A 55,455-nucleotide genomic window follows, 5' to 3' on the forward strand; every position below is an offset into this window, starting at 1 on the left:
GGGTTCACCGTTCGACTTGCATGTGTTAAGCACGCCGCCAGCGTTCGTCCTGAGCCAGGATCAAACTCTCCGTAGATGATTTGATCGCAGCTGAGAACCGAGAGCTAGCACTCTCGATATCAATCAACCAAAGGAATCCCTGCCCCGACCACAAGTAGCCGGGACACGGGGTATTACTTGGCACTGACTTTCGGCACGCTGTTGAGTTCTCAAAGAGCGGACGCGCAGACACTCGACCCTTCAGGGCGTCGTCCCTGGCTGGATGTCCAACACTACGCCGGTTTCCGTTGCCCCCGCCAGCGGCGGGTCCCGGTCCGGCAGACCCTCAGGTCCGCGCGGCGCATGGAGAACCATACACGAGGTCCCGGGGGGCGTCGCAACCCCCCGTCCAGCGGTCCCCGTCACACCCGGACCTAGAGACCGAGCAGCCCCTCGATGCCCACCGTCAGGCCGGGCCGGCGGCCGATCTCGCGCACCGCCAGGAGCACCCCGGGCATGAAGGAGGCCCGGTCGTAGGAGTCGTGCCGGAGCGTCAGGGTCTCCCCCGCGGCGCCCATGAGCACCTCCTGGTGTGCAACCAGACCGGCCAGCCGCACGGCGTGCACGGGCACGCCCTCGACGTCGGCCCCCCGTGCCCCGGGAAGGGCATCGGTGGTCGCGTCCGGCGCCGGGGGCATGTCCGCCTCCCGGCGGGCCGCCGCGATCAGACGGGCGGTGCGCACCGCCGTCCCGGACGGGGCGTCGACCTTGTTCGGGTGGTGCAGCTCGACCACCTCGACCGACGGGAAGAACCGGGCGGCGTCCTGCGCGAAGCGCATGAGCAGCAGAGCACCGATCCCGAAGTTCGGGGCGATGATCACGCCCACGTCGGGCTTGGGCGCCAACCACTCGGCGATGGTCGACAGGCGGTCCTCGTCGAAGCCCGTCGTCCCCACCACGCAGTGGATGTTGTTGTCGATGCAGAACCGGATGTTGTCCATGACGACGTCCGGGCGGGTGAAGTCGACGACCACCTGCGTGCCGGCGTCGGCCAGGCCGAACAGCCAGTCGCCCTCGTCGACCATCGCCACCAGCTCGAGGTCCTCGGCGTCGTTGACGGCCTTGACCACCTCGGTGCCCATCCGGCCGCGGGCTCCGAGGACGCCCACGTTGATCACCGGGGCGTCACCCGGGGCGGTCGGAACGGGCTGCTGGTCCGGTGCGGTGGTCACCCGGTCAGGTTTCCCGCCGGACCGCCGAACCGCAAGACAACCCCGCCGTTCAGCGCGGCGACGAGGTCCGGACGGCGACCAGGCCCCACAGCGCCAGACCGAGCAGCACGCCCGCCGCGTCGGCGACCCAGTCGGCCAGGGACATGCTGCGGTCCAGCGCCGACAGGCCCTGGACCAGCTCGCTGACCGCCGCGTAGCCGAGGAGCAGCGCCGCCAGCGGCCGCGCCCCGATGCCGGCCCATCGGCCGGTCAGGGCCAGCGCCGCGAACAGGGCGAGGTGCACGACCTTGTCCACCCCGGCCGGGGCGGGTGGGACGTCGGAGGCCGGGGCGAACAGCACGGCCAGGGACACCAGGACCGCGACGGCGAACACGCCCCGGGCGAGGGCGCCGTGCACGGCCAGGGCGGGATGCGGCGCCATCAGAGCCGGTCGAGGTCCGACTCGCGGTAGGGGCCGACGACGGCCAGGCACATCGGCCGGCCGAACAGTTCCGCGGCCACCTCGCGCACCTGCTGCTCGTCGACGGCGTCCAGCCGGGTCAGGACCTCCCGGACGGGGAGGTACTCGCCGTAGGAGAGCTCGCTCTTCCCGAGCCGGCTCATCCGGGAGCCGGTGTCCTCCAGGCCCAGCACCATGCCGCCCTTGAGCTGACCGCGGGCGCGCGCGACCTCCTCCGAGGTGAGCCCCGAGGCGGCGACGCCGTCCAGACCCTCGCGGATCAGGCCGAGCACCTCCGGCACCCGCTTCTTGGCGCACCCGGCGTACACGGAGAAGGCGCCTGCTCCCGCGTAGTGGGTGAGCGCCGAGCCGACGCTGTAGACCAGTCCCCGCTTCTCGCGGATCTCCTGGAACAGCCGCGAGCTCATCCCCCCGCCGACCGCGGCGTCGAGGACCGCGGCGGCATAGCGCCGTTCGTCCAGCCGGCCGAGCCCGGGTGTCCCCAGCAGGAGGTGGGTCTGCTCGGTGCGCCGCGTGATCAGGCCGGTCGAGCGGGCCGGCCGGTCCGCGCCGGGTTCCCCGACACGCAGCGGCGCCGGCTCCCCCGCGTCGGACAACCGGTCCCCGAAGGCGGCGGTGACCAGCTCCAGCACCTGCTGGTGGTCCACCCGCCCCGCGGCGGTGACGACCATCGAGGGCATGGCGTACCGCTGCCGGTACCAGCCGTCGACGTCGTCGCGGGACAACCCCTCGATCGATTCGACGGTGCCCAGCACCGAGCGGCCGAGCGGGGTGTCGCCGAAGAGGGTCTCGGAGAACAGGTCGTGGACGGCGTCCGCGGGCTCGTCGTCGCGCATGGCGATCTCCTCGAGCACCACCGTGCGCTCGGACTCGAGATCGGCCGCGGTGTTGGTCGCCTCGGTGACCAGGTCCGCGAGCAACGTGACCGCGAGCGGCAGGTCGCTGGCGAGCACGTTCGCGTAGAAGCACGTGTGCTCCTTGGCGGTGAACGCGTTCATCTCGCCGCCGACGGCATCCATCGCCGTCGCGATCTCCAGCGCACCCCGCGACGTCGTCCCCTTGAACAGCAGGTGCTCGAGGAAGTGCGAGGAGCCGGCCACGGCCGGCGTCTCGTCCCGCGAGCCGACGTCGACCCAGATGCCCAGCGTCGCCGAGAGGACCCCGGGCATCGTCTCGGTGAGGACCCGCAGGCCCCCGGAAAGCGTCGTGCGCTCCACCCGGCCGCCGACCTCGTCGAGGTCGAGCAGCTGGGTCACCCCGACGGGAACCGGGGCGGGTGCACCAGCACCCGCCCCGGTCCCGATCACGTCAGTGGACGTCGTCACTCACCCGCAGGTGCAGCGGCCTCGGCGGCCTCGGCGGCCTCGGCGGGAGCGGCCTGACCGGCGTCGCCCTCGGCGACCGGCACCAGGCTGATCTTGCCGCGGGCGTCGATGTCGGTGATCTCCACCTGCATCTTGTCGCCGACGTTGGCCACGTCCTCGACCTTGTTGATCCGCTTGCCGCCACCCAGCTTGCTGATGTGCACCAGGCCGTCGCGGCCGGGCAGCAGGGAGACGAAGGCGCCGAACGGCGTGGTCTTGACGACCGTGCCGAGGAAGCGCTCGCCGACCTTGGGCAGCGTCGGGTTGGCGATGGCGTTGATCCGGTCCACCGCGGCCTGGGCCGAGGGGCCGTCGGAGGCGCCGACGTAGATCGTGCCGTCGTCCTCGATGGTGATGTCCGCGCCGGTCTCGTCCTGGATCGCGTTGATCATCTGGCCCTTGGGGCCGATGACCGCACCGATCTTGTCGACCGGGATGCGCACCGTGGTCACGCGGGGCGCGTACGGGCTCATCTCGTCGGGGGCGTCGATCGCCTCGTTCATCACGTCGAGGATGTGCAGCCGGGCCGCACGGGCCTGGGTCAGCGCACCGGCGAGGACGTCGGAGGGGATGCCGTCGAGCTTCGTGTCCAGCTGCAGCGCGGTCACGAAGTCGCGGGTGCCGGCGACCTTGAAGTCCATGTCACCGAACGCGTCCTCGGCACCGAGGATGTCGGTCAGCGCGACGTACTCGGTCTTGCCGTCGACCTCGTCGGAGACCAGGCCCATGGCGATGCCGGCGACCGGGGCCTTCAGCGGCACACCGGCGTTGAGCAGGGCCAGCGTCGAGGCGCAGACCGAGCCCATCGAGGTGGAGCCGTTGGAGCCCAGCGCCTCGGAGACCTGGCGGATCGCGTAGGGGAACTCTTCGCGGTCCGGCAGGACCGGCACCAGGGCCCGCTCGGCGAGCGCGCCGTGGCCGATCTCGCGGCGCTTGGGCGAGCCCACGCGGCCGGTCTCACCGGTGGAGTACGGCGGGAAGTTGTAGTTGTGCATGTAGCGCTTGCGCGTCACCGGCGAGAGCGTGTCCAGCTGCTGCTCCATGCGGAGCATGTTCAGCGTGGTGACACCCAGGATCTGGGTCTCGCCGCGCTCGAACAGCGCCGAGCCGTGCACGCGCGGGATGACCTCGACCTCGGCCGACAGCGGCCGGATGTCGGTCAGGCCGCGGCCGTCGATGCGGACCTTGTCGCGGAGGATGCGCTGGCGGACGACCTTCTTGGTCAGCGCCCGGAACGCACCGGAGATCTCCTTCTCGCGGCCCTCGAACTGGCCGGAGAGGGCTGCCTTGACCTCGTCCTTGAGGGCGTCGGTGGCGTCCTCGCGCTCGGCCTTGCCGGCGATCTGCTGCGCCTGGGCCAGCTTGTCGCCGACGTGCGCCTCGACCGCGGCGTAGACGTCGTCCTGGTAGTCCAGGAAGCGGGGGAAGTCGGCGACCGGCTTGGCGGCCTTCTCGGCCATCGCGGACTGCGCGTCGCACAGCGCCTTGATGAACGGCTTGGCGGCCTCGAGGCCCTGCGCCACGATCTCCTCGGTCGGAGCGGGAGCGCCACCGGCGACGAGCTCGATGGTCTTCTCGGTGGCCTCGGCCTCGACCATCATGATCGCGACGTCGCCGTCGGGGAGGACACGGCCGGCCACGACCATGTCGAAGACGGCGTTCTCGAGCTCGGTGTGGGTCGGGAAGCCGACCCACTGGCCGTTGATGAGGGCGACGCGGGTGGCGCCGATCGGGCCGGAGAACGGCAGACCCGAGAGCTGGGTGGACGCCGAGGCGGCGTTGATCGCGACCACGTCGTAGAGGTGCGTCGGGTCCAGCGCCATGACGGTGATGACGACCTGGACCTCGTTGCGCAGGCCCTTGGCGAAGGTCGGGCGCAGCGGGCGGTCGATCAGGCGGCAGGTGAGGATCGCGTCCTCGGACGGGCGGCCCTCGCGACGGAAGAACGAGCCGGGGATGCGCCCAGCGGCGTACATCCGCTCCTCGACGTCGACGGTGAGCGGGAAGAAGTCGAACTGCTCCTTGGGCTGGCGGCCGGCCGTGGTGGCCGAGAGCAGCATGGTGTCGCCCATGGTGACGACGACGGAGCCGGCGGCCTGCTTGGCGAGGCGGCCGGTCTCGAAGGTGATCGAACGGCTGCCGAAGCTGCCGTTGTCGATGACCGCGGTGGCGGTGGTGACGCCGTCCTCGGCGTCGAACTCTGCGGTGATGGTGGGTGCGGACACGTGTCCTTCTCTCTTCTTCGTCGCATCGGCCTCGTGCCGACCTACGACTCCTCTGACGGCCAGTCCTGGACTGGTTGCCGTCCTGCGTCCGGGGCGACCGGTGCTCGATCGAAGCCCTCGGGAGCTGGTTCCCCGCATGGGGGGAGGCCATTCCTCGCGGTGGAGGAGCGTGCCCGGGGGCCACTACCGAGGACCGGTCCTCGAGGGACGCGTCCGGCGGCTGGCCGGTTCTCCCCGGGCGGCGGGTGCCGCACGAGGAAGGGGACCGTCCCGGAGTGATCCGGGAGCGGCCCCCTCGTGGTGCCTAGCGGCGCAGACCGAGCCGCTCGATGAGCGACCGGTAGCGGTTGATGTCGGTCTTGGCGAGGTAGTTCAGCAGCCGACGGCGGCGACCGACCAGCAGGAGCAGACCACGACGGCTGTGGTGGTCGTGCTTGTGCATCCTGAGGTGCTCGGTCAGGTCGCTGATCCGACGGCTGAGCATCGCGACCTGCACCTCGGGCGAACCGGTGTCGTTCTCGACCGTCGCGTAGTCGGTCATGATCTGCTTCTTGAGCGCGCTGTCGAGCGCCATTGTTCGCCTCCGGGGCGGGTCACGTGTGGCCCTCGGTCTGAATCACGAGGGCAGGTCGCACACACGTCGGTCACCCGACGTCACCACCCAGGCTACATGCCGAGGATCTGGCGGGTGTCCGTGACGTCCTTGGCCATGGCCGCCAGCAGACCCTCGATGTCGGCGAAGGCCTCCATCGGCCGCAGGCGCGAGGCGAACTCCACGCCGACGTGCTCGCCGTAGAGATCGCCGTCGTAGTCCAGGACGAAGGCCTCGACGGTGCGCCGGCTGCCCTGGAACGTGGGATTGGTGCCCACGGAGATGGCGGCGGGGAGGCGCTCGCGGCTGGCGCCGCTGCGGGGGTCGCGGGTGACCAGGTGCCCGGCGTAGACGCCGTCGGCGGGGATGGCGGTGTACTGCGGGCTCTCCACGTTCGCCGTCGGGTAGCCGAGGTCCCGGCCCCGCCGGTCCCCGCGCACGACGACGCCGTCGACGCGGTGCGGCCGCCCGAGGGCCCGGGCGGCGGAGACCATGTCGCCCGCAGCCACGCATGCTCGGATGTAGGTCGAGGAGATGGTCACGTCCCCGGAGTCGGAGGTGTCCTCCGCCAGCGGCACGCCCTCGACGGCGAAGCCGAACCGGCGGCCCTCCGCGGTGAGGCTGGTGACGGTTCCGGCGGCCCGGTGCCCGTAGGTGAAGTTCTCCCCCACCACGACCTGCGCGGCGTGCAGGTGCTCGACCAGCACGGTGTGCGTGAACGTCTCCGGGGGAAGCCGCATGAACTCCGCGGTGAACGGCAGCACGCACATGGCGTCCACGCCGAGCCCCGCCACCAGCTCGGCCTTGCGGTCCAGCGAGGTGAGGATCGCCGGGTGCGAGCCCGGCCGCACGACCTCGGCCGGGTGCGGGTCGAAGGTGAGCAGCAGGCAGGGACGGCGCATCGCCTGCGCCCGGGCGACCGCGGCGCCGATCAGCTTCTGGTGCCCGCGGTGGACGCCGTCGTACATGCCGATGGTGACCACGGTGCGGCCGAGATCGGCCGGGGTGGCCTCCAGGCCTCGCCAGCGCTGCACGTGTCCGACGCCCTCCGTCCGGTGGTGGTCAGCCGACGCGGTGCAGCCAGCCGTGGGTGTCGGCCACCCGCCCGTGCTGGATGTCGAGCAGCGCCTCGCGCAGCCGCATGGTCAGCGGGCCGGGGGTGCCGTCGCCCACGGTGAAGTCACCGGTCCGGGCCTTGACCACGCCCACCGGGGTGATCACGGCCGCGGTCCCGCAGGCGAAGGTCTCGGTGACCGTGCCCTCGGCGACGCCCTGGCGCCACTCGTCCAGCGAGTAGCGCCGCTCGGTGACCCGGAGCCCGAGCCCACGGGCGACCTCCATGAGGGAGTCGCGGGTGATGCCGGGCAGCAGGCTCCCGGAGAGCTCGGGGGTGACGAGTTCGGCGTCCTCGCCGGAGCCGAGGACGAAGAACAGGTTCATCCCGCCCAGCTCCTCGATGTACTTCTTCTCCACCGCGTCGAGGTAGACGACCTGGTCGCAGCCGAGCGCGGAGGCCTCCTGCTGCGGCAGCAGGCTGGCGGCGTAGTTGCCGGCGCACTTCACGTCGCCGGTACCGCCGGGGGCGGCGCGGGCGTACTCCTCCGAGACGTAGACCGACACCGGGTGCACGCCCCGCGGGAAGTACGCCCCGGCCGGGCTGGCGATGATCAGGAAGAGGTACTCGTGCGCCGGCCGCACGCCGAGGAACGGCTCGCTGGCGAGCATGTAGGGCCGCAGGTACAGCGTCTGGTCGGGCCCGGTGGGCACCCAGTCGCGGTCGGCGTCGACGAGCGCGTCGACGGCCGTGAGGAAGGACTCCTCGGGCACGACCGGCATCGCGAGGCGGCGGGCGCTGCGGGCGAAGCGCGCGGCGTTGGCCTCCGGGCGGAACATCGCGACGCTGCCGTCGGGCTGCGCGTAGGCCTTGAGCCCCTCGAAGATCGACTGCGCGTAGTGCAGGGCCGCCGTCGCCGGGTCCATGGGCAGCGGCCCGTACGTGGTCAGGCGGGCGTCGTACCAGCCCTGCCCCTCCCGGTAACGGGCCACGAACATGCTGTCGGTGAAGTACCGGCCGAAGCCCGGGTCCTCCAGCAGCTCCGCGCGCTCGACGGGGCTGCGCCGGCGCACGTCCTCCACGACCACCGGCACGCCCTCGGTGAACATCCGCGCGGAGGTACGGCTGTCGCTGAGCGTGTCGGTCATGGCTCCCACCTGCAGATGAACGCGTCCGGGCGGCCGGCGACCACCGGGCCCGCGCCCACACTATCCCCGCCTCCGGCGGCGGCCGGGAGCCGACCGCCGCCGGGCGGCCCGATCAGGCCTGGTTCTCCTGGTTGGCGGTGGGACCCGCGTACTCGAGCACCTCGTAGGTCCAGACGTGGGCCGAGTGCGGGGCCGCGGACGCCAGGGTGTCACCGCCCCCGTCGTGGGCCCGGTCGAAGTCCTGGCTCGACTGCCAGGCCTCGTAGGCCTCGTGGCTGCTCCACCGGGTGTAGACCAGGTACTGGTCGGTGCCCTCGAGCGGGCGCAGCAGCTCGAACCACTCGAAGCCGGGGGTGGACTCCACGGCCCCGGCGCGGCCGCGGAAGCGCTCCTCGAACCGGTCCTGCTTGTCCTTCGGGACGGTGATCGCGTTGATCTTCACGACGCTCATGGCCCTCCCCTTCCCGGCACGCCCGGCGATCAATCGCGCGGCGGGGTCCGCTCACCGGAAAGGCGTCAGCCCTCGCGCGGCGGGAAGCCCACGGCCACGCGCGCGGTCGGGCCCGCGTCCTCGACCAGCGCGACGAGGCGGCCGTCAGGGTCCACCGCCGCGTGCAGTCCCGGCCCGCCGGTAGCCGGGATGCGCTGGCCGTAGCCGACGGCCGTGGCCTCCTGCGCGGTGAGGCCCCGCTCGGGGAAGACCAGCCGGGCGGCGTCGGTCAGGCCCAGCACGCCTGCTCCCCCACCGGCGGCCAGCGCGGCTCCCGCGTCCTCGACGGGGGCGGCCTGCGCGATGGTGAACGGCCCGGAGGCGGTCCGCCGCAGCGCAGTGAGGTGCCCGCCCACGCCGAGGGCGGCCCCGGCGTCGCGTGCGATCGCCCGGATGTAGGTGCCGGCGGTGCACTCGACGGTGACGTCGACGTCGACCAGGTCCGGCTCCGGGCGCGTGACGCGGTGGACGTCGAGCCGGTGCACCACCACCGAGCGCGGCTCCAGCATGACCTCCTCCCCCGCCCGGACGCGGTCGTAGGACCGGCGACCGGCGACCTTGACCGCGCTCACCGACGACGGGACCTGCTGCAGCGGGCCGGTCTGGGCGGCCAGGGCGGCGCGGATCGCGTCGTCGTCCAGCCCCGCGGTCGAGGCGGCGGCGAGCAGCTCGCCCTCCCGGTCGTCGGTGACCGTCGACTGCCCCAGACGGATGGTCGCCTCGTAGGTCTTGTCGTGGCCACCGACGTACCCGAGCAGCCGGGTGGCGGCCCCGACGCCGAGGACCAGCAGGCCGGTGGCCATGGGGTCGAGCGTGCCGGCGTGGCCGACCTTGCGGACCGAGAGCACCCGCCGGGCCCAGGCGACGACGTCGTGCGACGTCATCCCGCCGGGCTTGTCGACCAGCAGCAGACCGGGAGGGACGTCGGCATCGGGACGGCGGGGGCTCACGCCGTAACCGTCTCAGGCGCCTCGAGCCACCGGTCGCCGGCCACCCGCACGAGCACGCCGGCCAGCCGGAGACCGATGAACAGGCACAGGCCGGTCCACACCCCGGCCAGGCCCCAGTCCAGCGGCCCGGACAGCAGCGACAGCGGCAGGAACCCGACGACCGCCGAGCCGATGGTGAGCGTGCGCAGGTAGCCCACGTCCCCGGCGCCCATGAGGACGCCGTCCAGCGCGAACACCACGCCGGCCAGCGGCTGCATGGCGGCCAGGAACCACCAGACCAGCAGCGCCTGGTCGACGACGGCGGGGTCGTCGGTGAACAGCGGCGGGAGGACGCCGCGCAGGGCGAGCAGCAGCACCGCCACCGCCGCACCCGTGCCCAGCCCCCAGAGCGCCACCCGCCGGGCGGTGACCCGGGCCTCGGCGGGCCGGCCGGCACCGAGGGCGTGCCCGACGAGGGTCTGGGCGGCGACGGCGTAGGCGTCGAGCACCAGGGCCAGGAAGAAGAACAGCTGGAGCGCGATCTGGTGCGCACCCAGCTGCGCGGTACCGGCACGGGCGGCGACGCCCGCCGCCACGAGGAAGGACACCTGCAGCACCGCGGCGCGCAGGAGCAGGTCGCGGCCGATGACCAGCTGGGAGAGGACGGCCGCGGGGCGGGGACGCCAGTCGGCGTCCTCCCGCGCGATGGCCCGCAGGAACAGGCCCGCGGTCACCGCCTGGCCGACCACGTTGGCCACCGCGGAGCCCACCAGGCCCCAGCCGGCCGGGTAGACCAGCAGCGGGCAGAGCACCAGGCTGACCAGGCTGCCGGCCAGCACGAACCGGACCGGCCGGCGCAGCTCCTGGACGCCGCGCAGCCAGCCGTTGCCGGCCAGCGAGACCAGCAGCAGAGGGGCGCCGAGCGAGGCGACCCGCAGCCACTCCTCGCCGGCCTCCGCGACCGGTCCGGCACCCCCGGCCAGCAGCCGGGTGAAGGGACCGGCGGTGAGCTGGAAGAACGTCAGGACGACCAGGCCGAGCCCCGCGGCCAGCCAGGTGGCCTGGACCCCTTCCGCGACCGCGCCGGCCCGGTCGCCCGCACCCGCTCGCCGGGCGGCACGGGCCGTCGTGCCGTAGGCGAGGAAGTTCAGCAGCGCAGCCGCCCACGCCAGCAGCCCTCCGCCCACCGCCAGGCCACCCAGCGCCACGGTGCCCAGGTTGCCGACGACCGCGGTGTCGACCAGCAGGTACAGCGGTTCCGCGGCGAGGACGACCAGCGCCGGGAGCGCCAGCGACACGACCGACGGCGGCGCGGACGGAGCGGGGATGACCGGTCGCCCCGGTCAGCGTGCGGTGAGCTGCTCGCGCAGCGCCGCGATGGTCCCCTCGCGGTCGAGGGTCGAGGTGTAGCCCGCGGCCAGCGTGTGACCGCCACCCCCGAGCCCCATGGCGATGCGGGCGAGGTCCGTACCGCCGCGGGAGCGCAGCGAGACCGACCACGTCCCGTCGTCCTGACCCTTGAGGACGCAGGCCACGTCCGCCTCCTCTGCGGATCGGACGACGTCGACGAGCGCCTCGAGCTGTTCACCGGGCAGTCCGTGCTCGGCGGCCTCCGCGGTGCTGGACCAGGTCCACACCAGCCCGGCGCCGACCTCCGGCTCGAGCACCGCCCTGCCCGTCACCACGGACAGCAGGCCGAGCCAGCCGAACGGAGCGGTGTCGAACAGCCGGCGGCTGATCGCCGCGTGGTCGATGCCCGTGGCCAGCAGGCGGGCGGCCAGTTCGTGGGTCTGCGGCCGCGTGCTGCCGAAGCGGAAGGAGCCGGTGTCGGCGGCCAGCCCGGCGTAGAGGCAGGTGGCGAGCTGGCGGTCGAGAGCGACGCCGAGATCATCGAGCAGGTCGGCCACCAGCGTCACGGTGGCCGGCGCGCCGGGGTCGATCAGCTGCAGCGTCCCGAAGCCGGGATTGCTGGCGTGGTGGTCGACCACGACCGACGTCACGGCACCGTCGAGCAGCGCGGCGACCTCACCGAGGCGGCCGGGCGAGGCGGCGTCCAGGCTGACGAAGACGTCCGGCGCCGAGGGCAGCGACGCCGACGGCACGAGCCCCTCGGCACCGGGCAGCCAGCCCAGCGACGCCGGCAGGGTGAACTCGCCCGGGAACGTCGGCAGGACGCGCGCACCACGGCGCCGCAGCCCCTCCGCGAGCGCCAGGGTGCTGCCCAGCGCGTCGGCGTCGGGGTTCACGTGCCCGGACAGGACGACGGTGGCGCGGGCCTCGGCGGCCTCGGCCAGGACCCCTGCCACGGTGCGCGACGTGGCCGCGAGCCCGGGTGCGGGGGTGGGACGGGCACTCATGGGTCAGGCGTCCGGCCCCGGGTCGGCGACCGGAGGGGCGTTCTCCTCCTCGGTGACCGCACCGCCGCCGACCGGGAACGTGGAGCCGTCGTCGGGCTCGTCGGAGACGATGCTCGGGGCGTCGCCGATCTCGCCGTGCTTGCCGCCGTCGGTGGGATCACCGGTGCCGTCGACCTTCTGGCCGCCCAGCATCGACGTGCCCTGGCCCTCGAGGGGCTCGTACGGGTTCGGGTCGTCCTGGGTCACGACGCACTCCTGGTTCGGGCGGGGAGGTCGTCGGCACCGTCATCGGCAGGGCCGGGCGCGGGCGTGCCCTCGGACACCACCTCGTGCTCGTCCTCGTCGTCGAGGTCGTCGTCCTCTGCCGGCTTGCGGTAGGGGTCGGGCTCGCCGGCGTACTGGGCACCCTCGCGGGCGCGGGCCAGCTCGGCGTCGGCGTGCCGCGCCCGCTCGAGGGCCTCCTCGAGCTCGCGCGCGGTGTCCGGGACGATGTCGGCGATGAACTCCAGCGTCGGCACGAACTTGATGCCGGTCTGCTTGCCGACCGTGGAGCGCAGCACGCCCGTGGCACTGGCCAGGGCGGCCGCGGAGTCGGCGATCTGCGTCTCGTCGCCGTAGACGGTGTAGAAGATCGTCGCCTCGCGGAGGTCGCTGGTCACGCGGGCGTCGGTGACGGTCACCATGCCGAGCCGCGGGTCCTTGATCTGCGTCTCGATCGCGGCGGAGACGATCTGGCGGATGCGCACCGCCAGCTTGCGTGCGCGGGCCGGGTCGGCCATCGGACCTCCTGTGGTCAGGGCGTCGGTGGACGCCGGGCGGACATGGTTCGGGGAAACGGATCAGTCGTCGGTGTCCGAGAGGAGCTGACGGTGCGTCGACAGCAGCGTCACCTCCGGCCGCTCGGCCAGCAACCGCTCGCAGGCGTCGAGGACGTCGGCGACCTGGCCGGCGTCCGCCGAGACGGTCGCCAGGCCGATCTGCACCCTGCGGTGCAGGTCCTGGTCGCCGACCTCGGCGGCGGCGACGGAGAAGCGGCGCCGCAGCTCGGCCACGATCGGCCGCACCACGGCGCGCTTGCCCTTGAGCGAGTGGACGTCGCCGAGCAGCAGGTCGGCGGTGAGCGTGCCGGTGAACACCGGACGTCCCCGCTCCTGCTGCTCGACGAGAGTGCGGCCATGGCCGGGGGAATGCCCCCCGGCCATGGCCGGACCGGCTAGGTGCGCGGGATCTCGCGCATCTCGAAGGTCTGGATGACGTCGTCGGTCTTGATGTCGTTGAACGACCCCAGACCGATACCGCACTCGTAGCCCTCGCGGACCTCGGTCGCGTCGTCCTTGAAGCGGCGGAGGGACTCCACCGTCAGGTTGTCGGCGACCACGTTGCCGTCACGGAGCAGACGCGCCTTCGAGTTGCGGACGATCGTCCCGGAGCGGACCAGCGAACCGGCGACGTTGCCGATCTTGGGCACGCGGAAGACCTCGCGGACCTCCGCGGTCCCCAGCTGGACCTCCTCGTACTCGGGCTTGAGCATCCCCTTGAGAGCGGCCTCGATCTCGTCGATGGCCTGGTAGATGACCGTGTAGTACCGGACGTCCACCCCCTCGCGGTTGGCGAGCTCGGTGGCCTGACCCTCGGCCCGGACGTTGAAGCCCAGGACGATGACGTCGTCGGCCAGCGCCAGGTCGATGTCGCTCTTGGTGATCCCACCGACGCCGCGGTGGATGACCCGCAGCGAGATGTCGTCGTCGACCTCGATCTTCATCAGCGCCTCTTCGAGCGCCTCCACGGTGCCCGAGTTGTCGCCCTTGATGATCAGGTTGAGCTGACGGGTCTCCTTGAGCGCGGCGTCGAGGTCCTCGAGGCTGATCCGCTTGCGCATGGAGGCGTTCTGCGCGTTGCGGATGCGGGCCTGGCGGCGGTCGGCGATCTGCCGTGCCACCCGGTCCTCCTCGACGACCAGGAAGGTGTCGCCGGCACGCGGGACGGAGGTCAGGCCGACGACCTGGACCGGCCGCGACGGCAGGGCTTCCTTGAGCTTGTTGCCGTGCTCGTCGAGCAGCGACCGGACGCGACCGTAGGCGTCGCCGGCCACGATCGAGTCGCCCTGGCGCAGCGTTCCGCGCTGGACGAGCACCGTGGCGACGGGGCCCCGGCCCTTGTCCAGCTTGCCCTCGATGACGACACCCTGCGGGTCCTGCTCGGTGTTCGCGCGCAGGTCCAGCGAGGCGTCCGCGGTCAGCAGGATCGCCGTCAGGAGCTCGTCGAGACCCTGCCGCGTGGTCGCGGAGACGTCGACGAACATCGTGTCGCCGCCGTACTCCTCGGCCACGAGGCCGTACTCGGTGAGCTGCTGGCGGATCTTGGCGGGGTTGGCCCCCTCCTTGTCGATCTTGTTCACCGCGACGACGATCGGCACCTCGGCGGCCTGGGCGTGGTTGAGCGCCTCGACCGTCTGCGGCATGACGCCGTCGTCGGCGGCGACCACCAGCACGACGATGTCGGTGACCTTCGCGCCTCGGGCACGCATCGCGGTGAACGACTCGTGACCGGGGGTGTCGATGAAGGTGATCGGCCGCTCGTTGTGCTCGAGCTCGGTGACGATCTGGTAGGCGCCGATGTGCTGGGTGATGCCACCGGCCTCCTTCGAGACCACGTTGCTGTGGCGCAGGGCGTCCAGCAGCTTGGTCTTTCCGTGGTCGACGTGACCCATGACGGTGACGACCGGCGGACGGGACTCCCAGTCGCCCTCTTCGCCCTCCTCGTCACCGAAGGTGAGGTCGAAGGTCTCGAGCAGCTCGCGGTCCTCGTCCTCGGGGCTCACGACCTGGATGACCCAGCCGATCTCGGCACCGAGGAGCTGCAGCGTCTCGTCGTTGACGGACTGCGTCGCGGTGATCATCTCGCCCAGGTGGAACAGGGCGGTGACCAGCGCGGCCGGCTCGGCGTTGATGCGCTCGGCCAGGTCGGTCAGCGAGGCACCGCGGGGCAGCCGGACGGTCTGTCCGTTGCCGCGGGGCAGGCTGACGCCACCCATGCTGGGCGCCGCCATGGAGTCGAACTCCTGACGCCGCTGCTTCTTGCTCTTGCGCCCGCGGACGGGACCGCGACCACCCGGGCGACCGAAGGCACCGGCGGTACCGGCACCCGAACCGCCACGGCCACGGCCACGCGGTCCACCGCCGCCACGGAAGCCACCACCGGCCGGAGCGCCGGCACCAGGGGCACCGCCGCCGCCACCGGGACGGAAGCCGCCGCCGCCACCGGGACCACCGGGACGGCCACCGCCGCCGGGACCACCGGTGCGCCCACCGGGCCCACCGGGGCCGCCGGGACGACCGCCGCCGCCGGGACGGCCGGGCGACATGCCCGGCGCCGGACGCTGCGGCATCATGCCCGGGTTCGGACGCGGACCACCGGCGCCGGGACCCGGACGGGGGCCGCCCGCACCGGGAGCGGGGCGCGGGCCACCGGGACCGGGGCGCGGGCCACCGGGACCGGCCGCGGGACGGGGACCGCCCGGAGCCGGACGGGCGCCGGGAGCGGCCGGGCCCGGACGCGGACCCGCGCCGGGACCGGCACCCGGTCCGGGGCCGGACGAGGCAGCCGGGGGTGCGGCCGGACGGGGGGAGCTGAACGGGTTGTTGCCCGGACGCGGAGCCGGACGGGGTCCGGGCCGCGGACCGGCGCCGGCGGGCGCGCCGCCGCCGGCTGCAGCCGGACGCGGTGCGGCCGGACGGGCCGTCGGGGGCTGCTGGGTCGGAGCGGCGGCGGCCGGTGCCTGCGGAGCAGGCGCGGCCGATCGCGGGCCGGGAGCGGGGGCGGCCGGAGCCGCCGGAGCCGCCGGAGCCTGCTGCACGGGCGCGGGCGCCTGCGGAGCGGGTGCGGCGGGACGCGGACCGGGGGTCGGCGCGGACGGACGGGCCGACGCCGGACCCGGACGGGCCGCCGGGGCGGGAGCGCTGGGGGCTGCGGCGCCGGTGGCGGCACCGAGGGCCTCGCGGAGCCGCCGGGCCACGGGGGCCTCGACGGTCGACGAGGCGGACTTCACGAACTCGCCCTGCTCCTTGAGCGTGGCGAGCACGGTCTTGCTGTCGACACCGAACTCCTTGGCGAGTTCGTGTACGCGGGCTTTGCCTGGCACGGGTCTCCTCTTTGTGAGGCCGGCGGCTTGCCCGCTCGACCTCGTCGTTAGTGGCGCATGGTCATCGTGAGAACTTCACGGCTGAGTCATCCGACGACGTCCTGTCGACATGCGGACCGGCCTGGTGCCGATCCGACGTTGGAACTGCTGATGAGGTCGAGCGCGGCGGTGCCGCACTCACTCGCCCGTCCGGGCCCCCGGCCCGGCGGCCTCCGAGGAGGCGCCGAGGACGTGGTCCCGGAGCGGACCGGCCTCCAGGGGGCTGCCCCCGGGGAGGCGCAGCGCCCGGGTGAAGGCCCGGCGTCGCTCCGCTGCGCCCAGGCACTCCGGAGTGGGGTGCACCGACGCCCCCCTTCCGGGGAGCCGCCGTCGCGGGTCCGGGACCAGGGCCCCGGCTCTCACGACGACACGCAGCAGATCGGTGACCGGAGCGCGTCGTCGGCAGCCCACACAGGTGCGCTCCGGGATCGACGTTTCGGCCACCCTGCACTCTAGCGCGTCGTGGGTCCGCGATGTTCCACGCGTCGGGGCGGAGGACGGTGGGCGCTCGGACGTCCCCCTGCCGAGGGAGCCGGCGCCCCGGAACGGAGGGGTGCCCGCCCCACACCCGGGGAGGGTGCGGCGGCGGCGTCCTCGGCCTGGGCATCGCTGCGGATGTCGATCCGGCAGCCGGTCAGCCGGGCGGCCAGGCGGGCGTTCTGCCCCTCCTTGCCGATGGCCAGCGACAGCTGGTAGTCCGGCACCACCACGCGCACGGCCTTCGCCTGGGCGTCGACGACGCGGGACTCGGTGACACGGGCGGGGCTCAGCGCCTGCGCCACGAAGGTGGCCGGGTCGTCCGACCAGTCGACGATGTCGATCTTCTCGCCGTGCAGCTCGCTCATGACGTTCCGCACCCGCTGGCCCATCGGGCCGATGCAGGCACCCTTGGCGTTGAGCCCCGGCACCTTGGTGCGGACGGCGATCTTCGAGCGGGCGCCGGCCTCGCGGGCGACCGCCACGATTTCGACGCTGCCGTCGGCGACCTCGGGCACCTCCAGGGCGAACAGCTTGCGCACCAGGTGCGGGTGGGTGCGCGAGACGGTGACCTGCGGCCCGCGGAAGGTGCGCGCCACGGACACCACGTAGGCCTTGAGCCGACTGCCGTGGGCGTAGTCCTCGCCGGGGACCTGCTCGGTCGGGGGCAGGACGGCCTCGACCTTGCCGATGTCGACCAGCACGGTGCCCTGCACGTTGCGGCGGTCGTGCGCCTGCACGATGCCGCTGACGATGTCGCCCTCCTTGCCGGCGTACTCGCCGAAGGTCTGCTCGTGCTCGGCGTCGCGCAGGCGCTGCACGATGACCTGCTTGGCGGTGCTGGCCGCGATCCGGCCGAAGTCGGTGGGGGTGTCGTCCCACTCCCGCACGACCTCGCCCTCGGGTCCGAGCTCCTGGGCGAGCACGGCGACCTCGCCGCTCTTGCGGTCCACGTGGACGCGGACGTGCTTGGCCGCGCCGTCGGCGTGCCGGTACGCGGTCACCAGGGCGGTCTCGATCGCCTCGATCACCGTGTCGGCGGGGATGCCCTTCTCCCGCTCGACCGCTTTGAGCGCGGTGACGTCGATGTTCACTGTGCTCCTCCTCGCGCCTGCGGCGCGTTCCCGGGCACGGCGTCCTCGCCGGGCTCCGGGTCGTCCATCACGTCGTCGTCGGTCAGTTCCAGCAGGTCGTCCTCGATCAGGTCGTCCTCGATCAGGTCGTCCTCGGTCAGGTCGTCAAGACCCACGCCTTCGTCGGCGTGCCCGGCGCGTGCGAACTCCACCTGCACCCGCCCGGCGCCCAGTTCGGCCCACGGCACCTGGCGCGGCGTGGGCGCGCGCTTCTTCGCGCCCGGCTTGCCCTGCGCCTCGACCGCGAGCGTCACGCCGGCGTCGTCCACGGCGGTGATGCGGCCGGTGACCTGCTCGGTGGCGCCGGCCGGGCCCACGGCCACGGCGACCAGGCGTCCGGTGTTGCGCCGCCAGTGCCGCTGGTCGGTCAGCGGGCGATCGACCCCGGGACTGGTGACCTCCAGGACGTAGGGCGTCCGGCCCATCCCGTCGTCGTTGGTGTCGAGGACCTCGGAGACCGCGCGGCTCACCTCGGCGATGTCGTCGAGGGTCACCCCCGCGTCGCGATCCACGACCACGCGGACGACGCTGCGCCGTCCGGCCGGGGTCACCACGAGCTCTTCCAGGTCGTAGCCGGCGCCCGCGACGACGGGCTCGATCCAGCCGGCCAGCCGGGCGGTGGCGGGGTCGGTGCGGGGGGTGCCACGAGAGGCGGACACGGCTACCTCCTCCAGGCTCGGGCGGCCGCAGGGTGCGGGGCGCGTCCCCGGGCCCGCCCCCGGCGCTGCCGGGAAGGGATTCCGAGGGGAAGAGGTCAGGTTACCGCCCGGCGGGTGGGCACGGGATCGGGCACCGGCCGGGAGCCCTCCCCGACCGGTGGGGCGCGAGGGGCGGACGGGGCGGCGAAGACCTGCGGAGCCGACGCGGAACGCGCCCGGTCGGTACGTGCCGACCCCGGCGGCCCGCGGCTGCCAGGATGGGACCGATGTCCGCCCTCCCCTCCCCCGGTACCCGGGGCTTCTCCCGGCGCACCCTGCTGGCCGCCTCGACGGCCGCGCTGGCGCTGGTCGCGGCCGGGTGCACCTCGTCCCCGCCGGACGAGCGCGAGCGGGTGACCGGGAAGCAGGCCGACGAGCTGCTGGGCCAGGTCGCCGTGCAGGAGACCCTCGTCGCCGCCTTCACGGCGGCCGGGGCGGCCGATCCGGCACTGGCCGGCCAGGTGGCGGAGCTGGCGGCCCAGGCCGGCGAGCAGCTCGAGCGCCTGCGGGACGCGGCACCGGGGGCGACACCGAGCTCGACCTCCCCCGGAACCCCGCCGTCGCAGGCGGAGGCCCGCTCGTGGCTGCGCGCCCAGGTGGCGGCCGCGGCGACCTCGCACGCGACCGCCTGCGTGAACCAGTCCGGCGCACGGGCGGCCCTGCTGGGCTCGATCTCCGCCGGACTGCGCGGACAAGACGGACGACTGGCATGACGGGAACGGGCAATGGCTGACGAGGGCACCGAGGACCTGGCCGCCGAGAACGAGGCGCTCGGCCTGGCCCTGGCCGCGGGGCACGCGGCGGTGTGGGGCTACGGCGTCGTCGGAGCGGCACTGACGGCCGCCGACCAGGGCACGGCGGCCAGCGCCGAGGCCGCCCACCGCGACGTCCGTGACTCCGTGGTCACGCTGCTCTCGCAGCGCTCGGTGGAGCCGGCCGCAGCCGAGGGCGCCTACGCGCTGCCCTTCCCGGTGCTGTCGCCCACCGACGCCGCCGCCCTGGCCGTCGTCCTGGAGGACGGCGCGGCCGCCGCCTGGGTGCGGGTGCTCGACCAGGCCGCCGAGCGCACCACGCGCGAGCTCGCGGTCGAGGCGCTCACCGGTGCCGAGGTGCGGGCAGTGGGGTGGCGCACCACGGCCGGGCAGAACCCGGTCACCCGGGCCCTGCCGGGGCTCCCCCCGCAGTAAGAGGACCCCGTCCTCCGCGGCCCCGCTGCAGGGGCCCGGCCCGAGCGCGCGAGGGACGGGGGGCAGCGGGGTCCTTCTGCTAACCCAGGGCGCCGAGGAAGGCGTCGGTCACGGCGACCGCCGCGCTGCTGGACTGACCGCCCTCGACGAGGACGGCGAAGGCGATCGGCCCCGCCGCGCCACCGGTCCGGTAGCCGACGAACCAGCCGTGCGAGTCGGGCGGGGTGTTGGTGCCGAACTCCGCCGTCCCGGTCTTGCCGTAGACCTCACCGCGGTCGGCCAGGGCGGTGGCGGTACCGGTCAGGACCACCTGCCGCATCAGCGGCCGGAGGGCGTCGAGGACCTCCTGGCCGGGGCCGGCAGGTGCCGGACCGGACGGCTCCGCGCCGACGATCTCGACCGGAGCCGCCGGGGTGCCGCTGGCGATGCCGGCGGCCACCAGCGCCATCTGGGCCGGGCTCATGAGCACCTGCCCCTGGCCGATCATGTTCGCGGCCTTCGTGGTGCCGGTGCTGTCCCCGGGCACGCTGCCGGAGAAGACGTCGACGGGCAGCTGCCAGTCGGTGCCCACCCCGTACGACGCCGCGGCCTCGGCCAGGGCCGGGTCGGGCAGCTCCAGGCCCTGCTGGATGAAGGTCGTGTTGCACGACTGGGCGAAGGCCTCGGTGAACGGCACGGTGCCCAGGTCGAACTGGTCCTGGTTCTCGAACTCGCGCCCCTCGACGACCGTCGTCCCGGGGCAGGGCACGGTGTCGGTGGGCGTCAGCGCACCGGTCGAGAGCAGCGCGGTGGCGGTGATGGCCTTCATGCTCGAGCCGGGCGGGAAGTTGCCGGCGAGCGCGTTGCCCGCGTCGGCCACCTCGTTGGAGGAGACGGCGAGGAGCTCGCCGGTGCCGGGGCGCACCACCACGAGGTGCGTGGCCCGGGCCTCGCCGGCGACGGCGGAGTCGGCCGCGCTCTGGACGGCCGGGACCAGGGGGGTCTGCACCGGCTCGCCCGGCACCGGCTCGACGGCGGCGATCTCGCGACCCTCGTCCCCGATGCTCTCGTCCAGGGCCGTGACGCGGACGGTGAACCCGGCGGTGCCGGACAGCTGGTCCTGGAAGGCCCGCTGCAGACCCGAGGTGCCGAGCTGGTCACCGGCGGCGTAGCGGGCCTCGCCGTCCTCGGTCGACTCCTCCAGGATCTCGGCGGTCGCCGCGCCCACCCGGCCGAGGAGCGCCTCGGCGAAGCGCGGCGTCGGGGCCAGCAGCCGGGTGTCCGTCGGGAAGACCGTGCCGGGCAGGTCGAACACCCGCGCGCGGATGGCCTCGAAGTCCGGCCGGCGCAGCGTGATGATCGGGACGAACTGCCCGGCCGGAGCGGCCTGGACGTCGGCGGTGATGTCCTCGGCGGAGACGCCCGTCGCGGCCGACAACTCCGCCGCCAGCGCCGGCAGGTCGGTCACCTTCCCGGGGTCGACCCCGACGTTGACGACCTCGGTCGGGGTGAACAGGGGCGCGCCGGACGCGTCGGTGATCGGGGCGCGCTCCGGCAGGCTGCGGTCCAGCTCCAGGTGCTGGCCCTCGCCCAGCTCGGGGTGCACGAGGGTCGGCTCGGCGACGACCTCCCAGCCGTCGTCGCCCTCCTCGAGCTGCAGCGAGGCGTCGTAGGTCCAGTCCGGTGCGGCGGCCAGGTCCCACGTCGCCGTCCAGTCCGCGGTCGCCGTCCCGTCCTCGACGGTGACGTCGCCGAGCTCGGCGGACAGCTCCGCATCGGGCAGGTCGGTCGCGGTCTGCTCCAGCAGTGCGGTGGCAGCGTCCGGGTCGGAGGTCGCGGCCGCGGCGCCGGCCGCGTCGCCCCCGGCCCACTCGTCGAGGAATGCCTGCGCGGCCTCCCGCACCTCGTCCTCACCGCCGCCGGAGCAGGCGGCCAGGACGGGCCCGGCGAGCAGGAACGAGGTCAGCAGGACGGAGCCGGATCGCGCGCGCACCAGGGCAGCCTGTCAGACGGCCCTCCGCAGGGGCCCGCGGCGAGCTTGCGAGTCGTGGGGGGCGGGGGGTCCTTCTTCAGAACAGCACGCTGGAGAACTGGCCGACCTCGCGGAAACCGACCCTGCGGTAGGCCGCGCGGGCGGTGGCGTTGAAGTCGTTCACGTACAGGCTGACCACGGGGGCGACGGTCGACCGGGCGTACTCGACGACGGCGGCGGTCCCGGCCGCACCGATGCCGGCGCCGCGGTGCTGGGGCGCGACCCACACGCCCTGCACCTGGCAGGCCGCCCGGCTCACGGCGCCGATCTCGGCTTTGAAGACGACCTGCCCGTCCTCGATCCAGGCCAGGGACCGGCCGGCGCGCACCAGCTCGGCCAGCCGGGCGCGGTAACCCGCGCCGCCGTCGATGCGCAGCGGGCTGACGCCGATCTCCTCGGTGAACATGGCGACGGCGGCCGGCAGGAGGATGTCGAGCTCGTCGGTCCGCACCGGGCGCACCCGCGTCTCCGGCGCGATCGCCGGAGGGCCGTCGATGGCCAGCAACGGCTGCCGGGCCCGGTGGTCCCGGCACGGCCCCCAGTACGGCGCCAGCAGGTCCCACAGCGGCGCCACGGAGGCTGCGGGGCCGACGATCGTGCTGCACCGGCGCCCGGCCCGGCGGGCGAGCTCGGCGAAGGCAGCCGCGGCGGCGCGCTCCGCGCCCGGGACGGCGAAGGGGATCAGGTTCGCGCCGGCGAGGCAGACCGCCTCCAGGGACCGGCCCGAGCCGAACCCCCACAGGGGCGCCCCCACGGCCACCGGCGCGGTGCCGGTGAGCTCGACCCGGCCGGCCAGCACGCAGGCCGCCACCGGGTCGGTGGCCAGCAGCCGGTGGACGGCGGGCTCGTCACCCTCGTCGAGGACGCGGGCGGTGGGCGATCGGAGCACGGGCAGCGGACGGGTGCGGGCCGGTCAGCTGACGGAGACGACGGGCGGCCCGGAGGGAACGCCGGCGTCGGTCTGCTGCTCCGCGATGCGCATGGCCTCCTCGATGAGCGTCTCGACGATCATCGACTCCGGCACGGTCTTGACGACCACGCCCTTCACGAAGATCTGCCCCTTGCCGTTGCCCGACGCCACCCCGAGGTCGGCCTCGCGGGCCTCGCCGGGGCCGTTGACGACGCAACCCATGACGGCGACGCGCAGCGGCACCTCCATGCCCTCGAGCCCGGCGGTCACCTCGTTCGCCAGCTTGTAGACGTCGACCTGCGCGCGGCCGCACGAGGGGCAGCTGACGATCTCCAGGCCGCGCTGCTTGAGGTTCAGCGACTCCAGGATCTGGTTGCCGACCTTCACCTCCTCGGCCGGCGGGGCCGACAGGGAGACGCGGATCGTGTCACCGATGCCCTGGGACAGCAGGGCACCGAAGGCGACGGCGGACTTGATCGTGCCCTGGAAGGCGGGGCCGGCCTCGGTGACGCCCAGGTGCAGCGGGTAGTCGCACTGCGCGGCGAGCAGCTCGTAGGCGCGGACCATGACGACCGGGTCGTTGTGCTTGACCGAGATCTTGATGTCGCGGAAGTCGTGCTCCTCGAACAGCGAGCACTCCCACAGCGCCGACTCGACCAGCGCCTCGGGCGTCGCCTTGCCGTACTTCGCCAGCAGGCGCTTGTCGAGGGAGCCGGCGTTCACCCCGATGCGGATCGGCGTCCCCGCGTCCTTGGCCGCCCGGGCGATCTCGCCGACCTTGTCGTCGAACTTCTTGATGTTGCCGGGGTTCACGCGGACCGCCGCGCAGCCGGCGTCGATGGCCGCGAACACGTAGCGCGGCTGGAAGTGGATGTCGGCGATGACCGGGATCTGCGACTTCTTCGCGATCGTCGCGAGCGCCTCGGCGTCGTCGGTGTCCGGTACGGCGACCCGCACGATCTGGCAGCCCGAGGCGGTCAGCTCGGCGATCTGCTGGAGGGTGGCGTTGATGTCGGCGGTCTTGGTGGTGCACATCGACTGCACGCTGACCGGGAAGTCGCTGCCGACGCCGACGCCGCCCACGTCGAGCTGGCGGGTCTTGCGCCGCGGAGCGAGGACGGGCGGGGGCGCGGCAGGCATGCCGAGACCGACGGGGATGGCCATGCCGTCCAGTATCCACCGGCCTGCCACCCGACGAGGTGGACGCCGTAGTGATCTCAGACGGCGTAGGAGGCGGCCTCGGCGACCAGCGCGTCGAGCACGACCTGCACCGATCGCCGGGCGGCCCGGTCGGGGCGCATCAGCGCCTCGACGACCCGGCCCGCCCGCAGGTCGGCCAGGGGCACCAGCGCCAGCCGGCCCTCGGCCCGGTCCCGGGTCGTGTGGCGCGGCAGCAGCGCGATGCCGTGCCCGCGCGCGACCAGCTTCTCGGTCAGGGGCAGGTGCGTGGTCCGGCGGACGATGCGCACCGGTGACCGCGCCTGCGCCGCGAGGGCGGTCAGCACCCGGTCGATGGGGAACTCGGGCGGCGGGACGATCCAGTCCTCGTCGATCACGTCCGCCGGGGTGACCCGGTCCCGCCCGGCGAGCGGATGGTCCAGGGGCAGCGCGACGTCGAGCGGCTCGCGGAGCAGCAGGCGGACCTCCAGGCCGTCGCGCCGCGGCGGCACGACGTCGTCGGACCGGTGGGCGACGACGACGTCGTAGTCGGCGGTGAGGCCCGCGAAGTCGTCCTGCAGCACGTCCTCGTCGAAGGTCTCCAGGACGACGTCGGGGTGCTGCGCCATGCGGTCGAGGAGACCGGGGACGAGCAGCTCTCCGGCCGAGTGGAAGGTGGCCAGCCGGACGGTCCCGCCGACCCCACCGCGGTAGCGCTGCCAGTCGGCCTCGGCGGTGGCCAGGGCGGTGGAGACGCTCGCCGCGATGCCGGCCAGCGCCCGGCCGGCGTCGGTCAGCCGCACCCCGCGGCCGGCCCGCTCGACCAGCACGAGGCCGAGCCGCCGCTGCAGCACCTTGAGCTGCTGGGAGACCGCCGACGGCGAGAGCACCGTGGCCCGGGCCACCGCGGTCACCGACCCGTGCTCGGCCAGCTCGCGGAGGACGGCGAGGTGCGCGACGTCCACCCGGTCCCAAAGCCCGTCATCGACCATGAAGCGACGCTACATGGTCGGTGCACCGATTTGCGCTTGTCCTTCACCCTCGCCGGCCCGACGCTCGTCGGCGTGCCTCTCCGCGACCGACTGCTCGCCTGCCTCGTCGCCGTCTGCTGGGGCGTCAACTTCCCCGCGACGGCGCTGGCCCTCGAGCACTTCCCACCGCTGTTCATGGTCGCCCTGCGGTTCTCGCTGGTGGCCCTGCCCGCCCTGCTCTTCGTGCCCCGGCCGCCGGTGCCGGTCCGCTGGCTGATCGGCGTCGGGCTGGGCATCGGGCTGCTGCAGTTCGCCTTCCTCTACCTCGGCATGGCCGCCGGGATGCCCAGCGGGCTGGCCTCGCTCGTCCTCCAGGCCTCGGCGCCGTTCACCGTGCTGCTGGCCGGCGTCTGGCTGCACGAGAAGCTCTCGGCCCGGCAGCTGGCCGGTGTTGCCGTGGCGGTCGCGGGCCTGGCCGTCATAGCCGTCCACCGCTCGCAGACCGCCGCGTGGCTGCCCGTCGTCCTGACCCTGTGCGGGGCACTGGGCTGGGCGATCGGGAACGTCTGCAGCCGGCAGGCCAAGGCCCCCAACGGTCTGCACCTCACGCTGTGGTCCGCGGTCGTGCCGCCGCTGCCGATGCTGGCACTGGCGCTCGTGGTCGAAGGTCCGGACCGGATCGGCCGATCCCTGGCCGACGTCGCCACCGCCGAGGCGCTGCCGGCGGTCCTGGGGCTGCTCTACGTGGTCGTCGTCGCCACGCTCGTCGGGTACGGCGCGTGGAACTCGCTGCTGTCACGGCACCCGTCGAACGTGGTCGCACCGTTCTCGATGCTCGTGCCCGTGGTCGGCGTCCTCGCCTCGTGGGTCGCCTTCGGGGAGGTGCTGGACCCGGTGGAACTGGCCGCCGGGGCCCTCGTGGTCGCCGGCGTGCTGATCGGCTCCCGGCCGGCTCAGCCGGCCAGGGTGATCGGGTTGACGATGTCGGCGATGAACAGCAGCGCCGACAGCACCAGGAAGAGCCCGGCGACGACGTAGGCCACGGGCATCAGCCGGGCGATGTCGAAGGGGCCGGGGTCGGGCCGTCCGCGCAGCCGGGCGACGCTGGCCCGGGCCTTCTCGTACAGGGCGCCGGCGACGTGCCCGCCGTCCAGCGGGTAGATCGGCAGGAGATTGAACAGGAACAGCACCAGGTTCATCCCGGCGAGCAGCTGGAAGAACGTGCTGATCTTCTCGGTGGTGGTGATCTGGTCCAGCGCGAAGACCTCGCCGGAGATCCGGCCGACGCCTACGACGCCGATCGGCCCCTGCGGGTCGCGCTCCTCCCCCAGGAACGCGGCCCGGAAGAGCGCCGGGACGCGCTGCGGGATCTCGGCCAGCCGGTCGACCGCCCGGACGGCGTAGTCACCGATGAAGCCCGGAACCGCGGTGACCGGCTGCTGCACGTAGGTCTGCGCGGCCTGGACCCCCACGTAGCCGACCGTGCGGGTGCCGTCGGCCTCCCCGTCGCCGTCGTCGTCGACACGGACGGTGTTGGCGATCGGGGTGACGGTCAGGTCGAGCTGCCGCGTGGCGCCGTCCTCCTCGCGCTCGACGGTGAGGACGACGGGGGTGTCGATGCTCTCCCGGATCGCGTCCTGGACCTGCCCCCAGCCGGTCGCCTCGTCGTCCTGGCCGGTGTCGGCCACCTCCGATACCGCCCGGCCGTCGATGGCGACGATCGTGTCGCCGGCCTGGATGCCGGCGGCGGCGGCCGGCGAGGGGGGCGCGTCCTCGGGGCAGGTGCGGGCCTCGGCGTCGGCCGGGAGCACGCACTCGGGGAGCGAGCTGATCGTGGTCGTCGCCCCGGGGATGCCGAAGGCCGTCAGCACGATGGTGAAGAACAGGACGGCCAGGACCAGGTTGTGCAGCGGCCCGGCGGCCATGACGACGATCCGCTGCCACCAGGGCTTCTTGTAGAAGACGCGGTCGCCGTCGGTGGGCAGCACGTCGTCCAGGGCCTGACCGCGCACCTCGGCGATGAAGCTGCGCATGCGGGTGGCGCGCTTGCTCTCGCCCTCCTCGGCCGGCGGGATCATGCCGACGATGCGGATGTAGCCGCCGAGCGGGATGCCCTTGATGCCGAACTCGGTCTCCCCGTAGCGGCGGGAGAACACCGTCGGCCCGAAGCCGACGAAGAACTGCGGCACGCGCATGCCGAACTTCCGCGCCCAGTAGAAGTGGCCGAACTCGTGGAAGCCGATGCTGAACAGCAGGCCCACGGCGAAGGCGACGATCCCGAGGATCGTCAGCAGCAACCCGCTCAGCTCAGCCTCCGGCGATGAGTCCCCGGGCGTGCTCCCGGGCCCACTTCTCCGCGGCCAGGACGTCCTCGACGCGCGTGGGGACGCCGAGGTCCGGCGCCTCCTCGAGGGTACGCGCGACGAGCTGGACGATCCCTGGGAACGACAGGCGACCCGCCGTGAAGGCCGCGACCGCCTCCTCGTTGGCGGCGTTGTAGATCGCCGGGGCCACGCCTCCGGCCTCGCCGGCCGCCCGGGCCAGCCGGACCGCGGGGAACGCCACCTCGTCCAGCGGCAGGAACTCCCAGGTGCTGGCCGCGGTCCAGTCCAGGGCCGGCTGCACCTCGGGCAGCCGGTCGGGCCAGGCCAGGCCCAGTGCGATGGGCAGCCGCATGTCCGGCGGGCTGGCCTGGGCGATGGTGGCGCCGTCGGCGAAGGTCACCATCGAGTGCACGATCGACTGCGGGTGCACCACCACGTCGATGTCGGCGTAGGGCACGCCGAAGAGCAGGTGCGCCTCGATCAGCTCGAGGCCCTTGTTGACCAGCGTCGCCGAGTTGATGGTGATGACCGGGCCCATGTCCCACGTCGGGTGTGCCATCGCCTGCTCGACGGTGACCTGCTCGAGCTCGGCGGCCGAGCGTCCCCGGAACGGTCCGCCGCTGGCGGTGAGCACCAGCCGGGCCACCTCGCTCGCCTGCCCGGCGCGCAGGCACTGCGCCAGGGCCGAGTGCTCCGAGTCGACGGGCACCAGCTGGCCGGGGGCCGCGGCGGCGAGGACGAGCTCCCCACCGGCGATGAGGGACTCCTTGTTGGCCAGCGCGACGGTGCGGCCGGCCCGCAGGGCCGACAGGGTCGGCTCCAGTCCGATCGAGCCGGTGATGGCGTTGAGGACGACGTCGGCGGGACGGGCGGCCAGCTCCTGCGCGGCGCGCGGGCCGGCGAGGATCTCGGGGAGCGAGTACTCGCCGCGGGACCACCCGCGCTTGGAGGCGGCGGCGTAGAAGGCCAGTTGCAGGTCCTGCGCGGCGGTGGCCTTGGCGACGGCGACCGTGCGCACGCCGAGTGCCAGCGCCTGCTCGGCGAGCCGGGCGACGTCTCCCCCTCCGGCCGCCAGCCCGGTGATCCGCAGCCGGTCGGGGTTCTGCTGAGCCACCTCGATCGCCTGCCGGCCGACCGACCCCGTCGAACCGAGAACGGTCACCTCGCGCAGCGTCGTCACGGCTGCATCCTCCCCGACTCCCGCGGCACGCGGAGAGGGTGACCTCGCCGGGTGCCCGGCAGGGAGTCCTGACAGAATGCGGGACGAGACCGTGCGAACCAGCACGAGCGCCAGCGAGGAGGACGACGCCGTGAGCGATGCACTGCACCGCAGCCGGATCGCGCAGGACAACCCGGCCACCGAGCGGGTCAACCAGCCCGGGCGCGAGGAGGGCGTGGTCCGCGCCGGTGCGCACCCGGTGGAGCACGAGGAGCCGGCCGACTGGGGCTGGCACGGGGAGACCGGCAAGGCCGGCCGCCGCGCCGCATGGATCACCGTCCTCGTCGTGCTCAGCTACCTGATCGGCAACCACGAGGGCCGCGTCGAGGACCTGTACGTCCTGGGCACCGCCCTCCTGCTGGTCACCATCCTGGTGTGGGACATCGTCCGGCGGAGGAACGCCTGGCGCAGCCGCTAGGAACTCGTGAACAGGAAGGGCCGGCCCCCGCGGGGACCGGCCCTTTCCTGTTCTCCGGCTAGGCGACCGTGACCCCGATGGCCGAGCCGACCAGGTAGGTGATCCCGGCGGCCGCAGCGCCGAAGAGCAGCTGGCGGGCACCGGAGTACCACCAGGGGCGCGGGGTGAAGCGGGAGGAGATCGCCCCGGCGGCCAGCAGCCCGATCCCGCCGGCGACCAGCGCCGGCCACAGCACCGAGACCCCGGCCAGGAACGGCAGCAGCGGGATCAGCGCGCCGATGCCGAAGGTCACGAACGACGACGCGGCCGCGACCATCGGCGAGGGCCGGTCCTCCGGGTCCAGGCCGAGCTCGGCCACGACGTGCAGCCGCAGGGCGGTCTCCGGGTCGCGGGAGAGCTGGACGGCGACCGTGCGGGCCAGCCGGTCGTCGACGCCACGGACCCGGAGCATCTCGACCAGCTCGTCGAGCTCGCCGACGGGGTTGCGCGCGAGCTCCCGGCGCTCCTTCTCGACCTCGAGCTCGAGCTGCTCGTTCTGCGTCTTCACCGAGGTGTACTCGCCGAGCGCCATGGAGATGGCGCCGGCGACCAGGCTGGCCACGCCGGCGAGCACGATCGCCCGCGGCGCGGCGCCACCGCCGCCGACGCCGGCGACCAGGGCGGTGTTGGTGACCAGCCCGTCCATGGCCCCGAAGACGGCGGCCCGCAGCCAGCCGCCGGAGACGTCGGCGTGCGAGTGCTCGTGCGCCTCGGCGTCCGTAGGGGCGCCGGAGGTCACTCGTCGCCCTCGGCGCCCAGCTCGACCGGCGGCTCGACGGCCGGCATCGGGAGGGCGACGCTGGGCACGCTCACGCTGTCCGCCGCCGCGAGCTGACCGCAGGCGCCGTCGATGTCCTGGCCGCGGGTGTCGCGCACCGTCGTCGCCACCCCTGCGGCGCGGAGCCGGGCCACGAACTCGCGCTGCGCGGGCAGCGGGCTGGCGTCCCACTTGCTGCCGGGGGTGGGGTTGAGCGGGATCAGGTTGACGTGGGCGAGCTTGCCGGCCAGCAGCCGGCCGAGGAGATCGGCCCGGAAGGGCTGGTCGTTCACGTCGCGGATGAGGGCGTACTCGATGGAGTAGCGGCGGCCGGTCTTCCGCGCGTAGGCGTCGGCGGCGTCGATGACCTCGCCGACCTTCCAGCGGGTGTTGATCGGCACCAGGGTGTCGCGCAGCTCGTCGTCGGGCGCGTGCAGGCTGACGGCGAGGGTGACGTTGCGCCCCTCCTCGGTGAGCCGCCGGATGGCCGGCACCAGGCCCACGGTGGAGACGGTGACCGACCGCTGGGAGAGGCCCAGGCCGTGCGGCGCGGGGGTGAGCAGCGCGTCCAGCGTCTTGCGCACGCGGGCGTAGTTCGCCAGCGGCTCCCCCATGCCCATGAAGACGACGTTGGACAGCCGGCCCGGACCGCCGTCGAGCTCACCGTTCGCCATGGCCGCGGCCGCGGCGACCGCCTGGCCGATGATCTCGGCGGCGGACAGGTTGCGGGTGAGCCCCTGCTGGCCGGTGGCGCAGAACGGGCAGGCCATGCCGCACCCGGCCTGGCTGGAGATGCAAACCGTGGCCCGGCCCGGATAGCGCATGAGCACGCTCTCCACGAGCGCGCCGTCGTGCAGCCGCCACAGCGTCTTTCGGGTGCGCCCGTCGTCGGCCGTCTGGTGCCGGACGACGGTGAGGAGCCCGGGGAGCAACGCCTCGGTGAGCGCCTGGCGGGTGTCGGCGGGCAGGTCGGTCATCTGCGCCGGGTCGGTCACCCCGCGGTAGAAGTGCCGGGCCAGCTGGTCGGCGCGGAACGCCGGGTGCCCGAGCTCGGCGACCGCCGTCCGGGCCTCCTCGCGGGTGAGATCGGCGAGGTGGCGCGGGGGCATGCCGCGTCGGGGGGCGTCGAAGACCAGGGGCAGGGCAGTCATAACCGCCCCATCGTCCCACTCCGCGGGCCCGGCGACCGGGTCCGGAGACCGAACTCACCCCGCCGGTCGATCCCTGGCAGGGTGACCGGGCATGAGCCGGCTCGCTGACGTCGATCTGACCGCCTCCCTCGGCAAGCAGGAGGCGAAGGACCAGCTCGCCGCTGCGCAGGAGCGGTTGACCCACCTGCGCCTGCTGCTGGGCGGCCAGATCGGCCCCGGCGAGCTGGGGCCGCCGCTGCTGGTGCTGTTCGAGGGCTGGGACGCCTCCGGCAAGGGCGGGGCCATCCAGCGCCTGGTCGAGCCGCTGGACTCGCGGCACGTCCGGGTGGCCCAGTTCGCCGCCCCCACGCACGACGAGAAGCGCCACCACTTCCTGTGGCGGTTCTGGCCGGTGCTGCCCGGCTGGGGAGGCATGGCCGTGCTCGACCGCACCTGGTACGGCCGGGTGCTGGTGGAGCGGGTCGAGGGCTTCGCCCCGGAGGACGCCTGGCGCCGGGCCTACGGCGAGATCGTCGACCTGGAGACGACGCTGGCCGCCGAGGGCACCGTCCTGGTCAAGTTCTGGATGCACGTCTCGCCCGAGGAGCAGCTGCGCCGCTTCGAGTCGCGGCAGGCCGACCCCTACAAGGCGTGGAAGCTCACCGACGAGGACTGGCGCAACCGCGACAAGCGCGCCGAGTACACCGACGCCGTCCAGGAGATGCTCGATCGCACCGACCACTCCGCGGGGCGCTGGCACGTGGTCGCCGCCGAGGACAAGCGGTGGGCCCGGGTCGACGTCGTCCGCACCGTCTGCGAGGCGATCGAACGGGCGCTCGCCGCACGGGGCATCGACGCCGACCCGCCCCTGTCCGCCGGCTAGCCGATCGTCGCGTGCTGCCGGATCCAGGCGTGCATCGCGATGCCGGCCGCCACCCCCACGTTGATCGACCGCGTCGAGCCGAACTGGGCGATGGACACGGTCAGATCCGCTCCGGCCCGCGCCTCCTCGCTCAGCCCGGGACCCTCCTGGCCGAACAGCAGCAGGCAGCGCCGCGGCAGGTCCGCCGTCTCGATCGGCACCGCACCGGGTGAGTTGTCGACGGCGACGACCTGCCGCTGCTCCTCTACGGCGGCGGCCAGCAGCCCGCCGACGTCGGCGTGGTGGCGCAGGTGCTGGTACCGGTCGGTGACCATCGCCCCGCGCCGGTTCCAGCGGCGCCGCCCGACGATGTGCACCTCGGCGGCCAGGAAGGCGTTGGCGGTGCGCACCACCGTGCCGATGTTGAGGTCGTGGCCGAAGTTCTCGATCGCCACCGAGAACTCGTGCCGGCGCCGGTCCAGGTCCGCCACGATCGCCGGCACCGTCCAGTAGCGGTAGCGGTCGACGACGTTGCGCCGGTCGCCGCCGGCCAGCAGCTCGGGGTCGTAGCGCGGGTCCTCGGGCCACGGGCCGTCCCAGGGCCCGACGCCGACGGTCGCTCCCCAGTCGGTGGGGCCGGGCAGCTCGTCCTCGCTCACTCCCCGGATGCTCCCAGCCCATCCGGGAGCCATTCGAGCCACCCGCCGTGGGGCGCCGACCGGGCCAGCGGTCGCCCGTCGAGGGAGACGACGAGTTCCGGTCGTCGCGGGTCCGCCTGCAGGTTCCCGGTTCCGGGGACGAGCCCCGGCGCCTCCTGCGCCAGCCAGCGGACCGGGAGGTCGTCCATCCGTGCCACGAACGCGACGCGTGCCGCCTCCGACAGGTACGGCAGCACGGCAGTGTGCATGACGACGACGGTGCAGTTCTCCGGTACCAGGTCGAGGGCGTCGGGCAGCCGGTCGAGGAGGTCGCCGGTCAGCATCCGCGCGGGTTCCGTGCGCGCGACCTCGCTCGCGTCGTCGATCCGGCGGAGCCGCTCCTCGGCGTGCGGCCCGGGCCAGACGAGGGCGCGCAACCAGGCCCGGTCGTCGGCGTCCGCCGGGTCGAGCGGATTCAGGTCGACCCCGATGCGGGCGATCACGGAGGGCACGTCCAGCGGCACAGGCACTGGACCGGACGTCGAGACGGTCAGGTGCAGGGGGCTGTCCGGTCCTACGGGCGCTCCGTCGTACTCGTAGTGGTACCGGTCGGGGTAGAGGCACAGCCCGGCCGAAGCGCCCACCTCGACCAGCGCCAGCGGGCCGCCCAGCAGCGCGAGCACCGGCAGCAGCGCACCGCACCGGGCCGGCTCGTTGGTCTGCGTCGCGCGGGTGAGCATGGTGTCCCGGAGCCGGTCGGCGTCCTCCGCGACGATGCGGCGCAGCTCGGCGCCGCCGGTGGGTGCGCCGTGCAGGAACTGGAGTGCGGCGAACAGCAGGTTCGGCTGCTGTTTGCCTGAGGGCAGCGTCGCCAGGAAGGAGAGGACGTCGCCGGAGTCCGCCACCTCCCCGGCCAGTCGGGCATACAGCGGTGAGGTGGGCGCGGTCTCGGCGACGAAGGCCCGGTATCGGCGGGCGATGCCCTGGGTGTCCTGGTCTGCCACCAGGGCAGGATCGCAGGGTGACCTCCCCTGCTCGGCCGCGTCCCGGGTCCCACTCTGAGCTCGCGACGGGTGGGGAGGACGTGGTCCTCCATCTGATCGAACCGGCCGCGTGGCGGCAGGCGCTGCGTGAGGGCGCGGTGCGCCCGCCGTCCCTCGACGCGGTGGGCTTCGTGCACCTCTCCACCCCGGAGCAGGTGCACCTGCCGGCGACGGCGCTGTTCCCCGGCCGGCGTGACCTCGTGCTGCTCGTCGTCGACCCGGCCAGGCTGGCCGCCCCGGTGCGCCTGGAGCCCGGCCGCCCCGAGGACCCGCCCGGAATGCTGTTCCCGCACCTGTACGGCCCGCTGCCGACCAGCGCCGTCGTCGCCGTCGTCCCGTACCGGCCGCCGCTGGAGCCGGTGCTCCCCGCACCCGGCGACCGGCACGGCCGGGCGGTGGCGCTGTACAACTCGGTGCCGGTCCGACGGGCCGTCGGCGTGGGCGACGTCCCCGGCGGTGTGGCGGTGCTCGACCCCGACGTCCCGGCGTCGCACGACAACAACCGCCTGGTGCTGAGCACGCCGGTCGACGCGGCAGCCGTGGCCGCGGCCGCGGAGGAGGTCGGCGGCAACGCCGGTTGGCCGCACCGGGCCGCGCTGCTCACCTGGCCCGGCGCCGGCCAGGTCGCCGCTGCGCTGGCCCGCCAGGGCTGGGCGGCCGAGGAGCTGGTGCTCATGGGCCGCTCCCCCGCCGCGCCGCCGGACGCCCCCACCGACAGGGTCGAGGTGGTCGTGCAGACCGGGGTGCACGACCTCTGGGACCGGTCCTGGCGCCGCGATCTGGACGTGCCGCCGAACCGCCTCGACGCCGTGGTGGACCAGCTGATCCGCCGCGAGCGGCTCAACGACCTCGTCGTCGCGGTGACCGACCTCGTGGTGCGGGAGGAGGGCCGGGTCGTCGCCGCCGCGCAGCTGCGGGTGGACGGCGCCACGGCGGCGCTCGAGTCGGTGATGACCGACCCGGCGCACCGCGGGCGGGGACACGGCGACGCACTGGTCGCCCGGGCCCTCGAGCTCGCCGGCGCCGCGGGGTGCGACCTCGTGGTGCTGGAGGCGTCCGCCGACGACTGGCCGAGGCACTGGTACGCCCGCCGCGGCTTCGCCGACCTGGGGCGCACCTGGTCCGTGACCCGGGAGGCCTAGACGGGGGCGAAGAGCGAGAGCAGCAGGTAGGCGACCGCGGCCGAGGGCAGCAGCGAGTCGAGTCGGTCCATGAGCCCGCCGTGCCCGGGGAGCAGGTTCCCCATGTCCTTGATGCCGAGGTCGCGCTTGATGAGCGATTCGCCCAGGTCGCCGATGGTGGCCGACACGGCGATCGCGACGCCGAACAGGGCGCCGCCCCACCACGGCTCGTGGAAGGTGAGCGTGAAGAGCGCGACGCCGACGGCCACGCAGACCAGCACCGAGCCGGCCATGCCCTCCCACGACTTCTTCGGGCTGATCGACGGCGCCATGGCGTGCCTGCCGAAGAGCACGCCCGCCGCGTAGCCGCCGATGTCGCTGGCCGCCACGGTGGCGATGAAGGTCAGCACCCGGGCCACACCGTCGTCGGGCACGACCAGCAGGACGGCGAACCCGGCGAGCAACGGCACGTACAGCGCGACGAAGACGCCGGTGGCCGCGTCGTGGAGGTAGCCGGCGGGGCCGTCCCCGAGCCGCCACAGCAGCACGGCCAGCACCGTGACCAGGAACCCGGTGACCAGGCCGGTCGGCCCGCGGCTCCAGGCGAGCACCAGCATCGCGACCGCGCCCACCAGCAGGGGCACCTGCGGCGCCCGGAAGGACCCCGCCTGCAGCGCGCGCGTCAGCTCGACGACGCCGATGAGGATCGCCACGACGACCAGGCCGACGAAGGCCTCCCGCCGCACGACCAGCGAGCCGATGATCACCGCGACCAGCGCCAGGCCGACGCCGATCGCCGCGCGCAGGTCGCGGCCCGCCCGGCCGTGTCCTCCCACCGGCTTCTCGGTCTCCGGCATCCCGGCCTCCGGCACCTCGGCCCCCGGGAGCTCACCGGTGGGCAGGTCGGCGACCGCGTCCGGACCGGGCGGCACGACCGCGGGCACCTCCACCGTCACGTCGGGCACCTCCACCGGCGACCGGGAGGGCAGGGGCGGCAGCGGCGGCACCGCCCGCGACCGGGCCACCGGTCCGGTGTCACCTACGGACCGCCCGGTCGCTGCGCGCGGACCGGTGGACGGGAACGGCGTCGAGCCCGGGCGCAGGGAGCCCGGGCGGTCGGCGGGAGGAGGCGTCATGAGCTCGGAGCCGTCGTCGGAGGTCAGACCTCGAGCAGCTCGGTCTCCTTGTTCTTCATGGCCTCGTCCACGTGCGCCACGTGCTGCTCGGTGAGGCTGTCGAGCTCCTTCTCCGCGCGGCGGACGTCGTCCTCGCCGGCCTCGCCGTCCTTCGCGATGCGGTCGAGCTCGTCCTTGGCACGGCGGCGGATGTTGCGGATGGCGATCTTGGCGTCCTCGCCCTTGGCCCGGGCCTGCTTGACCAGGTCACGACGACGCTCCTCGGTCAGCTGGGGGAAGACCACGCGCAGGATCTGGCCGTCGTTGGTCGGGTTGACGCCCAGGTCGCTGTCCCGGATGGCCCGCTCGATGGCCGTCAGCTGGCTCATGTCGTAGGGCTTGATGACGGCCATGCGCGCCTCTGGCACGGTGATGGAGGCCATCTGCGGCACCGGCGTGTAGGCCCCGTAGTAGTCGACCATGATCTTGTTGAACATGGAGGGCGCGGCCCGTCCGGTGCGGACCGAACCGAGGTCCTCGCGGGCGACCGACAGAGCCTTGTCCATCCGCTCCTCGGCATCGAGCAGGGTGTCGTCGATCACGGGTTGTCCCTCCTGCGGCGGCCGGACCGCGGCCGCCGTCGTCCTCGTCTGTGCGCTGGTCCGTGCGTGCCGGCGTCAGGCCGGCTGGCTGATCAGCGTGCCGATCCTCTCACCTGCGGTCGCCCGGGCGATGTTGCCGTCGCGCAGCAGGTTGAACACGACGATGGGCATCCGGTTCTCCATGGACAGGCTGATCGCCGTCGCATCCGCGACCTTGAGCTCGTCGGCCAGGACGGTGGCGTAGTCCAGGTCGTGGTACATGACCGCGTCGGGGTTCGTGCGCGGGTCGTCGTCGTAGACGCCGTCGACGCCGTTCTTGGCCATCAGCAGCACCTGGCAGCCGATCTCCATCGCACGCTGGGCGGCGACGGTGTCGGTCGAGAAGTAAGGCATGCCGGCGCCGGCGCCGAAGATGACCAGCCGGCCCTTCTCCAGGTGCCGCACCGCCTTGCGCGGGATGTAGGGCTCGGCGACCTGGCCCATCGTGATGGCCGTCTGGACCCGGGTCTCCAGCCCCACCTGCTCGCAGAACGCCTGCAGGGCCAGCGCGTTCATGACCGTGCCGAGCATGCCCATGTAGTCGGCGTGCCGGCGGTCCATGCCGGCCTGGGCGAGCTCGGCGCCGCGGAAGAAGTTGCCGCCTCCGACGACGACGGCGACCTGCGTGCCGCCGGCCACGACGTCGGCCAGCTGCTGGGCGATGCTGTGCACGATGCCGGAGTCGATGCCGACCTTGCCGCCGCCGAACGCCTCGCCCGAGAGCTTGAGCAGCACGCGCTTGTAGCCGTGGCCGTCGGCGGGCTGGAACGCGGTGGGCGCGGACAGTGGTGCGGTCGTCTCGGTCAACGCGTCATCCCTCGTTCGACATCAGTTGGTTGATCCTGCCGCACATGCGAACGGCTCCGCTCCCGGAGCCGGGAGCGGAGCCGTTCACGTGCGTGCCGTGGTTCAGGCCTGGCCGACCTCGAAGCGCGCGAAGCGCTCGACGGTCAGTCCGGCCTCGTCGACGATCTGCTTCACCGTGCGCTTGGGCTCGGTGATCGACGGCTGCTCGAGCAGGACGAAGTCCTTGTAGTAGGCGTTGACCCGACCCTCGACGATCTTCGTGATCGCCTGCTCGGGCTTGCCCTCCTCCTTGGCCGTCTGCTCGGCGACGCGACGCTCGGTCTCGACCGCCTCGGCCGGCACCTCCTCGCGGGTGAGGAAGCGGGGGCGCGCGGCGGCGATGTGCATCGCCAGGCTGCGGGCCGCCTCCTCGCTCCCACCGCTGTACTGCACCGCGACACCGATGGCCGGGGGCAGGTCGGTGGCCCGCTTGTGCAGGTACGTGGCGACGGTGCCCTCGAAGATCGCGAAGCGGCTCAGCACGAGCTTCTCGCCGATGCGGGCGGACTCGCCCTCGACGAGCGCGGCGACGGTCTGACCGTCGACGTCGGCACCCAGCAGGGCCTCGGCGTCGGCCGCCTTGCTCTGCAGGCCGATCTCGAGCAGGCGCTCGGCCAGCTTGATGAAGTCGGCGTTCTTGGCGACGAAGTCGGTCTCGCAGTCGAGCTCGAGCAGCGCGCCGTCCTTGCTGACGACGATGCCGTTGGTCGTCGAGCGCTCGAGGCGCTTGCCGACGTCCTTGGCGCCCTTGACGCGCAGCAGCTCGACGGCCTTGTCGTAGTCGCCGTCGGCCTCGGTCAGGGCCTTCTTGCAGTCCATCATGCCGGCGCCGGTGGCGTCGCGGAGACGCTTGACGTCGGCTGCGGTGAACTCAGCCATGTTCCTTCTCCTCAGAAGTCTTGGTGCGTGGTGAGGGCGTGCCACGGCACCGCCCCCGGAAGCGGGGGCGGCGCCGGGCGATCAGCCGTTCTGCGCGCCCTGGGTGCCGGTGTCCGGGCTACCGGTGGCGGGGACGCCCTCGACCGGGGCGATCTCCTCGGCGGTGACCGTGGGCGGCTCGGCCGGGGTCTCCGGCAGCGGGGTGGCGGTGGCGTCGTCGGCCGGGGCGGCCGCGGCGTCACCACCGGTCAGCAGCTCGCGCTCCCAGTCGGCCAGCGGCTGGTCGCCACCGATGACGGGCTCGGCGCCGTCCTCGCGGCCGGCGTTGGCCTGCGCGGCCGAGCGGGCCATGAGGCCCTCGGCGACGGCGTCGGCGACCACGCGGGTCAGCACGGCGATGCTGCGGATCGCGTCGTCGTTGCCCGGGATCTTGTAGTCGACCTCGTCGGGGTCGCAGTTGGTGTCCAGGATCGCGACGACGGGGATGTTCAGCTTGCGGGCCTCGCCGACGGCGATGTGCTCCTTCTTGGTGTCCACGATCCAGATGGCGCTGGGCACCTTCTTCATGTCGCGGATACCGCCGAGGGAGCGGTCGAGCTTGGCCTTCTCGCGGCTGAGGACCAGCTGCTCCTTCTTGGACAGGCTGACCAGCACACCGGTCTGCTCCATGTCCTCGATCTCCTTGAGGCGCTCGAGGCGCTTGAAGACCGTCTGGAAGTTGGTGAGCATGCCGCCGAGCCAGCGCTGGTTGACGTAGGGCATGCCCACGCGCGTGGCCTGCTCGGCGACGACCTCCTGCGCCTGACGCTTGGTGCCGACGAACAGGATCGAGCCACCGTGGGCGACCGTCTGCTTGACGAACTCGTAGGCGTTGTCGATGTACCCGAGCGTCTGCTGCAGGTCGATGATGTAGATGCCGTTGCGCTCGGTGAAGATGAAGCGCTTCATCTTCGGGTTCCAGCGGCGGGTCTGGTGCCCGAAGTGGACGCCGCTGTCGAGCAGCTGCTTCATGCTGACGACTGCCATTGCAGCCTCTCTGCTTGCGCGCGCGACCGTGGGCCGCGCGTGTTCCGGTTGTCGCGGGCACCGGGTGGTGTCCGCCCTGGCGTCCTGCGTCACCACTCCCCCGGCCGTTGCGGGCCAGGACCGAGGAGGCGAGCGCCCCGCCGTTGCGGCGGGATGAGGACGCGCGAAGTCGACCCGTCGGACGGGTCGCACCGGACAGCATACGCGACGGCGAACGGCGACTTCCCCACTGCTGAGCGCTCTCCACAGCCGCTCGACGGGCGGTCGGTCGGGGGGCGCCCGGACCCAAGATCGCTGCATGCGCGCTGCCCTTCCCGCCGTCCTCGCAGCCCTCGTGGTGGCCGCGCTCGCACCGGTGCCCGCCGTCGCCTCACCGGAGCCGGCTCGGCCGTCGGCCGCGGCCCGGTGGACGGCGCCGCTGCCCGGCGAGCCGGCCGTGACTCGGCCGTTCGAGGCGCCCGCGCACGCCTACGGTCCGGGCCACCGGGGCGCCGACCTCGGCGGTGCGGCGGGGACGCCGGTGCTGGCGGCGGGTGACGGCGTGGTGGTGTTCGCCGGCATGGTGGCGGGCCGGCCGGTGGTCAGCATCGACCACGCCGACGGCCTGCGGACGACGTACGAGCCGGTGGACCCGGTCGTCGGCGCCGGGCAGCGGGTGGCCCGGGGCTCCCCCATCGGCACGCTGGTGGTGGGGCACGCCGGCTGCCCGGCCGAGGCGTGCCTGCACTGGGGCCTGCGCCGCGGGGACACCTATCTGGACCCGCTGCAGTTGCTGGCGGTGCGGGTCCGCCTGCTCCCCCTGCGCGAGGGATGAGCGCCGACGATGTGCACGCGCGGCGCGAACCGCTGCCAAGACGCGCCGTTGCCGCACGTCGTCGGCGTGCGGCTCACCCGATGCCGCAGAGCGACAGGACCAGGTGGAGTCGGCGGTCCTCCACCGATCGCAGGGGCGGCACGAGCAGCGTGGGGATGCCCGACTCCACCGCTGCGCCGTCCGGGCGGGACCGGTCACCGACCATGAGGGCCTCGCCCGGGCCGACGCCCAGCGCGTCGAGCGTGCGCGTGAACATCAGCGGATCCGGCTTCTGCACGCCCTGCTCGAACGACAGCGTGAAGACGTCGACCAGCCCGCCGAGGCGGGCGGCGTCGAAGGCCGGCCGCAGGTCGACGTGGATGTCGCTGACCACGGCGATGCGGACATCGCCGTCCCGCAGTGACGCGAAGGTGTCGGCGACGTCGCCGACGAAGGGGTTGTTCCTGGGGTCGGACTCGACGGCGTACAGCGCCTCCACCAGCTCGGCGTCGAGCCCGGCATCTGCGAGGACGTCGAGGAAGGTGCGCCGGTGGAGCGCGGCGTCGCAGTCCACCCCGGGTGCGTCCAGCCGGTTCCCGGGACCGTTCGCCCGGGCGATCGCCGAGGCGATCCCCTCGACGGCGGCACGGTCGGCCCGGCGACCGAGGGCCGAGAGTGCCCGTTCGACCCACTCGACGTCGGTCATGTTCACGACGAGGGTCCCCCGCCAGACGAAGAGCACAGCCCGGATCACGGCGCGTCCGACTCGGCAGCCTGTCCCGCCGCCGGCCGGACGGCTGTGGCGATGAGGTGCGGTCCCAGACCGAGCAGTTCCGGGACGCGCTCCACAGCACGTGCGGCTTCCAGGACGACCTCCAGGTCCGCCGCCGTGGCCACCCGCTGGTCGAGATCGCCCAGCGCGAACGCGATCCCTTCGACGGCAACCATGTCGCGCAGCGTCAGGCCTGCGTCCAGCACCTCGGCCCGCAGCTCGTCAGGACGGTGGGTGTACGCGGGAAAGCCGCCTTCGTGCGCCGGTTCCAGACCTCCATCACGCTCTGCCCGGTCGACGACCTCGCGCATCCGGGGATGCGGCTCGTACAACCGTTGAGCGACCAGACCGTGCAGCCGGGGCGCCCAGCGCGAAATCGCCGCGACGAACACCGGTCCTCCCGGCCTCACCACCCGCGCCGCTTCCTGCAGCGCGAGAACGCGCTCGGCGCGCTCGCCGAGGTGGTACAGCGGGCCGAGCAGCAGGACCGCGTCGACCGAGGCGTCGGGCAGGTCCAGCGCCCGGGCATCGCCATGTTTCGTGCGGACGCTCTCCGGCGCATGGACGGCTAGTTCGTCCACGTGCCGCTGCACGAGGTCGCGGTGTTCCACCTCGTACCCGGACTCGGCCAGCCACAGGGCGTACCGCCCCGGTCCGCCGCCGATGTCCGCCACGACAGCCGGGGCGGGAGGCAGCGCCCGCAGCACGATCTCCTGAGTCCGCAGGAGCTCGACCATCCCAAACGGTGAGTCGAGGCGGGCGCTTTCGTGCCCCCGGTCGTAGTAGGCGTGCATCGCCGTCGGCTCACAGGTGGACACCCGCGCATGATCGCGCAGTCGACCGAACCGGGGACAGCGCCTTTGTCCGAGGTGCCCGCCCGATCGGCGTCAGGCGATGTCGGCGAGCTTGGTGCGCAGGTGGAGCACGGCCTTGGTGTGCAGCTGGCAGATGCGGCTCTCGGTCACGCCGAGCACGCGACCGATGTCGGCGAGGGTGAGGCCCTCGAAGTAGTAGAGGGAGACGACGACCTTCTCCCGCTCGGGCAGCTGCTCCACCGCGCGGGCCAGCAGCTGGCGGGCCTCACCGTTCTCCGCCATCGCCTGCGGGTCGAGGGCGCGGGTGTCCTGGAGGGTGTCGCCCAGGCGCGGCGAGCCGCCGTCGTCGTCGGTGAGCATTTCGTCCAGGGCGACGACGTTGACCAGCGACAGCTGGCCGAGGAACTTGCGGATCTCCTCGACGTCCATGTCCATGGCGTCGGCGACCTCGTCGTCGGTCGGCGTCCGGTGCAGCCGGGCCTCGAGCTCGGCGACGGTGCGCTCGAACTGGCGGGCCTTCATGCGTACCGACCTCGGGATCCAGTCGGTGTTGCGGAGCTCGTCGATGATCGCGCCGCGGATGCGGGCCATCGCGTAGCTCTCGAACTTGACCTCACGAGTCGGCTCGTAGCGCGTGATCGCGTCGATCAGGCCGAACGTGCCGTAGGAGACCAGGTCGGCCTGCTCGACGTGGCTCGGCAGGCCGCTGCCCACGCGACCGGCGACGTACTTGACCAGCGGCGCGTAGTGGAGGATCAGCCGGTCGCGCAGGCCCGGGTCGCGGTCGGCCACGTACTGCGCCCACAGCTGGGCGACGAAGGCGTCGGTGTCCTCGGCCGCCTCGTCGATCGCGTGGATCGTTGCCTCAGGCACGGTGGCCCTCCTCGCTCGCGCTGCGGGCTCGCGCCCCGTGGTCCTGCCTCATGGTGGCTGCTGCCCGTTCCATCCGCACCCAGCCCTCCGCTCAGGCCCGGGGGTGAGCTTGGGCGTGCACCGCACGGAGCCGCTCGACGGTGACGTGCGTGTAGATCTGCGTCGTCGCGAGGCTAGCGTGGCCCAGCAGTTCCTGGACGGACCGCAGGTCCGCGCCGCCCTCCAGTACGTGGGTCGCCGCGGAGTGCCGCAAACCGTGCGGACCGATGTCGGGCGCGCCGTCCGTGCCCGCGACGGCTGCGTGCACGATGCGGCGCGCCTCGCGGGCGTCCAACCGCCCTCCGCGGACGCCCAGCAGGAGAGCGGGCCCGGACGAGCTCACCGCGAGGGCCGGACGACCACGGGTCAGCCAGGCGTCGAGCGCCGCCTCGGCGGGCAGGCCGTAGGGGACGGTGCGTTCCTTGCGGCCCTTGCCGAGGACCCGCAGCACCCGACGTCCCCGGTCGAGGTCGTCGACGTCCAGGCCGACCAGCTCGCTGACGCGGATGCCGGTGGCGTAGAGGAGCTCGAGAACGACCGCGTCCCGCAGTCCCACCGGCTCCTCGGCTCCGGCGGCCGACTCGACGACCGCGCGGGCCTGGTCGGGGGCCAGCACGTCGGGCAGGGTGCGGTGTGCCTTCGGGCTGACCAGGCGGAGCCCGACGTCCTCGGTGGTGAGCTCGGACCGGCGGAGCCACCTGGTGAACGACCGCGCGGCGGCGGCGTGCCGGGCGGTCGTGGCCCGGCTGTGGCCCTTCGTGCGCCCCTGCGCCAGCCAGCTGCGCAGCACGGGCAGGTCCAGGTGGTGGGGCTGCTCGCCCCCACGGCGCGCGAGGTGGTGGAGCAGCCCGACGACGTCGGTGACGTACCCGCGGACCGTGTGCTCGGAGAGGTCCCGCTGACTCCGGAGGTGGTCCTCGTAGCCGGCCAGCACCTCGGCCAGGGCCGACGGCAGGGCGGCGCGCGCGTCCGCCGTCCCCGTCGCCATGGCGGAACCGTCCGTCGGGCCGCCCGACCGGTCAAGACGCCACGCCGGGTCGACGTCCGCTGCGTGGCTCCTTCGGCGGAGGCGTCACCCGCCAGCCGGTGCCGGTCCACTGGACGAGGTCGGCCAGCTCGAGCGCCGGCAGCACGCGCAGCACCTCGAGGACATCGCATCCGGCTACCGCCGCCAGCCGCTCCGGGCTCACGCCGATGCGCACCGGGCAGGCGTCGAGGACCCGGGTGGCGAGGTCGGAGAGCCCGTCGCGCACCGACTCCGGCCGGGGCGCCGGGTCGGCCAGGTCCGCGCCGATGCTCCCGACGGCGTCGATGACGTGGGCGGCGGACGCGACCAGCCGGGCACCCAGCTGCTCGTCGCGGAGCAGCTCGTGGCACCCGACGCTCATCGCCGACGTGACGGGGCCGGGCACCACGAGCACCGAGCGTCCGAGGTCCTGCGCCCGCCGGGCGGTGGCCAGGGCACCCGATCGGGCGGCCGCCTCGACCACGACCGTGCCGCGGGTCAGGGCGGCGATCAGCCGGTTCCGCACGAGGAAGCGGTGCCGCAGCGGCGCCGAGCCCGGGGGCCACTCGCTCACCAGAAGACCGGTCTCGGCGATGCGGTGGAAGAGCGCGCCGTGCGCGGCCGGGTAGGGGCGGTCGACACCGCAGGAGAGCACCGCGACCGTCGGTGCCTCGGCGGCCAGCGCCCCGCGGTGGGCGGCGGCGTCGATCCCGAAGGCACCGCCCGAGACGACGGTCCAGCCCCGCTCCCCCAGCTGGTGGCCCAGCTCGGCGGCGACGTGCTCGCCGTACGCCGTCGAGGCGCGGGAGCCGACCACGGCGACCGAGCGGTCGGCGAGCTCGTCGAGCCGGCCCGGCCCGCGGACCCACAACGCCAGGGGCGGCACCGGCGCCTTCGTCCGGTCCGACTGGTTGCGCCGATCCGCCGGCTCGTCGGCCACTGCGAGCGTGAGGGCGTGCAGCTGCAGGAACGGCCACTCGTCGTCCTCGGGGATCACCAGCCGCGCTCCGCACCGCTCCGCCCGCTGGAAGTCGGCCAGCGTCGCGTCCTGCTGCGCCCGTGCGCCGACCAGGGAGCGCAGCGCATCCGGTGCAGCGCCACTGCGCAGCCGCTGCACCGCGACCACCGGGCCCAGGTGGTCGACGTACCGCCAGAGGTCGACCGTGCCCGGCTCGACCGAACGGCTGAGCCACGCCCGCGCCCGCCGCAGCCCCGGGTGCCGCTGGTCGCTTCCTGCGGCGGCGTCCTCGAGGTCCTCGTCGAGCGTGGTCATGCCGCGGCCCGCTGCAGCCGCATGCCGAGGGCCTCTGCAACCTCGTCCGGGCCCGGCACTGTGCGCCCGGCGAGATCGGCCAGCGTCCAGGCGACCCGCTGGACGCGGTCGAACCCGCGGACCGACAGCGCCCCGCGTTCCAGTGCCCGCTCCGCCAGCGCGAGCGACGCCCGTGGCGTGGCGAAGCGATCGCGCAGGAGCCGCCCGGGCACCTGGCTGTTGAGCGCGAGGCCGGTGCCCGCCAGCCGCTCCGCCGCCACGGCCCGCGCCTGCCGCACGCGCCGGGCGACGACCTCGGTGGACTCGGGCTCGCCGAGTCCGTCCAGCCAGGCGGCCCGCGTCACCGGCGGCAGCTCCACGCGCAGGTCGATGCGGTCGAGCAGTGGGCCGGACAGGCGGGACCGATAGCGACGCCGCTCGAGCGGGCTGCAGGTGCAGGCCGGGTCGCCGGCTGCGCTGGCGCAGGGACAGGGGTTGGCGGCCAGCACAAGCTGGGCCCGGCACGGGAACGTGGCCGCACCGGACGCTCGCGAGATCGTGACCTCGCCGCGCTCCAGGGGCTGGCGGAGCGTGTCGAGCACCGCGCGGGGGAACTCGGGCGTCTCGTCCAGGAACAGGACGCCGCGGTGCGCCCGGCACAGCGCACCGGGACGGATCTGCCCCGACCCACCGCCGACCAGCGCCGCCATGGTGGCCGAGTGGTGCGGCGCCTCGAACGGCGGGCGGGTGAGCAGCGGGGCGGCCGACGGGAGTGTCCCGGCGATCGAGTGGATCGCGGTGACCTCCAGCGCCGCCTGCTCGTCGAGCGGTGGCAACAGCCCCGGCAGGCGCTCGGCGAGCATCGTCTTCCCCGCGCCGGGCGGCCCCGCGAGGAACAGGTGGTGCCCCCCGGCGGCGGCGATCTCGACGGCCCGGCGCCCCACCGACTGGCCGACGACGTCGCCCAGGTCGGCCGCCGGGGCGGTTTCGGGCAGGGTCGCACGCTGGTGCGGCGCCAGCAGACGGCGCCCGGCCAGGTGCTCGACGACCTGTCCCAGCGACCCGACCGCCAGCACCTCGATGCCCTCCACCAACGCGGCCTCGTCGGCGTTGGCGGCAGGTACGACGACCTGCCCGTGGCCGGCGCGCGCCGCGGCCAGCACGGCCGGCAGCACTCCGCGGATCGGCCGGACCGAACCGTCGAGCCCGAGCTCTCCGAGCAGCACCAGCCGGTCGATCGCCCGCGCGGGCACCGTGCCGGCGGCCGCCAGGACCGCGGCGGCCAGCGCGAGGTCGAACCCGCTGCCCTGCTTGGGCATCGACGCGGGTGACAGACCGATCGTGATGCGCCGCGCCGGGAACTCCCCGCCGGTGTTCACCACGGCCGCGCGGACCCGGTCGACCGACTGCCGCACCACGGCGTCGGGGAGTCCGACGAGGGCCACCCCGGGGAGCCCCTGCGCGATGTCCAGCTCAACCTCGACCAGGGCACCCCGGACGCCGACCAGCCCGACCGACCAGGTGCGGGCCAGCGTCACGAGAAGGCCGCCCTGAGGTGCGTGACGTCCGGTGGGCCGGCCCGACGCACGAGCACCCCGACGACGTCGAAGCGGATCTCCGGGGCGTGCTCGTCGTGCGCGGCCAGCCACCGCTGGGCCAGCAGCCGGATCCGGCGCTGCTTGGCCGGGGTGACCGATTCGGCGGGATGCCCGTAGCCGAGGCCGCGGCGGGTCTTCACCTCGCAGAAGACGAGCGCGCCGTCGTCGCGGGCGACGATGTCCAGCTCGCCCTCGCGGCACCGCCAGTTGCGGTCGAGGACGCGCAGACCGGCGTCGGTCAGGTAGTCGGCGGCGATGCGTTCGCCGTGGTCACCGAGGCGTGGAGGAGGCACCCGCCCACCGTCGCCGGACGCGACCGGCGTCGGGATGGGGCAGACGAAGCTGTGGACGGCGGGCGACCCTGTGGAGCGGCAGGCGGGAACACGCGGGAGCCCGGGTTACCGTCCCGGCATGTACGTCGAGACGGTCGTCCAGATCAACGACCGGGACACCTACCAGGCCAGCGTCCGGCTGCGCACCGCCGTCGTCTCCAACCGGCCACCCATCGATGCCCTCGTCCGCTTCTCCCCTACCGGCTGGCTGACCATGAAGCCGCTCGCCGGCGGCAAGGTCACCGTCGTCTCGGCCGCCGAGGTCTTCGACGTCACCAACCTGGAGCGCGTGCAGTCCCTCGACGGCTAGCCGTCAGGTCCGTGGCGGCGTGTCCGGGAGCTCGAGGTCGGGCTTGTCCAGCTCCTCGACGTTGACGTCCTTGAACGTCAGCACCCGCACGTTGCGGACGAACCGGGCGGGCCGGTACATGTCCCACACCCAGGCGTCGGAGAGCTTCAGCTCGAAGTAGACCTCGCCGCCGGCCTCGCGGACCTGGAGGTCGACGGAGTTGGCGAGGTAGAACCGCCGCTCGGTCTCCACCACGTAGGTGAACTGGCGGACGATGTCCTTGTACTCGCGATAGAGCTGCAGCTCCATCTCGGTCTCGTACTTCTCGAGATCCTCGGTGCTCATCGGTCCTCGGTGCTCGTCGGTGGCTCGCAGGACACAGGGGGCATGCCCCCATCATCGTGCATGGCGTCGTCGCCGGGCAGCGGGTGGACCCGCCCGGCGTGGACGTCCCGCGCCCGCGCCACGTTGACGAAGCGCATCCGGTGCGCAGGACTGGGCCCGTGCCGCTCCAGGGCAGCGGTGTGCACGTCGGTGATGTAGCCCTTGTGGCCGGCGAAGTCGTACTCCGGCCACCGCTCGTGCAGCTCCACCATCACGCGGTCCCGGGTCACCTTCGCCAGCACCGACGCCGCGGCCACGCAGGCAGCCACGCGATCGCCCTTCCAGACGGCGAGGCCCGGCCGTGCGAGGCCCGGCACCGGGAACCCGTCGGTGAGGACGTAGTCCGGCTCGGGGTCCAGCGTGCACACCGCCCGGCGCAGCGCCTCCAGGTTCGTGACGTGCATGCCACGGGCGTCCAGCTCCTCCACCGGGATCTGCACCACCGACCAGGACACCGCCCGGTCGAGGATCTCGGCGTACACGCGCTCGCGCGCCGCGGCGGTGAGCAGCTTGGAGTCGGCCAGCCCGGGCACCCGGCCGCGCTTGCCGGCGGGCAGCACGCACGCGGCGGCGACCAGCGGCCCGGCGCACGCCCCGCGACCGGCCTCGTCGGCACCGGCGACGGCCGTGAACCCGCGGCGGCGGAGCGAGCGCTCCATGTCCCAGAGCGCGTCGGCGGGCTCCTCGCCGGCGAGCGGCCGCAGCCTGCGGTGAGCCGGCGCGGCAGTGGAGTGAACGGGACGGGCAGCCATCGCGCACCGACACTACGACGCCCGCGAAGGCGGTCGGGAAGCGACACCGGCCGTGCCCCGGACACACGGAGGGCCGGCCCTGGGAAGGACCGGCCCCGCGTGCGGAGGAACACTCGAGGGGCGACTGCCCCCCGGGACGTCAGAGCTCGACGGGCACCTCGGGCTCCTCGGCGCGCACGGCGCCGTGGGCACCGCAGCTGCACACCGGGTTGCGGGAGGACAGCACCAGCGAGACGGCGTGCGCACGGTCGCGGGCACCCAGCTTGCGCAGGATGGCCTTGACGTGGCTCTTGACCGTGTCCTCGCTGATGAACAGGTTGCGGCCGATCTGCCGGTTGGACTGGCCCTGCAGCAGCTCGTCCAGCACGTCCTGCTCGCGCCGGGTCAGGGGCACCTCGGGCGTGAACGGCTTGGCGGCGGGGGTGGCCGACGGCTCGACCCGGCGGATCTGGGGGTCGACCACGGTCCGGCCGGCGCGGGCGGCCAGGATGGCCCAGCCCAGGAGGGTCGGCGACGTGTTCATCATCAGGTAGCCACCGACACCGGCGGCGAGCGCCTCGTTGACGACGGCCGGGTCCTCGGAGGTGGCCAGGGCGACGATGGCGACCCGCGGGAAGCGGCGGCGCAGATCGCGGCAGGCGTTCAGGGTGGCGGCGCGGCCGGACCCCAGCTCGACCACGACGGCGTCCGGACGGGCCGTCTCGGCCAGCGTCATGGCGCGGCGCAGCTCGCCGGGGGTGCCGACGGACTGCATGCCCGCGGTCTCGTTGATCATGCTGACCAGGCCACGACGCAGGACGGGCGCGTCGGCGAGGAGGAGCACGCGGGTGACCCCGCGGGCGGTGCTCGCCATAGGTGCAGACACAACAGACTCCGTTTCACTCCGAATTGCTTGCAACACCTCCATCGGAAGAGTGAAACGGTTGCTTGAACACTTTTCCGACATTTTCTGATGTGCAGCACGAGCCACTGCCGAATGCGCTCCGCGTCACACGTGCAACAACGGGAATGCCCCGGCGTGCGCAGCGGCACCATTCGGGAATGGCGCAGCGACGACATCGGACTGCGCCGTGAGCACGGCGCGGTCCGACAGGAGGGCTGGTGGGATCAGCGACGACGGCGGCGACGACGCCGCCAGGCGACCACCGGGACGGCGCCGACGAGCCCCACGGCCGAGGAGGCGAGCAGGTCGGGGCGCACCCCGGTCGTGCCCGCCTGCACCCCGGCGGCGGAGGCGTCGACGTCCTGGATGTCCGGCGAGCCGACGAAGCCGAAACGGTCCACCGGCCACACCCTGATCGCTGCCTTGCCGATGACGTCGTCCACCCCGATGGTCCCGGAGTAGCGGTCGGAGAGGTGGGCCTTGGAATCGGACGAGGCGGAGCGGTGGTCGCCCATCACCCACAGCCGGCCCTCGGGGACGGTCACCGGCGCGAAGCTCCGCGACTCGATCGGGGTGTCCTCGAAGATGTAGGGCTCGTCGAGGGGCTCGCCGTCGACTGTGACCCGGCCCTCGAGGTCGCAGCACTCCACCGTCTGCCCGCCGACGGCGATGACCCGCTTGACGAAGTCGTCCTCGCTGGGCGGAGCGACGCCCACGGTGCGGCCCAGCCACAGCATGCTGCCGGTGAACCAGTTGGCCGGCTCGGCGACCGTGACCTCCGGGGTCCAGGTGTCCGGGCCCTTGAAGACGACGACGTCGCCGGGCTCGGGCTCGCCGAACCAGTAGGGCACCTTGTTCACCAGCACCCGGTCGCCGGTGCATCCCGGGCAGCCGTGGAGGGTCTGCTCCATCGAGCCGGACGGGATGAAGAAGGCCTGGACGAAAAAGGTCTTGACCACCAGCGCCAGCAGGAACGCCACGACGAGAAGGACCGGCAGCTCGCGCAGCAGAGAGCCCTTCTTGCCCTCGGCGTCGCGGCGGCCCCGACGCCCGGCGCGGCCCGCGGGCGCGCCCGTCGAACCCTCCGCCCCGCTGTCGGCACGGTCGTCGCGCTGCGGGTCGGGCTCCCCCGGGACGTCGGCGGGCCCCCCGGGCCGTTCACTGCTCATCAGGAGCAGCGTACGGCGCGGAGGGCCCGTGGAGACGCAGACGGGCGGATCGACCGCCCGATGTCAGCGCAGGTCAGCGCGTGACGACCTCGCGCTTCTCCTTGATCTTGGCGGCCTTGCCGCGGAGCTCGCGCAGGTAGTACAGCTTGGCGCGGCGGACGTCACCGCGGACCAGGACCTCGATCTTCTCCACGACCGGGGTGTGCACCGGGAAGGTGCGCTCCACGCCGACGCCGAAGCTGACCTTGCGGACCGTGAAGGTCTCGCGGATGCCGCCGCCCTGGCGGCGGATGACGACGCCCTGGAAGACCTGGATGCGGGAGCGGTTGCCCTCGACCACGCGGACGTGCACCTTGACGGTGTCACCCGGGCGGAAGGTCGGGATGTCGTCGCGCAGCGAAGCGGCGTCGAGTGCGTCCAGGGTGTTCATCGCGGCAGTCCTCATGTTCTGGCAGTGGCTCGTATGCGGTGCGGACAGCGGAGCGCCCCGGCTGTCCGTGCCCGGGAGCTGCGGGCTCCCCGGGGGAACTCCCGTCGACCCAGCCGACGGTGCGCAGCAGTGGTCCATCGTGCCACATCTTCAGGTGACGATGCGCGGGACCCCGGTCCAGGGGCCGTCGAGCAGGGCGGGGAGCAGGTCGGCCAGCTCGCGGGGTGCGAACTCCTCGCTGCTCGCGGCGATCTCGTCCGCGCTCCACCAGCGGTGCGGTTCGTCGCCGAGGATCTCCAGTTCGGTGCGGCCGCGGGCGTCGACCTCGTGCACGACGTCCCGGAGGACGAAGTAGGTCTCGCGGTTGTCGATCGGCACCCCGGCGAACGGTCCGACGAACCGCCGCAGCCACACCGGGCCCTCCAGCGCGGCCGGGTCGGCGTCCAGGCCGATCTCCTCCGCCAGCTCGCGCACAGCGGCCGTGCGCAGCGACTCGCCGTCCTCCACGCCTCCGCCGGGGGTGTACCAGAACAGGACGTCCCCCGGCGGGATGTCCGGATCGGTCAGCCGGGCACCGAGCAGCAGCACACGACCGGCGGGGTCGAGGACGACGACGCGTGCCGAGGGCCGCACGACCGCCTTGCCGGGCACGCCGCTCAGCGACCCTCGAGCGCTGCGACCTCGGCGTCGTCCAGGGCGCCCTCGGGCAGCGCGGCCAGCAGGTCGGGACGGCGCTCGGCGGTCCGCCGCAGCGACTCGGCGCGCCGCCAGCGTTCGATCGCCGCGTGGTCGCCCGACAGCAGGACGGGAGGTACCTCGTGCCCTCGCCAGGAGGCGGGTCGGGTGTACGACGGCCCCTCGAGGAGCCCGTCGGCGTGCGAGTCGAACTCCACGGACTCCCGGTTGCCGACGACGCCGGGCAGCAGCCGGGTCACGGCCTCGACCATGACGAGCACGGCCGACTCCCCACCGGCCAGCACGTAGTCACCGATCGAGACCTCCGAGACCGGACCGGCGTCCGCCGCCCAGTCGGCGACCCGCTGGTCGATGCCCTCGTACCGGCCGCAGGCGAAGACCAGCCCGGGCTCCGCGGCCCACTCGGCGGCCATGCGCTGGGTGAACGGCCGCCCGGCGGGCGTGGGCACGACCAGCCGCCTGCCGGGCGGGCGGACCGCCTCCAGCGCCTGCGCCCACGGCTCGGGCTTCATGACCATGCCGGGGCCACCGCCGTACGGGGAGTCGTCGACGGTGCGGTGCACGTCGTCGGTCCACTGCCGCAGGTCGTGCACCCCGATGCTGACCAGGCCGCGCTCGGCGGCCTTGCCCAGCAGCGACTGGCGCAGGGGCGCCAGGTACTCCGGGAAGATCGTGACGACCTGGATGTCGTAGGCGGCGGCGGTCACAGGTCGAGCAGCCCCTCGGGCGGGTCCACGACGAGGAAGCCCCCGGCCACGTCGACGGTCGGCACGATCGCGGCCACGAACGGGACGAGCGCGTCATCGCCCTCGCCACGGCGGATCACGAGCAGGTCCTGCGCCTCGTGCCGGACGGCCGTGACCTCGCCGATCACCGACCCGTCGGGCAGCCGCGCGCTCAGGCCGACCAGCTCGTGGTCGTAGAAGGCGTCGGGGTCCTCGATCTCCGGGAGCTCCGACACAGGCACCAGCAGCATGGTGTTGCGCAGCGTGTCGACCGTCTCGCGGGTCTCGTAGACCTCACCGGAGGGGGCGGCCAGCTGGAGCAGCAGGGTGCCGCTGTGCCAGCGCTTGTCCACCACGGTCAGGGGGCCACGCCCGGCCGGGTCGGTGCGCAGCACCGTCCCGGGGGCGAAGCGGAGATCGGGATCGTCGGTGCGCACCTCGACGGTGGCCAGACCACGAACACCGTGGGGCCGGCCGATGCGGCCGACCACCACGGTGTCGTCGTCGTGCGAGGGGTCCAACGGAGGTGTGCTCAGCGCCCGTCGGTGTCGACGACGTCGACCCGCAGGCCGCGTCCGCCGACGCCGGTCATCACCTGGCGCAGCGCCTTGGCGGTACGACCGCCGCGGCCGATGACCTTGCCGAGGTCGTCCGGGTGGACCCGGATCTCGAGGGTCTTGCCGCGGCGGTTGGTGAGCAGGTCGACCGTCACGTCCTCCGGATGGTCGACGATGCCCTTGACCAGGTGCTCGAGCGCGTCTTCGAGCACGTCTTACTCGGCGGGCGTCTCGGCCGGGGCGGCGTCCGCGGCCGGAGCCTCGGGAGCAGCCTCGGCGGCGGGGGCCTCCGGAGCGGCGGCGTCGGCAGCGGGCGCCTCGGCAGCAGCGGCCTTCTTCGGCGCGGCCTTCTTCTTGGCGGTGGTCGCGTCCGTGGTCGGCTCGTCCATGCCGGAGCGGACGGCGGCCTCGTAGAGGGCCTTCTTGTCCGGCTTGGGCTCGGCGACGCGCATGGGGGGCGGGGCGTCCTCGCCCTTGAACTTCTGCCAGTCACCGGTCACCCGGAAGATGGCGCGGACGGCCTCGGTCGGCTGGGCGCCGACACCGAGCCAGTAGGCGGCGCGCTCGGCGTCGACCTCGATGTAGGAGGGGTCCTCCTTCGGGTGGTACTTGCCGATCGTCTCGATCGAGCGGCCGTCACGCTTGGTCCGGGCGTCGGCGACGACGATGCGGTAGTACGGCGCGCGCATCTTGCCCAGGCGCATGAGCTTGATCTTGGTGGCCACGGTAGGTGGTGTACTCCTCGAACGCTGTGTGGTTGCTCGCCGGACGACGTGTGGGGTTGCGCCGGGGCGGAGCGATGGACACGGTCGGGTTCGGTGAGAGGGCCGCCACCGCCGTGTTCGACCGACCATGATGCCAGATCCCCGGAGGAGCCCTGTGACCAGGAGCAGTCCCGTGCACCACATCGAACTGTGGGTGCCGAACCTCACGCGCGCGCAGGAGTCGTGGGGATGGCTGCTGACCCGGCTGGGCGCGGAGCCGTACCAGACCTGGGAGCACGGCCGGTCCTGGCGCTGGGGAGCCGGCGGCACCTACGTCGTCCTGGAGCAGTCACCGGCGCTGACCGGCGACCGGCACGAGCGCCGCTCCCCCGGTCTCAACCACCTGGCCCTCCGGGCCGGCTCCGCCGCCGAGCTCGACGCCCTCATCGCCGAGGCGCCCGAGCACGGCTGGAGGCTGTTGTTCCCCGACCGCCATCCCTTCGCGGGCGGACCGGCGCACCGGGCCGCCTACCTCGAGGACGCCGACGGCTACGAGGTGGAACTGGTCGCCGACGCGCCCTAGCGCGTCAGCCGCGGACGGCGGCCAGCACGCGGGCACCGGCCTCGGCGACCGGCACCTCCTCGCGCTCTCCGGTCCTGCGGTCGCGGACCTCGATCGTGCCCTCGGCCAGACCACGGCCGACGGTGACGATCGTGGGCATCCCGAGCAGCTCGGCGTCCTTGAACTTGACCCCCGGGGACACCTTGGGCCGGTCGTCGTAGAGCACCGTGACGCCCGCCGCGACGAGCTCACCCGCCAGGGCCTCTGCGGCCTCGAAGACGGCGGCGTCCTTGCCGGTGGCGACGAGGTGCACGTCGGCCGGGGCCACTTCGCGCGGCCACACCAGGCCGAGCTCGTCGTGCGTGGACTCCGCGATCGCAGCCACGGCGCGGGAGACGCCGATGCCGTAGGAGCCCATGGTCACCGTCACGAGCTTGCCGTTCTCGTCGAGCACCTTGAGGTCCAGCGCCTCGGCGTACTTGCGGCCCAGCTGGAAGATGTGGCCCATCTCGACGCCGCGCGCGAGCTCGAGCGGACCGGAGCCGTCGGGCGCGGGGTCGCCGGGCAGCACCTCGGCGGCCTCGATGACGCCGTCCCAGGTGAAGTCACGGCCGGCGACCAGGTCGAAGACGTGCTTGCCGGCCTCGTTCGCGCCGGTGATCCACCGGGTGCCGGCAACCACGCGGGGGTCGACGAGGTAGCGGATCTTCGAGTCGCTCTCCGCGCCCAGCACCTGCGGCCCGATGTAGCCCTTGACCAGCGCCGGGTTGCCGGCGAAGTCGGTGAACGGCTCGACCTCGGCGGGAGCCAGCTGCGCCTCGAGGCGCTTGGCGTCGACCTCGCGGTCGCCGGGCAGGCCGATGACCAGCGGCTCACGGGTGCCGTCGGGGTGCACCAGGGTGACGACGACGTTCTTCAGCGTCGCGGCGGCGGTGTAGCCGGCGTCCGGGAAGAGCTGCCGCGCGACCGCCACCAGCGACTCGATGGTGGGGGTGTCCGGGGTGTCCTCGACGTGCGCGGCGGGCAGCCCGTCGAAGGGGATCGCGTCGGGGACGACGGTGGTGACGGCCTCGACGTTGGCCGCGTAGCCACCGGGCGAGCGGACGAAGGTGTCCTCGCCGATCGCGGTCGGGTGGAGGAACTCCTCGCTCCTGGAGCCCCCCATCGCGCCCGACATGGCGGAGACGATGACGTACTCCAGGCCCAGCCGGTCGAAGATCCGGATGTAGGCGTCGCGGTGCAGGGCGTAGCTCTTGTCCAGGCCGGCGTCGTCGATGTCGAAGGAGTAGCTGTCCTTCATCGTGAACTCGCGGCCGCGGAACAGCCCGGCCCGCGGCCGCGCCTCGTCCCGGTACTTGGTCTGGATCTGGTACAGCGAGACGGGCAGGTCCTTGTAGGAGCCGTAGAGGTCCTTCACCAGGAGCGTGAACATCTCCTCGTGCGTGGGGCCGAGCAGGAAGTCGTTCCCGCGGCGGTCCTTCAGGCGGAAGAGGTTGGGGCCGTACTCCGTCCAGCGGCCGGTGGCCTCGTACGGCTCGCGCGGCAGCAGGGCCGGGAACGCCACCTCCTGCGCGCCCATCGCGTCCATCTCCTCGCGGATGATGCGCTCGACGTTGCGGAAGACCCGGTAGCCCAGCGGCAGCCAGGTGAACCCGCCCGGCGCGGCCCGCCGGATGTACCCACCCCGCGCCAGGAGGCGGTGGCTGGCGACCTCGGCGTCGGCCGGGTCGTCACGCAGGGTCCGCAGGAACAGGGTCGACATCCGGAGCAGCACGGGAGAAGTCTCCCAGGCCCGGCGAACCCTTATCCGACGACCCTGCCGCGCAGGACCGTGCGTTGCGGGGACTGCAACGTGTCGAGGTCCGCCCGGGGGTCGGCCGCGTAGACGACGACGTCGGCCGGCGCGCCCTCTTCGATGCCACGCAGGCCCAGCCACTCGCGCGCCTTCCACGAGCCCGCCGCCAGCGCGTCCTCGGCCGGGATGCCCGCCGAGCACAGCGCCCGGATCTCGTCGGCGATGACGCCGTGGTCGATGCCGCCGCCGGCATCGGTGCCGGCGAACACCGGCACCCCCGCCTCGAACGCGGCGCGGACGACGGCGCCGGAGTTCGCGTACAGCCGCCGCATCGTGCTCGCGTAGGTGGGGAACTTCTCCTCCCCCCGCGCGGCGAACCCGGGGAAGTTCTCCACGTTGACCAGCGTCGGGACGAC

Annotated in this window: 61 protein-coding genes, 1 rRNA gene and 1 pseudogene (1 of these 63 only partly in view); 9 read left to right on the plus strand and 54 right to left on the minus strand. The window is 73.5% G+C overall.

The genetic code is table 11. The features are described from left to right. The 20 genes and pseudogenes from BLS70_RS06590 to rimP all read right to left on the minus strand — a co-directional run. Positions 1 to 76 (minus strand): 16S ribosomal RNA (locus BLS70_RS06590); the annotation flags it as partial. 337 nt (positions 77 to 413) lie between these two features. Next, positions 414 to 1,211 (minus strand): 4-hydroxy-tetrahydrodipicolinate reductase, encoded by a 798-nt coding sequence (gene dapB / locus BLS70_RS06595; RefSeq protein WP_091764902.1) that lies wholly within the window; start codon positions 1,209 to 1,211, stop codon positions 414 to 416. A 49-nt stretch (positions 1,212 to 1,260) separates the two neighbouring features. Further along, positions 1,261 to 1,632: a hypothetical protein gene (locus BLS70_RS06600; RefSeq protein ID WP_091764903.1), complete on the minus strand. Its 372-nt coding sequence runs from the start codon at positions 1,630 to 1,632 to the stop codon at positions 1,261 to 1,263. After that, on the minus strand, positions 1,632 to 2,927 hold the full coding sequence (locus BLS70_RS06605) for a M16 family metallopeptidase (protein WP_255362279.1): 1,296 nt from the start codon (positions 2,925 to 2,927) through the stop codon (positions 1,632 to 1,634). Before BLS70_RS06605 ends, BLS70_RS06600 begins: the two co-directional genes overlap by 1 nt. A gap of 65 nt (positions 2,928 to 2,992) precedes the next feature. Beyond that, a complete protein-coding gene (locus tag BLS70_RS06610; RefSeq protein WP_176946316.1) occupies positions 2,993 to 5,260 on the minus strand; it encodes a polyribonucleotide nucleotidyltransferase in 2,268 nt (755 codons plus the stop codon). Positions 5,261 to 5,564: 304 nt separating this feature from the next. Continuing rightward, a complete protein-coding gene (gene rpsO / locus BLS70_RS06615; protein ID WP_091764905.1) occupies positions 5,565 to 5,834 on the minus strand; it encodes a 30S ribosomal protein S15 in 270 nt (89 codons plus the stop codon). Positions 5,835 to 5,926: 92 nt separating this feature from the next. Continuing rightward, the gene (locus BLS70_RS06620; protein ID WP_091764906.1) at positions 5,927 to 6,886 is read right to left on the minus strand and encodes a bifunctional riboflavin kinase/FAD synthetase; all 960 of its coding nucleotides are present in this window, start codon (positions 6,884 to 6,886) and stop codon (positions 5,927 to 5,929) included. A gap of 28 nt (positions 6,887 to 6,914) precedes the next feature. Beyond that, a complete protein-coding gene (locus BLS70_RS06625; protein ID WP_091764907.1) occupies positions 6,915 to 8,054 on the minus strand; it encodes a branched-chain amino acid aminotransferase in 1,140 nt (379 codons plus the stop codon). A gap of 112 nt (positions 8,055 to 8,166) precedes the next feature. After that, complete coding sequence (locus BLS70_RS06630; protein WP_091764908.1) at positions 8,167 to 8,505, minus strand: antibiotic biosynthesis monooxygenase family protein; 339 nt, start codon at positions 8,503 to 8,505, stop codon at positions 8,167 to 8,169. 65 nt (positions 8,506 to 8,570) lie between these two features. Then, positions 8,571 to 9,494: a tRNA pseudouridine(55) synthase TruB gene (gene truB, locus BLS70_RS06635; RefSeq protein WP_091764909.1), complete on the minus strand. Its 924-nt coding sequence runs from the start codon at positions 9,492 to 9,494 to the stop codon at positions 8,571 to 8,573. Next, entirely contained in the window at positions 9,491 to 10,771 is a 1,281-nt protein-coding gene (locus tag BLS70_RS06640) for an MATE family efflux transporter (protein ID WP_255362280.1), read from the minus strand. The genes truB and BLS70_RS06640 overlap by 4 nt, the downstream gene beginning before the upstream one ends. A gap of 45 nt (positions 10,772 to 10,816) precedes the next feature. Beyond that, a complete protein-coding gene (locus BLS70_RS06645) occupies positions 10,817 to 11,830 on the minus strand; it encodes a DHH family phosphoesterase (RefSeq protein WP_091764911.1) in 1,014 nt (337 codons plus the stop codon). 3 nt (positions 11,831 to 11,833) lie between these two features. Next, complete coding sequence (locus tag BLS70_RS06650) at positions 11,834 to 12,076, minus strand: hypothetical protein (protein ID WP_091764912.1); 243 nt, start codon at positions 12,074 to 12,076, stop codon at positions 11,834 to 11,836. After that, positions 12,073 to 12,609, minus strand: a complete 537-nt coding sequence (rbfA, locus tag BLS70_RS06655; protein ID WP_091764913.1) for a 30S ribosome-binding factor RbfA — start codon at positions 12,607 to 12,609, stop codon at positions 12,073 to 12,075. Before rbfA ends, BLS70_RS06650 begins: the two co-directional genes overlap by 4 nt. Positions 12,610 to 12,669: 60 nt before the next feature. After that, on the minus strand, positions 12,670 to 13,032 hold the full coding sequence (locus BLS70_RS06660; RefSeq protein ID WP_255362281.1) for a DUF503 domain-containing protein: 363 nt from the start codon (positions 13,030 to 13,032) through the stop codon (positions 12,670 to 12,672). Positions 13,033 to 13,043: 11 nt separating this feature from the next. Continuing rightward, positions 13,044 to 14,879, minus strand: coding sequence for a translation initiation factor IF-2 (gene infB, locus BLS70_RS21240; protein WP_255362337.1), 1,836 nt, complete (start codon positions 14,877 to 14,879; stop codon positions 13,044 to 13,046). A gap of 948 nt (positions 14,880 to 15,827) precedes the next feature. Next, positions 15,828 to 15,971, minus strand: a pseudogene (locus BLS70_RS21245) (translation initiation factor IF-2 N-terminal domain-containing protein); the annotation flags it as partial. Positions 15,972 to 16,148: 177 nt separating this feature from the next. Then, entirely contained in the window at positions 16,149 to 16,454 is a 306-nt protein-coding gene (locus BLS70_RS06670; RefSeq protein WP_091764916.1) for a YlxR family protein, read from the minus strand. A gap of 8 nt (positions 16,455 to 16,462) precedes the next feature. Further along, complete coding sequence (gene nusA, locus BLS70_RS06675; RefSeq protein WP_091764917.1) at positions 16,463 to 17,581, minus strand: transcription termination factor NusA; 1,119 nt, start codon at positions 17,579 to 17,581, stop codon at positions 16,463 to 16,465. Beyond that, the gene (gene rimP, locus BLS70_RS06680; RefSeq protein WP_091764918.1) at positions 17,578 to 18,279 is read right to left on the minus strand and encodes a ribosome maturation factor RimP; all 702 of its coding nucleotides are present in this window, start codon (positions 18,277 to 18,279) and stop codon (positions 17,578 to 17,580) included. Before rimP ends, nusA begins: the two co-directional genes overlap by 4 nt. Before the next feature lie 266 nt (positions 18,280 to 18,545). On the opposite strand from rimP, the gene BLS70_RS06685 reads away from it, so the two are divergent. Beyond that, positions 18,546 to 19,031: a hypothetical protein gene (locus tag BLS70_RS06685; RefSeq protein ID WP_091764919.1), complete on the plus strand. Its 486-nt coding sequence runs from the start codon at positions 18,546 to 18,548 to the stop codon at positions 19,029 to 19,031. Between the two features lie 12 nt (positions 19,032 to 19,043). After that, on the plus strand, positions 19,044 to 19,505 hold the full coding sequence (locus BLS70_RS06690; protein ID WP_091764920.1) for a ferritin-like domain-containing protein: 462 nt from the start codon (positions 19,044 to 19,046) through the stop codon (positions 19,503 to 19,505). A 79-nt stretch (positions 19,506 to 19,584) separates the two neighbouring features. On the opposite strand, the gene BLS70_RS06695 is transcribed toward BLS70_RS06690, so the two are convergent. From BLS70_RS06695 to BLS70_RS06710, 4 genes are all read right to left on the minus strand, one after another. Further along, positions 19,585 to 21,477: a penicillin-binding transpeptidase domain-containing protein gene (locus BLS70_RS06695; RefSeq protein ID WP_091764921.1), complete on the minus strand. Its 1,893-nt coding sequence runs from the start codon at positions 21,475 to 21,477 to the stop codon at positions 19,585 to 19,587. A gap of 76 nt (positions 21,478 to 21,553) precedes the next feature. After that, positions 21,554 to 22,405 (minus strand): GNAT family N-acetyltransferase, encoded by an 852-nt coding sequence (locus BLS70_RS06700; RefSeq protein ID WP_091764922.1) that lies wholly within the window; start codon positions 22,403 to 22,405, stop codon positions 21,554 to 21,556. 24 nt (positions 22,406 to 22,429) lie between these two features. After that, on the minus strand, positions 22,430 to 23,590 hold the full coding sequence (gene ispG / locus BLS70_RS06705) for a flavodoxin-dependent (E)-4-hydroxy-3-methylbut-2-enyl-diphosphate synthase (protein ID WP_091764923.1): 1,161 nt from the start codon (positions 23,588 to 23,590) through the stop codon (positions 22,430 to 22,432). A 53-nt stretch (positions 23,591 to 23,643) separates the two neighbouring features. Next, on the minus strand, positions 23,644 to 24,576 hold the full coding sequence (locus BLS70_RS06710) for a LysR family transcriptional regulator (RefSeq protein WP_218122312.1): 933 nt from the start codon (positions 24,574 to 24,576) through the stop codon (positions 23,644 to 23,646). A gap of 72 nt (positions 24,577 to 24,648) precedes the next feature. Here BLS70_RS06710 and BLS70_RS06715 point away from each other — a divergent pair, with 72 nt between their 5' ends. After that, entirely contained in the window at positions 24,649 to 25,593 is a 945-nt protein-coding gene (locus BLS70_RS06715; protein WP_091765900.1) for an EamA family transporter, read from the plus strand. Here the strand turns inward: BLS70_RS06715 and BLS70_RS06720 are convergent. Then, a complete protein-coding gene (locus tag BLS70_RS06720; RefSeq protein ID WP_091764925.1) occupies positions 25,509 to 26,852 on the minus strand; it encodes a M50 family metallopeptidase in 1,344 nt (447 codons plus the stop codon). The two genes, BLS70_RS06715 and BLS70_RS06720, sit on opposite strands and share 85 nt — an antisense overlap. Before the next feature lie 10 nt (positions 26,853 to 26,862). Next, positions 26,863 to 28,059 carry a 1-deoxy-D-xylulose-5-phosphate reductoisomerase gene (gene dxr, locus BLS70_RS06725; RefSeq protein ID WP_091764926.1) on the minus strand — a complete coding sequence of 399 codons (1,197 nt, stop codon included), beginning with the start codon at positions 28,057 to 28,059 and terminating at the stop codon, positions 26,863 to 26,865. Positions 28,060 to 28,189: 130 nt separating this feature from the next. Here dxr and BLS70_RS06730 point away from each other — a divergent pair, with 130 nt between their 5' ends. Further along, positions 28,190 to 28,516 carry a DUF2631 domain-containing protein gene (locus BLS70_RS06730; protein WP_255362282.1) on the plus strand — a complete coding sequence of 109 codons (327 nt, stop codon included), beginning with the start codon at positions 28,190 to 28,192 and terminating at the stop codon, positions 28,514 to 28,516. Between the two features lie 58 nt (positions 28,517 to 28,574). Here BLS70_RS06730 and BLS70_RS06735 read toward each other — a convergent pair whose 3' ends face one another. Together BLS70_RS06735 and rlmN are read right to left on the minus strand one after the other, a co-directional pair. Next, positions 28,575 to 29,294, minus strand: coding sequence for a VIT1/CCC1 transporter family protein (locus tag BLS70_RS06735; protein ID WP_091764928.1), 720 nt, complete (start codon positions 29,292 to 29,294; stop codon positions 28,575 to 28,577). Next, entirely contained in the window at positions 29,291 to 30,463 is a 1,173-nt protein-coding gene (gene rlmN, locus BLS70_RS06740) for a dual-specificity RNA methyltransferase RlmN (protein ID WP_091764931.1), read from the minus strand. Before rlmN ends, BLS70_RS06735 begins: the two co-directional genes overlap by 4 nt. Before the next feature lie 91 nt (positions 30,464 to 30,554). On the opposite strand from rlmN, the gene BLS70_RS06745 reads away from it, so the two are divergent. Beyond that, positions 30,555 to 31,325 carry a polyphosphate kinase 2 family protein gene (locus BLS70_RS06745; RefSeq protein ID WP_091764935.1) on the plus strand — a complete coding sequence of 257 codons (771 nt, stop codon included), beginning with the start codon at positions 30,555 to 30,557 and terminating at the stop codon, positions 31,323 to 31,325. On the opposite strand, the gene BLS70_RS06750 is transcribed toward BLS70_RS06745, so the two are convergent. Both BLS70_RS06750 and BLS70_RS06755 read right to left on the minus strand, forming a co-directional pair. Continuing rightward, positions 31,322 to 31,963, minus strand: a complete 642-nt coding sequence (locus BLS70_RS06750) for a TrmH family RNA methyltransferase (protein WP_255362283.1) — start codon at positions 31,961 to 31,963, stop codon at positions 31,322 to 31,324. The genes BLS70_RS06745 and BLS70_RS06750 overlap by 4 nt on opposite strands. Then, a complete protein-coding gene (locus tag BLS70_RS06755; protein ID WP_255362284.1) occupies positions 31,960 to 32,946 on the minus strand; it encodes a DUF2332 domain-containing protein in 987 nt (328 codons plus the stop codon). Before BLS70_RS06755 ends, BLS70_RS06750 begins: the two co-directional genes overlap by 4 nt. An 80-nt stretch (positions 32,947 to 33,026) precedes the next feature. Between BLS70_RS06755 and BLS70_RS06760 the strand changes: the two genes are divergently transcribed. Continuing rightward, positions 33,027 to 34,127, plus strand: coding sequence for a GNAT family N-acetyltransferase (locus tag BLS70_RS06760; RefSeq protein ID WP_176946317.1), 1,101 nt, complete (start codon positions 33,027 to 33,029; stop codon positions 34,125 to 34,127). Here the strand turns inward: BLS70_RS06760 and BLS70_RS06765 are convergent. From BLS70_RS06765 to rpsB, 5 genes are all read right to left on the minus strand, one after another. After that, on the minus strand, positions 34,124 to 35,131 hold the full coding sequence (locus BLS70_RS06765; protein ID WP_255362285.1) for a phosphatidate cytidylyltransferase: 1,008 nt from the start codon (positions 35,129 to 35,131) through the stop codon (positions 34,124 to 34,126). The genes BLS70_RS06760 and BLS70_RS06765 overlap by 4 nt on opposite strands. 134 nt (positions 35,132 to 35,265) lie before the next feature. Beyond that, positions 35,266 to 35,823, minus strand: coding sequence for a ribosome recycling factor (gene frr, locus BLS70_RS06770; protein WP_091764942.1), 558 nt, complete (start codon positions 35,821 to 35,823; stop codon positions 35,266 to 35,268). Between the two features lie 75 nt (positions 35,824 to 35,898). After that, positions 35,899 to 36,669 carry a UMP kinase gene (gene pyrH, locus BLS70_RS06775; protein ID WP_255362286.1) on the minus strand — a complete coding sequence of 257 codons (771 nt, stop codon included), beginning with the start codon at positions 36,667 to 36,669 and terminating at the stop codon, positions 35,899 to 35,901. A 102-nt stretch (positions 36,670 to 36,771) separates the two neighbouring features. After that, positions 36,772 to 37,587, minus strand: coding sequence for a translation elongation factor Ts (gene tsf, locus BLS70_RS06780; protein ID WP_091764945.1), 816 nt, complete (start codon positions 37,585 to 37,587; stop codon positions 36,772 to 36,774). An 81-nt stretch (positions 37,588 to 37,668) separates the two neighbouring features. Continuing rightward, the gene (gene rpsB / locus BLS70_RS06785; protein ID WP_091764948.1) at positions 37,669 to 38,613 is read right to left on the minus strand and encodes a 30S ribosomal protein S2; all 945 of its coding nucleotides are present in this window, start codon (positions 38,611 to 38,613) and stop codon (positions 37,669 to 37,671) included. Between the two features lie 298 nt (positions 38,614 to 38,911). Between rpsB and BLS70_RS06790 the strand changes: the two genes are divergently transcribed. Beyond that, a complete protein-coding gene (locus BLS70_RS06790; RefSeq protein ID WP_091764952.1) occupies positions 38,912 to 39,427 on the plus strand; it encodes a M23 family metallopeptidase in 516 nt (171 codons plus the stop codon). Positions 39,428 to 39,500: 73 nt separating this feature from the next. Here the strand turns inward: BLS70_RS06790 and BLS70_RS06795 are convergent, their stop codons facing one another. The 7 genes from BLS70_RS06795 to BLS70_RS06825 all read right to left on the minus strand — a co-directional run bounded on the left by BLS70_RS06795 (position 39,501) and on the right by BLS70_RS06825 (position 46,054). Continuing rightward, a complete protein-coding gene (locus BLS70_RS06795; protein ID WP_218122313.1) occupies positions 39,501 to 40,160 on the minus strand; it encodes an HAD family hydrolase in 660 nt (219 codons plus the stop codon). Next, positions 40,157 to 40,972 carry a class I SAM-dependent methyltransferase gene (locus BLS70_RS06800; RefSeq protein WP_091764955.1) on the minus strand — a complete coding sequence of 272 codons (816 nt, stop codon included), beginning with the start codon at positions 40,970 to 40,972 and terminating at the stop codon, positions 40,157 to 40,159. The genes BLS70_RS06795 and BLS70_RS06800 overlap by 4 nt, the downstream gene beginning before the upstream one ends. A 93-nt stretch (positions 40,973 to 41,065) precedes the next feature. Continuing rightward, a complete protein-coding gene (gene whiG, locus BLS70_RS06805; RefSeq protein WP_091764958.1) occupies positions 41,066 to 41,866 on the minus strand; it encodes an RNA polymerase sigma factor WhiG in 801 nt (266 codons plus the stop codon). 91 nt (positions 41,867 to 41,957) lie between these two features. Next, entirely contained in the window at positions 41,958 to 42,893 is a 936-nt protein-coding gene (locus tag BLS70_RS06810) for a tyrosine recombinase XerC (RefSeq protein WP_091764960.1), read from the minus strand. Positions 42,894 to 42,924: 31 nt separating this feature from the next. Beyond that, a complete protein-coding gene (gene dprA, locus BLS70_RS06815; protein WP_091764962.1) occupies positions 42,925 to 44,184 on the minus strand; it encodes a DNA-processing protein DprA in 1,260 nt (419 codons plus the stop codon). After that, complete coding sequence (locus tag BLS70_RS06820) at positions 44,181 to 45,701, minus strand: YifB family Mg chelatase-like AAA ATPase (protein WP_091764964.1); 1,521 nt, start codon at positions 45,699 to 45,701, stop codon at positions 44,181 to 44,183. Before BLS70_RS06820 ends, dprA begins: the two co-directional genes overlap by 4 nt. Beyond that, positions 45,698 to 46,054, minus strand: a complete 357-nt coding sequence (locus BLS70_RS06825; RefSeq protein ID WP_091764967.1) for a YraN family protein — start codon at positions 46,052 to 46,054, stop codon at positions 45,698 to 45,700. Before BLS70_RS06825 ends, BLS70_RS06820 begins: the two co-directional genes overlap by 4 nt. Before the next feature lie 118 nt (positions 46,055 to 46,172). Here BLS70_RS06825 and BLS70_RS06830 point away from each other — a divergent pair, with 118 nt between their 5' ends. Then, the gene (locus BLS70_RS06830) at positions 46,173 to 46,403 is read left to right on the plus strand and encodes a hypothetical protein (RefSeq protein WP_091764969.1); all 231 of its coding nucleotides are present in this window, start codon (positions 46,173 to 46,175) and stop codon (positions 46,401 to 46,403) included. A 3-nt stretch (positions 46,404 to 46,406) separates the two neighbouring features. Here BLS70_RS06830 and BLS70_RS06835 read toward each other — a convergent pair whose 3' ends face one another. The 10 genes from BLS70_RS06835 to rpsP all read right to left on the minus strand — a co-directional run bounded on the left by BLS70_RS06835 (position 46,407) and on the right by rpsP (position 52,703). Then, positions 46,407 to 46,727, minus strand: coding sequence for a DUF2469 domain-containing protein (locus BLS70_RS06835; protein WP_091764971.1), 321 nt, complete (start codon positions 46,725 to 46,727; stop codon positions 46,407 to 46,409). After that, a complete protein-coding gene (locus tag BLS70_RS06840; RefSeq protein ID WP_091764974.1) occupies positions 46,724 to 47,518 on the minus strand; it encodes a ribonuclease HII in 795 nt (264 codons plus the stop codon). The genes BLS70_RS06835 and BLS70_RS06840 overlap by 4 nt, the downstream gene beginning before the upstream one ends. Positions 47,519 to 47,657: 139 nt before the next feature. Continuing rightward, positions 47,658 to 48,371, minus strand: coding sequence for a LuxR C-terminal-related transcriptional regulator (locus BLS70_RS06845; protein WP_091764977.1), 714 nt, complete (start codon positions 48,369 to 48,371; stop codon positions 47,658 to 47,660). Between the two features lie 254 nt (positions 48,372 to 48,625). Next, complete coding sequence (gene lepB, locus BLS70_RS06850) at positions 48,626 to 49,570, minus strand: signal peptidase I (protein ID WP_091764981.1); 945 nt, start codon at positions 49,568 to 49,570, stop codon at positions 48,626 to 48,628. A gap of 73 nt (positions 49,571 to 49,643) precedes the next feature. Then, on the minus strand, positions 49,644 to 50,000 hold the full coding sequence (rplS, locus tag BLS70_RS06855; protein WP_091764985.1) for a 50S ribosomal protein L19: 357 nt from the start codon (positions 49,998 to 50,000) through the stop codon (positions 49,644 to 49,646). Between the two features lie 150 nt (positions 50,001 to 50,150). Further along, positions 50,151 to 50,651 carry an NUDIX hydrolase gene (locus tag BLS70_RS06860; RefSeq protein WP_091764988.1) on the minus strand — a complete coding sequence of 167 codons (501 nt, stop codon included), beginning with the start codon at positions 50,649 to 50,651 and terminating at the stop codon, positions 50,151 to 50,153. Between the two features lie 5 nt (positions 50,652 to 50,656). Beyond that, complete coding sequence (gene trmD / locus BLS70_RS06865; protein ID WP_091764991.1) at positions 50,657 to 51,403, minus strand: tRNA (guanosine(37)-N1)-methyltransferase TrmD; 747 nt, start codon at positions 51,401 to 51,403, stop codon at positions 50,657 to 50,659. Beyond that, positions 51,400 to 51,942: a ribosome maturation factor RimM gene (gene rimM, locus BLS70_RS06870; RefSeq protein ID WP_255362287.1), complete on the minus strand. Its 543-nt coding sequence runs from the start codon at positions 51,940 to 51,942 to the stop codon at positions 51,400 to 51,402. Before rimM ends, trmD begins: the two co-directional genes overlap by 4 nt. 11 nt (positions 51,943 to 51,953) lie before the next feature. Next, positions 51,954 to 52,190, minus strand: coding sequence for an RNA-binding protein (locus BLS70_RS06875; RefSeq protein WP_089336030.1), 237 nt, complete (start codon positions 52,188 to 52,190; stop codon positions 51,954 to 51,956). A 3-nt stretch (positions 52,191 to 52,193) separates the two neighbouring features. Then, on the minus strand, positions 52,194 to 52,703 hold the full coding sequence (rpsP, locus tag BLS70_RS06880; protein WP_091764997.1) for a 30S ribosomal protein S16: 510 nt from the start codon (positions 52,701 to 52,703) through the stop codon (positions 52,194 to 52,196). A gap of 172 nt (positions 52,704 to 52,875) precedes the next feature. Here rpsP and BLS70_RS06885 point away from each other — a divergent pair, with 172 nt between their 5' ends. Next, a complete protein-coding gene (locus tag BLS70_RS06885) occupies positions 52,876 to 53,265 on the plus strand; it encodes a VOC family protein (RefSeq protein WP_218122314.1) in 390 nt (129 codons plus the stop codon). A 4-nt stretch (positions 53,266 to 53,269) separates the two neighbouring features. Here the strand turns inward: BLS70_RS06885 and BLS70_RS06890 are convergent, their stop codons facing one another. Beyond that, on the minus strand, positions 53,270 to 55,018 hold the full coding sequence (locus tag BLS70_RS06890; protein ID WP_091764999.1) for a proline--tRNA ligase: 1,749 nt from the start codon (positions 55,016 to 55,018) through the stop codon (positions 53,270 to 53,272). A gap of 29 nt (positions 55,019 to 55,047) precedes the next feature. Then, a protein-coding gene (locus tag BLS70_RS06895) for an amidohydrolase family protein (protein ID WP_255362288.1) crosses the window boundary here: on the minus strand, positions 55,048 to 55,455 show its final stretch. Its footprint extends 684 nt past the window's final position; 408 of the gene's 1,092 nt are visible here — the last part of the coding sequence; its start codon lies beyond the right edge, outside the window; its stop codon occupies positions 55,048 to 55,050.

This window comes from Blastococcus aurantiacus, assembly GCF_900102425.1.
GTDB lineage: Bacteria > Actinomycetota > Actinomycetes > Mycobacteriales > Geodermatophilaceae > Blastococcus > Blastococcus aurantiacus.

What these genes read in the sequence shown, in the direction of transcription:
- BLS70_RS06840 (WP_091764974.1), bottom strand. Translation starts at nt 47,518, where the DNA reads ATGGCTGCCCGTCCCGTTCACTCCACTGCCGCGCCGGCTCACCGCAGG.
- BLS70_RS06685 (WP_091764919.1), top strand. Translation starts at nt 18,546, where the DNA reads ATGTCCGCCCTCCCCTCCCCCGGTACCCGGGGCTTCTCCCGGCGCACC.
- BLS70_RS06845 (WP_091764977.1), bottom strand. Translation starts at nt 48,371, where the DNA reads ATGGCGAGCACCGCCCGCGGGGTCACCCGCGTGCTCCTCCTCGCCGAC.
- BLS70_RS06835 (WP_091764971.1), bottom strand. Translation starts at nt 46,727, where the DNA reads ATGAGCACCGAGGATCTCGAGAAGTACGAGACCGAGATGGAGCTGCAG.
- rpsO (WP_091764905.1), bottom strand. Translation starts at nt 5,834, where the DNA reads ATGGCGCTCGACAGCGCGCTCAAGAAGCAGATCATGACCGACTACGCG.
- BLS70_RS06790 (WP_091764952.1), top strand. Translation starts at nt 38,912, where the DNA reads ATGCGCGCTGCCCTTCCCGCCGTCCTCGCAGCCCTCGTGGTGGCCGCG.
- dprA (WP_091764962.1), bottom strand. Translation starts at nt 44,184, where the DNA reads ATGACCACGCTCGACGAGGACCTCGAGGACGCCGCCGCAGGAAGCGAC.
- BLS70_RS06830 (WP_091764969.1), top strand. Translation starts at nt 46,173, where the DNA reads ATGTACGTCGAGACGGTCGTCCAGATCAACGACCGGGACACCTACCAG.
- ispG (WP_091764923.1), bottom strand. Translation starts at nt 23,590, where the DNA reads ATGGCCATCCCCGTCGGTCTCGGCATGCCTGCCGCGCCCCCGCCCGTC.
- rlmN (WP_091764931.1), bottom strand. Translation starts at nt 30,463, where the DNA reads ATGACTGCCCTGCCCCTGGTCTTCGACGCCCCCCGACGCGGCATGCCC.
- BLS70_RS06660 (WP_255362281.1), bottom strand. Translation starts at nt 13,032, where the DNA reads ATGGCCGGGGGGCATTCCCCCGGCCATGGCCGCACTCTCGTCGAGCAG.
- BLS70_RS06745 (WP_091764935.1), top strand. Translation starts at nt 30,555, where the DNA reads ATGAGCCGGCTCGCTGACGTCGATCTGACCGCCTCCCTCGGCAAGCAG.
- BLS70_RS06625 (WP_091764907.1), bottom strand. Translation starts at nt 8,054, where the DNA reads ATGACCGACACGCTCAGCGACAGCCGTACCTCCGCGCGGATGTTCACC.
- BLS70_RS06710 (WP_218122312.1), bottom strand. Translation starts at nt 24,576, where the DNA reads ATGGTCGATGACGGGCTTTGGGACCGGGTGGACGTCGCGCACCTCGCC.
- BLS70_RS06645 (WP_091764911.1), bottom strand. Translation starts at nt 11,830, where the DNA reads ATGAGTGCCCGTCCCACCCCCGCACCCGGGCTCGCGGCCACGTCGCGC.
- BLS70_RS06690 (WP_091764920.1), top strand. Translation starts at nt 19,044, where the DNA reads ATGGCTGACGAGGGCACCGAGGACCTGGCCGCCGAGAACGAGGCGCTC.
- rpsB (WP_091764948.1), bottom strand. Translation starts at nt 38,613, where the DNA reads ATGGCAGTCGTCAGCATGAAGCAGCTGCTCGACAGCGGCGTCCACTTC.
- tsf (WP_091764945.1), bottom strand. Translation starts at nt 37,587, where the DNA reads ATGGCTGAGTTCACCGCAGCCGACGTCAAGCGTCTCCGCGACGCCACC.
- lepB (WP_091764981.1), bottom strand. Translation starts at nt 49,570, where the DNA reads ATGAGCAGTGAACGGCCCGGGGGGCCCGCCGACGTCCCGGGGGAGCCC.
- BLS70_RS06630 (WP_091764908.1), bottom strand. Translation starts at nt 8,505, where the DNA reads ATGAGCGTCGTGAAGATCAACGCGATCACCGTCCCGAAGGACAAGCAG.
- BLS70_RS06600 (WP_091764903.1), bottom strand. Translation starts at nt 1,632, where the DNA reads ATGGCGCCGCATCCCGCCCTGGCCGTGCACGGCGCCCTCGCCCGGGGC.
- rbfA (WP_091764913.1), bottom strand. Translation starts at nt 12,609, where the DNA reads ATGGCCGACCCGGCCCGCGCACGCAAGCTGGCGGTGCGCATCCGCCAG.
- rplS (WP_091764985.1), bottom strand. Translation starts at nt 50,000, where the DNA reads ATGAACACCCTGGACGCACTCGACGCCGCTTCGCTGCGCGACGACATC.
- BLS70_RS06800 (WP_091764955.1), bottom strand. Translation starts at nt 40,972, where the DNA reads ATGCACGCCTACTACGACCGGGGGCACGAAAGCGCCCGCCTCGACTCA.
- BLS70_RS06810 (WP_091764960.1), bottom strand. Translation starts at nt 42,893, where the DNA reads ATGGCGACGGGGACGGCGGACGCGCGCGCCGCCCTGCCGTCGGCCCTG.
- infB (WP_255362337.1), bottom strand. Translation starts at nt 14,879, where the DNA reads ATGGCGGCGCCCAGCATGGGTGGCGTCAGCCTGCCCCGCGGCAACGGA.